The sequence below is a fragment of the Georgenia yuyongxinii genome, assembly GCF_006352065.1.
In the GTDB taxonomy this organism is placed as follows: domain Bacteria; phylum Actinomycetota; class Actinomycetes; order Actinomycetales; family Actinomycetaceae; genus Georgenia; species Georgenia yuyongxinii.
Map to the genome: position 1 here is coordinate 3,884,409 of NZ_CP040915.1, position 55,979 is coordinate 3,940,387.

Annotated in this window: 53 protein-coding genes, 1 tRNA gene and 1 pseudogene (2 of these 55 cut by a window edge); 24 read left to right on the plus strand and 31 right to left on the minus strand. The window is 72.9% G+C overall.

The features are described from left to right. On the plus strand, positions 1 to 1,523 hold the 3' portion of the coding sequence (locus FE374_RS17680; RefSeq protein WP_139930691.1) for a (Fe-S)-binding protein. Its footprint begins 721 nt before the window's first position; the window shows 1,523 of its 2,244 coding nt (coding positions 722-2,244); its start codon lies off the left edge, out of view; it ends in the stop codon at positions 1,521 to 1,523. Between the two features lie 10 nt (positions 1,524 to 1,533). Continuing rightward, positions 1,534 to 2,817: an MFS transporter gene (locus FE374_RS17685; protein ID WP_230978379.1), complete on the plus strand. Its 1,284-nt coding sequence runs from the start codon at positions 1,534 to 1,536 to the stop codon at positions 2,815 to 2,817. A 112-nt stretch (positions 2,818 to 2,929) separates the two neighbouring features. Here FE374_RS17685 and FE374_RS17690 read toward each other — a convergent pair whose 3' ends face one another. The 4 genes from FE374_RS17690 to FE374_RS17705 form a co-directional block, all read right to left on the minus strand. Continuing rightward, positions 2,930 to 3,733: a YsnF/AvaK domain-containing protein gene (locus FE374_RS17690; protein WP_139930692.1), complete on the minus strand. Its 804-nt coding sequence runs from the start codon at positions 3,731 to 3,733 to the stop codon at positions 2,930 to 2,932. 380 nt (positions 3,734 to 4,113) lie between these two features. After that, the gene (locus FE374_RS17695) at positions 4,114 to 4,977 is read right to left on the minus strand and encodes a hypothetical protein (RefSeq protein ID WP_139930694.1); all 864 of its coding nucleotides are present in this window, start codon (positions 4,975 to 4,977) and stop codon (positions 4,114 to 4,116) included. 39 nt (positions 4,978 to 5,016) lie between these two features. After that, positions 5,017 to 5,595 (minus strand): dCTP deaminase, encoded by a 579-nt coding sequence (dcd, locus tag FE374_RS17700; protein ID WP_139930696.1) that lies wholly within the window; start codon positions 5,593 to 5,595, stop codon positions 5,017 to 5,019. An 80-nt stretch (positions 5,596 to 5,675) separates the two neighbouring features. Then, complete coding sequence (locus FE374_RS17705) at positions 5,676 to 6,299, minus strand: TM2 domain-containing protein (protein WP_139930698.1); 624 nt, start codon at positions 6,297 to 6,299, stop codon at positions 5,676 to 5,678. A gap of 76 nt (positions 6,300 to 6,375) precedes the next feature. Between FE374_RS17705 and FE374_RS17710 the strand changes: the two genes are divergently transcribed. From FE374_RS17710 to FE374_RS17725, 4 genes and pseudogenes are all read left to right on the plus strand, one after another. Next, positions 6,376 to 6,449, plus strand: a tRNA-Gly gene (locus tag FE374_RS17710). A gap of 83 nt (positions 6,450 to 6,532) precedes the next feature. Next, positions 6,533 to 6,882, plus strand: a pseudogene (locus FE374_RS17715) (arsenate reductase/protein-tyrosine-phosphatase family protein). Positions 6,883 to 6,983: 101 nt separating this feature from the next. Further along, entirely contained in the window at positions 6,984 to 8,477 is a 1,494-nt protein-coding gene (locus FE374_RS17720) for a M1 family metallopeptidase (RefSeq protein WP_139930700.1), read from the plus strand. Positions 8,478 to 8,544: 67 nt separating this feature from the next. Further along, positions 8,545 to 8,928, plus strand: coding sequence for a VOC family protein (locus FE374_RS17725; protein ID WP_139930702.1), 384 nt, complete (start codon positions 8,545 to 8,547; stop codon positions 8,926 to 8,928). A gap of 22 nt (positions 8,929 to 8,950) precedes the next feature. Here the strand turns inward: FE374_RS17725 and arsM are convergent, their stop codons facing one another. Further along, positions 8,951 to 9,766 (minus strand): arsenite methyltransferase, encoded by an 816-nt coding sequence (gene arsM, locus FE374_RS17730; protein ID WP_139930704.1) that lies wholly within the window; start codon positions 9,764 to 9,766, stop codon positions 8,951 to 8,953. Positions 9,767 to 9,862: 96 nt separating this feature from the next. On the opposite strand from arsM, the gene FE374_RS17735 reads away from it, so the two are divergent. Together FE374_RS17735 and FE374_RS17740 are read left to right on the plus strand one after the other, a co-directional pair. Continuing rightward, entirely contained in the window at positions 9,863 to 10,213 is a 351-nt protein-coding gene (locus FE374_RS17735) for an ArsR/SmtB family transcription factor (protein WP_139930706.1), read from the plus strand. 111 nt (positions 10,214 to 10,324) lie between these two features. Then, entirely contained in the window at positions 10,325 to 10,765 is a 441-nt protein-coding gene (locus FE374_RS17740; RefSeq protein WP_139930708.1) for a hypothetical protein, read from the plus strand. Here the strand turns inward: FE374_RS17740 and FE374_RS17745 are convergent. From FE374_RS17745 to FE374_RS17755, 3 genes are all read right to left on the minus strand, one after another. Beyond that, positions 10,731 to 12,572 carry an NAD-binding protein gene (locus FE374_RS17745; RefSeq protein ID WP_139930711.1) on the minus strand — a complete coding sequence of 614 codons (1,842 nt, stop codon included), beginning with the start codon at positions 12,570 to 12,572 and terminating at the stop codon, positions 10,731 to 10,733. The genes FE374_RS17740 and FE374_RS17745 overlap by 35 nt on opposite strands. Before the next feature lie 15 nt (positions 12,573 to 12,587). Beyond that, complete coding sequence (locus tag FE374_RS17750; RefSeq protein WP_139930712.1) at positions 12,588 to 12,974, minus strand: DUF6394 family protein; 387 nt, start codon at positions 12,972 to 12,974, stop codon at positions 12,588 to 12,590. Between the two features lie 147 nt (positions 12,975 to 13,121). Beyond that, on the minus strand, positions 13,122 to 13,853 hold the full coding sequence (locus tag FE374_RS17755; protein WP_230978380.1) for a M50 family metallopeptidase: 732 nt from the start codon (positions 13,851 to 13,853) through the stop codon (positions 13,122 to 13,124). Positions 13,854 to 13,961: 108 nt separating this feature from the next. On the opposite strand from FE374_RS17755, the gene FE374_RS17760 reads away from it, so the two are divergent. The 6 genes from FE374_RS17760 (at position 13,962) to FE374_RS17785 (ending at position 22,028) form a co-directional block, all read left to right on the plus strand. Next, positions 13,962 to 14,921: a TIGR03885 family FMN-dependent LLM class oxidoreductase gene (locus tag FE374_RS17760; RefSeq protein WP_139930714.1), complete on the plus strand. Its 960-nt coding sequence runs from the start codon at positions 13,962 to 13,964 to the stop codon at positions 14,919 to 14,921. 24 nt (positions 14,922 to 14,945) lie between these two features. Next, on the plus strand, positions 14,946 to 16,616 hold the full coding sequence (locus FE374_RS17765; RefSeq protein ID WP_139930717.1) for an alpha-amylase family protein: 1,671 nt from the start codon (positions 14,946 to 14,948) through the stop codon (positions 16,614 to 16,616). Between the two features lie 309 nt (positions 16,617 to 16,925). Next, positions 16,926 to 17,777 carry a YqeB family protein gene (locus FE374_RS17770; RefSeq protein WP_139930719.1) on the plus strand — a complete coding sequence of 284 codons (852 nt, stop codon included), beginning with the start codon at positions 16,926 to 16,928 and terminating at the stop codon, positions 17,775 to 17,777. Positions 17,778 to 17,904: 127 nt separating this feature from the next. Further along, entirely contained in the window at positions 17,905 to 20,460 is a 2,556-nt protein-coding gene (locus FE374_RS17775) for a circularly permuted type 2 ATP-grasp protein (RefSeq protein WP_139930722.1), read from the plus strand. Further along, entirely contained in the window at positions 20,457 to 21,518 is a 1,062-nt protein-coding gene (locus FE374_RS17780; protein WP_139930724.1) for a transglutaminase family protein, read from the plus strand. The genes FE374_RS17775 and FE374_RS17780 overlap by 4 nt, the downstream gene beginning before the upstream one ends. Positions 21,519 to 21,590: 72 nt before the next feature. Beyond that, positions 21,591 to 22,028: a (deoxy)nucleoside triphosphate pyrophosphohydrolase gene (locus FE374_RS17785; protein ID WP_139930726.1), complete on the plus strand. Its 438-nt coding sequence runs from the start codon at positions 21,591 to 21,593 to the stop codon at positions 22,026 to 22,028. Positions 22,029 to 22,599: 571 nt separating this feature from the next. On the opposite strand, the gene FE374_RS19990 is transcribed toward FE374_RS17785, so the two are convergent. Further along, positions 22,600 to 24,369: a methyl-accepting chemotaxis protein gene (locus FE374_RS19990; RefSeq protein ID WP_230978381.1), complete on the minus strand. Its 1,770-nt coding sequence runs from the start codon at positions 24,367 to 24,369 to the stop codon at positions 22,600 to 22,602. Between the two features lie 184 nt (positions 24,370 to 24,553). Continuing rightward, positions 24,554 to 25,372, minus strand: coding sequence for a variant leucine-rich repeat-containing protein (locus FE374_RS17795; RefSeq protein ID WP_139930728.1), 819 nt, complete (start codon positions 25,370 to 25,372; stop codon positions 24,554 to 24,556). 131 nt (positions 25,373 to 25,503) lie between these two features. Here FE374_RS17795 and FE374_RS17800 point away from each other — a divergent pair, with 131 nt between their 5' ends. Beyond that, positions 25,504 to 26,127, plus strand: coding sequence for a TetR/AcrR family transcriptional regulator (locus FE374_RS17800; RefSeq protein ID WP_139930730.1), 624 nt, complete (start codon positions 25,504 to 25,506; stop codon positions 26,125 to 26,127). A gap of 4 nt (positions 26,128 to 26,131) precedes the next feature. Next, positions 26,132 to 26,869: a TetR family transcriptional regulator gene (locus FE374_RS17805; RefSeq protein WP_139930732.1), complete on the plus strand. Its 738-nt coding sequence runs from the start codon at positions 26,132 to 26,134 to the stop codon at positions 26,867 to 26,869. 36 nt (positions 26,870 to 26,905) lie between these two features. On the opposite strand, the gene FE374_RS17810 is transcribed toward FE374_RS17805, so the two are convergent. The 7 genes from FE374_RS17810 to deoC form a co-directional block, all read right to left on the minus strand. Then, positions 26,906 to 27,682 (minus strand): hypothetical protein, encoded by a 777-nt coding sequence (locus tag FE374_RS17810; RefSeq protein ID WP_139930734.1) that lies wholly within the window; start codon positions 27,680 to 27,682, stop codon positions 26,906 to 26,908. Next, the gene (locus tag FE374_RS17815; protein ID WP_139930736.1) at positions 27,679 to 28,701 is read right to left on the minus strand and encodes a VWA domain-containing protein; all 1,023 of its coding nucleotides are present in this window, start codon (positions 28,699 to 28,701) and stop codon (positions 27,679 to 27,681) included. The genes FE374_RS17810 and FE374_RS17815 overlap by 4 nt, the downstream gene beginning before the upstream one ends. Beyond that, entirely contained in the window at positions 28,698 to 29,711 is a 1,014-nt protein-coding gene (locus tag FE374_RS19300) for a vWA domain-containing protein (protein ID WP_168205737.1), read from the minus strand. The genes FE374_RS17815 and FE374_RS19300 overlap by 4 nt, the downstream gene beginning before the upstream one ends. Then, positions 29,705 to 30,160, minus strand: coding sequence for a hypothetical protein (locus tag FE374_RS17825; RefSeq protein ID WP_139930739.1), 456 nt, complete (start codon positions 30,158 to 30,160; stop codon positions 29,705 to 29,707). Before FE374_RS17825 ends, FE374_RS19300 begins: the two co-directional genes overlap by 7 nt. 17 nt (positions 30,161 to 30,177) lie before the next feature. Beyond that, positions 30,178 to 31,062, minus strand: coding sequence for a DUF58 domain-containing protein (locus FE374_RS17830; protein WP_139930741.1), 885 nt, complete (start codon positions 31,060 to 31,062; stop codon positions 30,178 to 30,180). A 23-nt stretch (positions 31,063 to 31,085) separates the two neighbouring features. Then, entirely contained in the window at positions 31,086 to 32,261 is a 1,176-nt protein-coding gene (locus tag FE374_RS17835) for an AAA family ATPase (RefSeq protein ID WP_139930743.1), read from the minus strand. Positions 32,262 to 32,455: 194 nt separating this feature from the next. Then, positions 32,456 to 33,139 (minus strand): deoxyribose-phosphate aldolase, encoded by a 684-nt coding sequence (gene deoC / locus FE374_RS17840; RefSeq protein ID WP_139930745.1) that lies wholly within the window; start codon positions 33,137 to 33,139, stop codon positions 32,456 to 32,458. A gap of 287 nt (positions 33,140 to 33,426) precedes the next feature. On the opposite strand from deoC, the gene FE374_RS17845 reads away from it, so the two are divergent. Next, positions 33,427 to 35,544: a cytochrome c oxidase assembly protein gene (locus tag FE374_RS17845; RefSeq protein WP_230978382.1), complete on the plus strand. Its 2,118-nt coding sequence runs from the start codon at positions 33,427 to 33,429 to the stop codon at positions 35,542 to 35,544. Positions 35,545 to 35,561: 17 nt separating this feature from the next. Here the strand turns inward: FE374_RS17845 and FE374_RS17850 are convergent, their stop codons facing one another. After that, entirely contained in the window at positions 35,562 to 36,497 is a 936-nt protein-coding gene (locus FE374_RS17850) for a hypothetical protein (protein WP_139930750.1), read from the minus strand. 150 nt (positions 36,498 to 36,647) lie between these two features. On the opposite strand from FE374_RS17850, the gene FE374_RS17855 reads away from it, so the two are divergent. Next, positions 36,648 to 37,337 (plus strand): LuxR C-terminal-related transcriptional regulator, encoded by a 690-nt coding sequence (locus tag FE374_RS17855; protein ID WP_168205738.1) that lies wholly within the window; start codon positions 36,648 to 36,650, stop codon positions 37,335 to 37,337. 46 nt (positions 37,338 to 37,383) lie between these two features. On the opposite strand, the gene FE374_RS17860 is transcribed toward FE374_RS17855, so the two are convergent. Beyond that, positions 37,384 to 38,061 (minus strand): LmeA family phospholipid-binding protein, encoded by a 678-nt coding sequence (locus FE374_RS17860; RefSeq protein ID WP_168205739.1) that lies wholly within the window; start codon positions 38,059 to 38,061, stop codon positions 37,384 to 37,386. 169 nt (positions 38,062 to 38,230) lie between these two features. On the opposite strand from FE374_RS17860, the gene FE374_RS17865 reads away from it, so the two are divergent. Then, positions 38,231 to 39,619 carry a variant leucine-rich repeat-containing protein gene (locus FE374_RS17865; protein WP_139930756.1) on the plus strand — a complete coding sequence of 463 codons (1,389 nt, stop codon included), beginning with the start codon at positions 38,231 to 38,233 and terminating at the stop codon, positions 39,617 to 39,619. Here the strand turns inward: FE374_RS17865 and FE374_RS17870 are convergent. Further along, positions 39,616 to 40,476 (minus strand): N-acetylmuramoyl-L-alanine amidase, encoded by an 861-nt coding sequence (locus FE374_RS17870; RefSeq protein ID WP_139930758.1) that lies wholly within the window; start codon positions 40,474 to 40,476, stop codon positions 39,616 to 39,618. The genes FE374_RS17865 and FE374_RS17870 overlap by 4 nt on opposite strands. A 275-nt stretch (positions 40,477 to 40,751) precedes the next feature. Here FE374_RS17870 and FE374_RS17875 point away from each other — a divergent pair, with 275 nt between their 5' ends. Continuing rightward, positions 40,752 to 41,906: a BtrH N-terminal domain-containing protein gene (locus FE374_RS17875; RefSeq protein ID WP_168205740.1), complete on the plus strand. Its 1,155-nt coding sequence runs from the start codon at positions 40,752 to 40,754 to the stop codon at positions 41,904 to 41,906. A gap of 100 nt (positions 41,907 to 42,006) precedes the next feature. Here the strand turns inward: FE374_RS17875 and FE374_RS19305 are convergent, their stop codons facing one another. Continuing rightward, positions 42,007 to 42,156 carry a hypothetical protein gene (locus FE374_RS19305; RefSeq protein ID WP_168205741.1) on the minus strand — a complete coding sequence of 50 codons (150 nt, stop codon included), beginning with the start codon at positions 42,154 to 42,156 and terminating at the stop codon, positions 42,007 to 42,009. A 213-nt stretch (positions 42,157 to 42,369) separates the two neighbouring features. On the opposite strand from FE374_RS19305, the gene FE374_RS17880 reads away from it, so the two are divergent. Further along, positions 42,370 to 43,341, plus strand: coding sequence for a helix-turn-helix transcriptional regulator (locus FE374_RS17880; RefSeq protein ID WP_168205742.1), 972 nt, complete (start codon positions 42,370 to 42,372; stop codon positions 43,339 to 43,341). Between the two features lie 107 nt (positions 43,342 to 43,448). Here the strand turns inward: FE374_RS17880 and mpaM are convergent, their stop codons facing one another. The 4 genes from mpaM to FE374_RS17900 all read right to left on the minus strand — a co-directional run bounded on the left by mpaM (position 43,449) and on the right by FE374_RS17900 (position 47,431). Beyond that, a complete protein-coding gene (gene mpaM / locus FE374_RS17885) occupies positions 43,449 to 44,357 on the minus strand; it encodes a daptide-type RiPP biosynthesis methyltransferase (RefSeq protein ID WP_223173574.1) in 909 nt (302 codons plus the stop codon). Positions 44,358 to 44,414: 57 nt separating this feature from the next. After that, complete coding sequence (locus FE374_RS17890; RefSeq protein WP_139930763.1) at positions 44,415 to 45,659, minus strand: lanthionine synthetase C family protein; 1,245 nt, start codon at positions 45,657 to 45,659, stop codon at positions 44,415 to 44,417. Between the two features lie 219 nt (positions 45,660 to 45,878). Beyond that, complete coding sequence (locus FE374_RS17895; RefSeq protein ID WP_139930765.1) at positions 45,879 to 46,718, minus strand: ABC transporter permease; 840 nt, start codon at positions 46,716 to 46,718, stop codon at positions 45,879 to 45,881. Continuing rightward, positions 46,715 to 47,431 (minus strand): ABC transporter ATP-binding protein, encoded by a 717-nt coding sequence (locus FE374_RS17900; protein ID WP_139930766.1) that lies wholly within the window; start codon positions 47,429 to 47,431, stop codon positions 46,715 to 46,717. The genes FE374_RS17895 and FE374_RS17900 overlap by 4 nt, the downstream gene beginning before the upstream one ends. 128 nt (positions 47,432 to 47,559) lie before the next feature. Here FE374_RS17900 and FE374_RS17905 point away from each other — a divergent pair, with 128 nt between their 5' ends. Together FE374_RS17905 and FE374_RS17910 are read left to right on the plus strand one after the other, a co-directional pair. Further along, on the plus strand, positions 47,560 to 48,684 hold the full coding sequence (locus tag FE374_RS17905) for a sensor histidine kinase (protein ID WP_139930768.1): 1,125 nt from the start codon (positions 47,560 to 47,562) through the stop codon (positions 48,682 to 48,684). Next, positions 48,681 to 49,343 carry a response regulator gene (locus tag FE374_RS17910; RefSeq protein ID WP_139930770.1) on the plus strand — a complete coding sequence of 221 codons (663 nt, stop codon included), beginning with the start codon at positions 48,681 to 48,683 and terminating at the stop codon, positions 49,341 to 49,343. Before FE374_RS17905 ends, FE374_RS17910 begins: the two co-directional genes overlap by 4 nt. A gap of 29 nt (positions 49,344 to 49,372) precedes the next feature. Here the strand turns inward: FE374_RS17910 and FE374_RS17915 are convergent, their stop codons facing one another. Both FE374_RS17915 and FE374_RS17920 read right to left on the minus strand, forming a co-directional pair. Next, positions 49,373 to 50,086: a head GIN domain-containing protein gene (locus FE374_RS17915; protein ID WP_168205743.1), complete on the minus strand. Its 714-nt coding sequence runs from the start codon at positions 50,084 to 50,086 to the stop codon at positions 49,373 to 49,375. A gap of 104 nt (positions 50,087 to 50,190) precedes the next feature. Beyond that, positions 50,191 to 51,369, minus strand: a complete 1,179-nt coding sequence (locus FE374_RS17920; RefSeq protein WP_168205744.1) for an AI-2E family transporter — start codon at positions 51,367 to 51,369, stop codon at positions 50,191 to 50,193. Positions 51,370 to 51,550: 181 nt separating this feature from the next. Between FE374_RS17920 and FE374_RS17925 the strand changes: the two genes are divergently transcribed. Continuing rightward, positions 51,551 to 51,886: a LapA family protein gene (locus FE374_RS17925; RefSeq protein WP_168205745.1), complete on the plus strand. Its 336-nt coding sequence runs from the start codon at positions 51,551 to 51,553 to the stop codon at positions 51,884 to 51,886. 93 nt (positions 51,887 to 51,979) lie between these two features. Here the strand turns inward: FE374_RS17925 and FE374_RS17930 are convergent, their stop codons facing one another. From FE374_RS17930 to pdhA, 4 genes are all read right to left on the minus strand, one after another. After that, positions 51,980 to 52,651, minus strand: a complete 672-nt coding sequence (locus FE374_RS17930; protein ID WP_139930776.1) for an HAD family hydrolase — start codon at positions 52,649 to 52,651, stop codon at positions 51,980 to 51,982. 83 nt (positions 52,652 to 52,734) lie between these two features. Further along, positions 52,735 to 54,240, minus strand: a complete 1,506-nt coding sequence (locus tag FE374_RS17935) for a dihydrolipoamide acetyltransferase family protein (protein ID WP_139930778.1) — start codon at positions 54,238 to 54,240, stop codon at positions 52,735 to 52,737. Positions 54,241 to 54,271: 31 nt separating this feature from the next. Next, the gene (locus FE374_RS17940) at positions 54,272 to 55,255 is read right to left on the minus strand and encodes an alpha-ketoacid dehydrogenase subunit beta (RefSeq protein WP_139931695.1); all 984 of its coding nucleotides are present in this window, start codon (positions 55,253 to 55,255) and stop codon (positions 54,272 to 54,274) included. Between the two features lie 11 nt (positions 55,256 to 55,266). Continuing rightward, positions 55,267 to 55,979: the 3' portion of a pyruvate dehydrogenase (acetyl-transferring) E1 component subunit alpha gene (gene pdhA, locus FE374_RS17945; protein WP_139930780.1), read on the minus strand. 436 nt of this gene lie beyond the right edge of the window; 713 of the gene's 1,149 nt are visible here — the last part of the coding sequence; the start codon falls outside the window, past its right edge; it ends in the stop codon at positions 55,267 to 55,269.

The following is a 55,979-nucleotide window of genomic DNA, read 5'->3' on the forward strand; positions in this document are numbered from 1 at the left end:
AGCCCTCGATGGGCGTGGCCTGGCACCGTTTCCTCGCAGTCCTCAACGTCTACGCCCGGCGCGAGCCCGGCGGCGGGCCGGCGCTGGGTCCGGCGCAGCCGCTGCTCGCCGACGGTGCACCGGTGACCCTGGAGACGCTGGAGGACCTCCCCGAGGACGCCACGCTCGGGGTGGGCACGCTCGCAGACTTCACGTGGAAAGGACTGCTGGACTTCAGCACATGCACCGAGTGCGGCCGCTGCCAGGACCAGTGCCCGGCGTGGAACACCGGCAAGCCCCTCTCCCCCAAGCTGTTCACCCTCGCGCTACGCGACCACGCCGCCGCGACCGCACCCTTCCTGCGCGCCGCGGCCGCCGCCTCGCCCGAGCAGCTCAGCGCGGCCACGCTCGCCGGGCGCGACGGGTTCACCCCGCACACCGGGGACGTGCTCGGCGCGCTGGCGGCCGTCGGCGCCACCGGACCCACGGGCGTGGCAGTGGGCCCGACGGCGCTGGTGCCGGACGTCATCGCCCCGGACGTGCTCTGGTCGTGCACCATGTGCGGGGCCTGCGTGCACCAGTGCCCGGTGGACATCGAGCACGTGGACCACATCCTCGACCTGCGCCGCCACGAGGTGCTCATGGCCTCAGCGTTCCCCGCGGAGCTCGGGCAGATGTTCAAGAAGCTCGAGACCAAGGGCAACCCGTGGGGCTTGGCCGCCCGCAAGCGCCTGGACTGGGCCAAGGACCTTGAGTTCGAGGTGCCGGTGGTCGGCGCCGACGTCGAGAGCGCCGCCGAGGTGGACTACCTGTTCTGGGTGGGGTGCGCCGGCGCGTTCGAGGACCGGGCGAAGAAGACCACCCGGGCGGTGGCCGAGCTGCTGCACACCGCCGGGGTCAGCTTCGCGGTCCTCGGTGACGGCGAGGCCTGCACCGGCGACCCGGCCCGGCGGGCCGGCAACGAGCTGCTCTTCCAGATGCTCGCCGCCCAGAACGTCGAGACCCTCACGGAGGCGCGCGCGCAGAAGATCGTCGTCACCTGCGCCCACTGCTTCAACACCCTCGCCCGGGAGTACCCCCAGCTGGGCGGGCGCTACGACGTCGTGCACCACACCCAGCTGCTGAACCGGCTCGTGCGCGAGGGCCGCCTGACCCCGGTGGCCCCGCCCGCAGCGGAGACCCGGACCATCACCTACCACGACCCGTGCTTCCTGGGCCGGCACAACCAGGTCTACGCCCCGCCCCGGGAGCTGCTCGGCGCACTGCCGGGGGCCACCGCTGTTGAGATGCCCCGGTCCGGCGAGACCGCCATGTGCTGCGGTGGCGGCGGGGCACGGGTGTGGATGGAGGAGAAGATCGGCACCCGCGTGAACGTGGAGCGGGCACGGGAGGCGGCCGCCACCGGCGCTACCGCGGTCGCCACCGCCTGCCCCTTCTGCACCACCATGCTCTCCGACGGCGTCGCGGCCAACGGGGACGAGGTGGAGGTCCTCGACGTCGCCCAGCTCCTCCTCGCCGGGGTGCGGCGCGGCCAGGACACCTGAGCGGGTCCCGGTGACGGACGCGACCGGGGACAGCCGGGCGGACTGGCTGCACCTGCCGGAGGTGGCCGACGCCCGCCGGCGCACCACGACGACGCTGCTGGCGGCGCAGGTGCTCGGGTCGCTCGGGATCGGCGCGGCACCGTCCGTGGGAGTGCTGCTCGCCGAGTCGGTGGCCGGGTCGGAGACCTGGGCCGGCATCGCCCGGGCGGCCACCACGGTCGGGGCTGCGCTGCTCGCGCTGCCGCTGGCCTCACTGGCGGCCCGGCACGGCCGGGCGCGTTCCCTCGCGCTGGGGTGGTCGCTCGCGGCCGCCGGCGCCGGCCTCCTCGTGCTTGCCGCGGTCACCGTCTCCGTGCCCCTGCTCGTGCTCGGCATGCTGGGAATGGGCGGCGGCGCGGCCACCCAGCTCCGAGCCCGTTTCGCCGCGACCGACCTGGCCGAGCCGGACCGGCGGGCCCGCAGCCTCGCACTGGTGGTCTGGGTGGGCACGCTGGGCGCAGTGGCCGGGCCGAACCTCGGGGTTCCCGGGGCGCCTGTCGAGGCGTGGGCGGGCCTGCCGCCGCTGGCAGGCGCGTTCGCGATCGGCGGGGTGCTGCTTGCGGTGACTGCCGTGGTCGTGCGGGTGGGGCTGCGCCCCGACCCCCTGCTCCTCGCCCAGCGTCACGTCGCGGCAGCCGCGGTGGGGCCCCGCCTCGCCCCGGGCCGGGCTGGTCTCTCCGAGGCGCTGGGGCTGGTGCGGGCGTCGCCGCCGGCCCGCCTGGCGCTGCTGTCGCTGGTGCTTGCCCACGTGTCGATGGTGTCCGTGATGACGATGACCCCCGTGCACCTGAGCCACCAGGGCGGCACGATCACCTTCATCGGGCTGACCATCAGCCTGCACGTGCTCGGCATGTTCGCGTTCGCCCCGGTGGTCGGTGCCGCGGCCGACCGGTACGGACAGGTACCGGTCATCATCGCCGGGCAGGGCGTCCTCGCCGCGGCGGCGGTGGTGGGAGCCACCGGTGCGGGGTCGCCGACGGTGGTCGCCGTCGCGCTGACCCTGCTGGGGCTGGGCTGGTCCGTGGTCACCGTGCCCGCCTCGGCGCTGTTGTCCGAGTCCGTGCCCGCGCCGGCCCGTCCCCTCGTGCAAGGCCTGGGCGACACCGCGATGAACGCAGCCGCCGCACTGGGAGCGATCGCCTCGGGGCCACTCATGGCACTGCTCGGGTTCCCGATGCTGGCCGCACTCGCCGGCCTTGTGGTGGTGCCGGTGCTGTGGCAGCTGCTGCGCCGGCGGGTGGCGGTCACCGGCTGAGACGAGCCGCATGGGGCTGCGGGTCGCCGGTCGGCGCACGACAGGGGCCCGGCGCACGGCCGGGCCCCTGTCTCAGCAGTCCGTCAGGACGACGTGGCCGCGACGCCGTTCGTCACCGGCGCACGTCGCGGTCCGTGTCGGTCTCCACCCGCTCCTTGCGAACCTGCTCGGTGACCTCGCGCTGCTCGGTCACCGTGTCCTTGCCGAGGGAGACCTTCTCAACGGGCACGGTTTCCTTGTCCACGACCACCTCGTCCTCGTGGAGCGTCACCTCCGCGACGTCATCCCCGATCTGGCCCGAGACGCGGTCGCCCGCGGTCACGGGCTCACGCTCGAGGCGGACCTCTTCACGGGTGACCGGCACGGTCTTGGTGACGTTCTCGGTGACGACGTACTTGCGCAGCCGGACCTTGCCGGCCTCACGCTGCCGGGTGCCGACGTCCACGCGCTCCTCCGAGCGGATCACCGAGGCGTCGTCGACGTCGCGGCGGTCGCGGTCGGTGTTCGTCGTGGCGGCCGTGCCTGCCGTGGTGCCGGTCGTGCCGGCCATGCCCGTCGTCGTCCCAGAGGTGTCGCCGTACCCGGACGTCGCGTAGTCCAGGCCGTAGTAGCGGTAGAGGTCCTCCTCCTCCTGGGGGGTGAGGTGCTGGTCCGCGTCCACCCGCGGGGCATCCTTGACCATGGCCTTGTCGTAGGGCACCCGGAGGTCGTCGCCCTGGGCCGTTGCCCGGTCGAGCGGGATGAAGGACTCCGAGGTGCCGAAGAGACCGGTCTTCACGGTGACCCAGGTCGGCTCGCCGGTGACGTCGTCCAGGAACAGCTGCCCGATGGAGCCGATCTTGTCGCCGGAGTCGGAGACAACGGCCCCTTTGCCATTGGCGAGCTGCTGGATGTGGGTGGTGGTGATCGAAGTCATGTGCGTCTCTCCTTGCTGGTTCGACGGCGGCGCCTGTCGTCCCGGGGGAGGGCCGAGCACGCCCCGGAGGGGCTGGCGCCGCTGGATTGCCTTGCCCAGTCAGGTTAGGCACGACCGGTTCACCCCCGCACGTCGAACGCGCCACAATCGCGTCAGTATTTTGTCGAGTGGTCGGACCGTCCGCCGAGCCGCTCCGTAGCGGCCGCTCCGCAGCAGCCGTCGTTCGGCTGTTTCGCGCGGGAAACTGAGGGAGCGCCAGCGTAGGTGACCTCGCCAGCGGATTGGACAAATGCGGACGCAATCGTTTCACAACCGCTTCACAGAGCACTGTCCCCAGCGTTCGCGGCGCCCCGGTGTCGGCCAGCGGCCAGCGTCCGGCTTCAGCCGGCGAGGTCACCCGGGTCCACCAGGAAGCCGTCGTCGTCGACGACCTCGCCACCGACGAGGGCCTGCAGGGCACCGGCGGCACGCTCGATCAGTTCTGCCGCTCGTGCGCGTGAACGGCGGACCTGCAGCGGGGGCCGGCCCCGGAAGGCCTGCTCCGGATGGGCCGGACGCCACCGGATCTCGTAGCCGACCACGCCCCCGGCAGCCCAGTCGGTCCCGCGCAGGACGGTGGGCACCTCGTCCAGACCCGCCGCCTCGATCTCCAGGAGATCACCGTCGCCAAGGTCCGAAAGAAGCATGTAGCCCTCGAGCTCCTGACCAGCGAGCTCCTCCGGAATGTCGTCCAGGGCCGAACGAACGGCCGGCAAGGTCTGCCGGAGCACCTGGAGCCCGGCGTCGTGGTCGAGCCAGACCGGGGCGAGGACGGTCAGGTCGATGGCGGCGTCGGCGTCGGGCACGACGACGGCGCCCGTGCCCGCCACCCGCAGGGCGCCGCGCAGCCGCCGCGCGATGGCGCGCAGGTGACCGAGCGCCTCCGCCTCGACGCCGGTGGGCACACCGCTGGGGAAGGCGTCGAGCAGGGGGTCGACGCCGCGCAGCTCGGCCGGCAGCGCGGCGCCGCGCTGCACCGGGCAGCTCAGGAGGTAGGCCTGCCGGGCCCATGCGGGAAGGTCGAAGGATCGGAGGAGGTCCGACTCGAGCGTCCAGGGGCCGGTCAGGTGCACGCCCGGCATGAGCTGAAGCTCGGCCGGGCCCGACCAGCCGGCGTCGGTGCTGCGTGAGACGGCGAGCGCCTCGACGTCCTGCGAGGTGACGTCCTCGGCGAGCACCAGCAGGTGGTGCGGGTCCGCGAGCACGCGGTCAAGGGTGGATGGTTGCGACATCGTGCGCCCAGGTCAGGAGATGGTGGTGCGCTGGAAGTTGACATGGGAGCGCGAGGCCGTCGGGCCACGCTGCCCCTGGTAGCGCGAGCCACGGGCGCCGGAGCCGTAGGGCGCCTCGGCCGCCGAGCTGAGCTTGAAGAAGCAGAGCTGGCCGATCTTCATGCCCGGCCAGAGCATGATTGGCATCGTCGCGGTGTTCGAGAGTTCGAGCGTGACGTGCCCGGTGAAGCCGGGGTCGATGAACCCGGCGGTGGAGTGGGTGAGCAGGCCCAGCCGGCCGAGGGACGACTTGCCCTCCAGCCTGGCGGCAATGTCGTCCGGCAACGTCACGGACTCGTAGGTGGCACCGAGGACGAACTCGCCCGGGTGCAGCACCAGGGGGGTGTCCGGGCCGGTGTCCACCAGACGGGTGAGCTCGGGCTGCGGCTGAGAGGGGTCGATGACCGGGTACTTGTGGTTGTCGAACAGCCGGAAGAGCCGATCGAGGCGCACGTCGAGGCTGGCCGGCTGGACCATCTCGGGCTCGTACGGGTCGAGCTTGACCCTGCCGGCGTCGATCTGGGCACGAATGTCGCGGTCAGAGAGCAGCACGCGTGCGATTGTGCCACCGACCGCACGAGCAGCCGCCGCCGGCTCACCTGGGGAACGAACTGCCCGGGGGCCGCTGCCGGTTAGTTCCTGAGCGGACGCCCCGTCGCGTCGGTGCTGTACTGACCGGTCTGGGCGGTCGCGAAGAGGATGCCCTCGACGATCCCCCAGATCTCCAGCCCGATCAGCACCAGCACGGCGATCGGGAGGAACAGGCCGAGGGTGACGATGCTCAGCACCCAGCTGCCCAGGTTCAGGCCGAGCTGGAGCCAGCCGCGGCTCATGTACCCGGCGTAGAAGTTGTGGATGCCCAGCGAGCCTAAGAAGATCCCCAGGACGCAGGCGAGAACGCGCGACTTCGCGTAGGGGTCGACGTAAGCGCCGTAACCGTAGCCGGGCTGGCCGTAGCCGGGCTGGCCGTAGCCGGGCTGGCCGTAGCCGGGCTGGCCGTAGCCGGGCTGGCCGTAGCCGGGCTGGCCGTAGCCGGGCTGGCCGTAGCCGGGCTGGCCGTAGCCGGGCTGGCCGTAGCCGGGCTGACCGTAGCCGGGCTGGCCGTAGCCGGGTTCACCGGTGACCGGGTCTGTGAAGCCAGCCTGCCCCTGCGCCGGGTTGTCGACCGCGTCTCGTGACGAGTCTTGCGGCGCCTGCCATCCCTCCTGGCGCTCGCCGCGCGACTCGTCGGGCCCGGGCTGCGTGGGGGAAGTCATCGCCCTGCTCTCTCGCTAGAGTTTCGTCGCACGCCACACGGATAGGTATAGTGGCGGCGCGCTCAAGTTAGCGCACGCGGGTGTAGTTCAATGGTAGAACTTCAGCTTCCCAAGCTGATAGCGCGGGTTCGATTCCCGTCACCCGCTCCATCCTTCGGCCAGGCCGGGAGGCTCGCGTCCCAGCCCGCCCCGGCGTCCTGCTCGTCTGCGTCCACGACGCCAGCCGCTCGCAGATGGTTGCTGCCTGGCTCCACCACCTCTCCGCCGGTGCGATCGAGGTCCGCTCCGCCGGCTCGGCGCCGGCAGACCAGGTCAACACCTCGGCCGTGCTGGTCATGGTGGGGGTGGGCATCGATATCGCCACCGAGCAGCCCAAGGTGCTGACCACCGAGGCGGTCATGGAGTCCGACGTCGTCATCACCATGGGCTGCGGAGACGCTTGCCCATCTTTCCCGGGCAAGCGCCACGAGGACTGGGAGCTGGACGACCCGGCCGGCAAGAGCGTCGCGGGCGTGCGCCGGTGCGCGACGAGATCAACGCCTGGGCTGATGAGCTCGTCGCGAGCCTCGTACCCGCCCGTTGACCGGGTGAATCTTTTCGATTCCCCTTCTCTCACGCGAACGGTCCCGTCACGATGGGAAGCGCCCGGGGACGCGCCCGCTGGCATCGAGGCAGGGGAACCTCATGGACGTCGCCCGTCGACGCGGGGCACACGCCACGCTCGCCACCGTTGCCGTGCTCGCCTCCGCACTGGCGCTCAGCTCGGCCGCCACCGCCGCGCCCGGCAAGCCCGGCGAGCCGCGCTATTCCGCCGGTGCTGCGGGCGCCGGTGACCCGTACTTCCCTCTTGCGGGCAACGGCGGCATCGATGTCCAGCACTACGACCTCGACCTTCGGTACACCCCGCCGGCCCCCGCGCCGGCCCCGCTCGAGGGCCGGCTCACGGCGGTCGCCACCATCGATCTCACCGCCACCCAGGACCTGGACCAGTTCAACCTCGATCTCCGCGGCCTCACCGCGACGTCCGTGACCGTCGACGGCAAGCCGGCCTCGTTCACCCAGCCCGGCGCCCTCGCGGTCGAGCGGCCCGAGGGCTCAACGCCTCAACCGAACGAGCTCGTCATCACGCCGCGGCCCAAGCTGAAGGAGGGCCGTACGGCCGAGGTGGTGATCGAGTACGGCGGCACGACCAAACAGCCTGTCGACATCGAGGGCGTGCCGTACGGCTGGGTGACCACCCGGGACGGCGCGATGGTGGCGAGCGAGCCGGAGGGGTCGGCGACGTGGTTCCCCGTCAGCGACCACCCGACGGACAAGGCGACGTTCACGTTCGACGTCACGGTGCCCGAGGGGCTCGTGGCCGTCGCCAACGGCGACCTCACTGGTGACACGACCACCGGCGGCTGGACCACGTGGTCCTGGGACGCCCCGGACCTGATGGCTCCGTACCTCGCCACGGCGACCGTGGGCAACTTCGAGCTGGCCGAGTACACGACGGAGGCGGGCGTGCCGATCATCGACGCCGTCGACCGCGACATCGCCGGCACCAACCGCACGACCACCGTCGCGACGCTCGCCCTGACCGGCGAGATGATGAAGTTCTTCGAGCATGTCTACGGCGAGTACCCCTTCATCGCCTACGGCTCGATCGTCGACGACGACTCCCTCGGGTATGCCCTCGAGACGCAGACCCGGTCGCTGTTCTCCCGCCGCGCCACCGAGGGCACTGCCGCGCACGAGCTCGCGCACTCCTGGGTGGGAAACGCCGTCAGCCCAGAGCGCTGGGCCGACATCTGGCTCAACGAGGGCTGGGCCACCTACAGCGAGTGGCTCTGGGCCGAGCACCGCGGCGGCGCCACGGCACAGGCCGCCTTCGAGACTGTCATGGAGATCCCCGCCGACGACGAGTTCTGGGACGTCGTCGTCGCGGACCCCGGTCCCACGGGCCTGTTCCTGGCGGCGATCTACGACCGCGGCGCCGCCACAATCCACGCCCTGCGCGTCAAGATCGGCGACAAGGCCTTCTTCGAGCTGACCCACGAGTGGGTCGACCGCCACGACGACGCCACCGCGACCACGGCCGACTTCGAGGCCCTGGCCGAGGAGATCTCCGGGCAGGACCTCGACGCCTTCTTCGCCGCTTGGCTGCACACCCCGGAGAAGCCGACCGACTGGTAGGCAACCGACCTCGCCGGGGAGCCGCCCGCCGCGCACGCGGCCGGGCTCGGGCGTAGCGTCCGGGACTATGGACTTTCGCCTCGAGCTCGTCCAGGTGCCGGTCTCCGACGTCGACCGCGCCATCGCGTTCTACACCGAGAAGGCCGGGTTCGTGCTCGACCACGACCACGACGTGGGTGGCGGGATCCGCTTCGTCCAGCTCACGCCCCCAGGTTCGCCGGCGTCGATCTCGTTCGGCTCCGGCCTGACGGCCATGACGCCCGGGTCGCTCGAGGGGCTGCAGATGGTGGTCACCGACATCGAGGCCGCCCGCGCGGAGCTTGCGGGGCGCGGGCTCGCCGTGAGCGAGATCCAGGACCTGCCCTGGGGCTCCTTCGTCTTCTTCAGCGACCCGGACGGCAACGGCTGGGCGGTGCAGCAGATCACCCCGCGCGACCCCGCCGAGGCGTGAGAGCGGCGCCACCACAGGTCCATCAGGCTTCCTCCTGCTCGTCGTCGTTGCTGTGCCCCTGTCCGGTGACCGCCGCGGGCTTGTGCGCCCGGACGATCGCGGCGTGCATGCCGTCGGCCACCTCGTGCGTGAACGTCACCGTCGCGTCGACGAACCCTGCGGCCGCGAGGCCGTCGAGGTAGTCCTGACGGGAGAGCGCCCCGGCGATGCAGCCCACGTGGGAGCCGCGCGCCAGGCGGTCGGCGTGCGTGAGCCGGTCCTCCGCGACGACGTCGCTGATGCCGATGCGCCCACCGGGGGCGAGCACGCGACCCATCTCCGCGAGGACGGCTGGCTTGTCGGTGGAGAGGTTGACCACGCAGTTGGAGATGACCACGTCGACCGCGGCGTCGGGCAGCGGTACGTCCTCGATCGTGCCATCGAGGAACTCAACGTTGGTGGCACCGGCGCGGGCAGCGTTGGCGCGGGCGAGCTGCAACATCTCCTCGGTCATGTCCACGCCGTAGGCGTACCCCTCGGGCCCCACCCGGCGGGCGGAGAGCAGGACGTCGATGCCGCCGCCCGAGCCGAGATCGAGTACCCGCTCACCAGGGTGGAGATCGGCGACGGCGACGGGGTTGCCGCAGCCCAACGAGGCCAGCACGGCTTCCTCGGGCAGGTCCGCGGTGCTGGCCGGGTCGTACAGCCGGACGCCGAAGCGCTGGTCGGTCTCCAGGGGTTGGGCGGGGCCACAGCACCCGTCGTCGCAGCAGCCCGAGGCGTCCCGCCTGCCGACGGCCCGGGCCGCGGCGGCGTAGTGGTCGCGAACCTGCTCGCGCAGGTCGTCTGTCGCGCTCATGGGCTCCATCCATCGAAGTTCGTCGATGCATGAGATTGCCACCACCATCGACATCTGTCAATATCGACGCGCATCAATAGTTGGTAGGGTCGTCGCATGACTCAGCGGACCGTGCTGCCCCTCGCGGAGGAGTGCTGCGCGCCGATCGCGCGCGAACCACTAGGAGCGCGCTCCGCCGTCGAGCTCGCCGGCATCCTCAAGGCCATCGCCGAGCCGACCCGGCTGCGTCTGCTCTCCCTCATCTCGGCACAGCCCGAAGGGTCGATGTGCGTGTGCGATCTGACCGAGCCGGTGGGCCTGACCCAACCGACGGTCTCCCACCACCTCAAGGTGCTCGTCGACGCGGGCATCCTCACCCGCGAGAAGCGCGGCGTGAACGCCTACTACGCGCTCGTGCCCGAGGCCCTCGACAGCCTCGCCGCCGTCCTGGCCACCTCGACGCCCTGACGCCCTGACGCCTGACGCCCACCACGTCGGCACACGGGACCTTCGTGCCTGCCGCCACCGCGCCCTGCCTCCTAGCGTGGTAGCTGGGACCCGATGGCCGAGGAGCTCGCCATGACGCTCAGCGAAGTTCACCCCCGCCCGGCGGTCGCCAGCCGGCGAATCGGGTACGTCCTCGCGGCGATGATCGACGCGGCGTTGTTGTACGTGGTCAACGCGTGGCCCGGCTGGGACGCGGTGCCGTTCCTGACACCCGACACGGCGGCGGTGCTCGCCCCGGTCAACGCCTCCCTGCTCGTGGGGCTCGTCGCGAACGCGGTGTACCTGGCCCGTGACACCCGCCCCCTCCGGGCATTGGGCGACCTGGCGACCACGTCCGTCGGTCTCGCCGCACTCGTGCGCCTCTGGCAGGTCTTCCCGTTCGATTTCGGCGCCGCCGCATCCTCCTGGGACCTTGTCGCCCGCGTCCTGCTGGTGCTCGGGATCGCCGGCAGCGTGGTCGCGATCGTCGTCGCGCTGGTCACCCTGGTCCGGCCCCCCGCCCGCCGGCGCTGACGCCGTCGACCACGCGCGCGGAGCGCCGCGCCGCGAGGGTGCGCCACAGCCAGCCCGAGGGCACCTCGTGCCCGTGCAGCACGTACTCACGGGTGGCCTCGTCCAGCAGCACGTTGTCCAGGTCCTGCCGGGCCCCGGGCTGCCCGCCGAGCAGGATCTCGTCGCCTTCCGTCAGGATGAGGTCGTCGCCGGGCGCGACGCGCTCGGCTCCGTCCCGGACGAGGACCAGCGCCACCGCGGCGATCGACAGCTCGCGGTCGTGCGAGTCGCGTAGCAGGTCGCCCAGGCGCGCCTGCCCGGTGCGCAGCCACGGCAGGAGCGTGGGCGTGTCGGCGGCCGTGAGCGCCAGCTGCCACGTGACGACCTCGCCGGTCCCGCACCGCTGCACCAGTCGGTCGACCATCTCCTTCGACCACGCCTCGTCGCGGTCGGCGATCTCCCGGAGCAGGTGCAGCAGCACCGGGCTGCCCAGATAGGCGAGCACCTGGTGGGCCACCACCGCGGGCGGCACCACCACGAGGTCCGGGTCCAGTGCCTGGTAGAGCGGCTCGTTGGCGGGGGCGTTCTGCCGGGCGACCAGGAAGAGCTTCGGGTTCGCGCGCCGGCCGGCTGCGACCAGCGCGAGGTTGGCGACGTCATCGTCGGTCGCCGCGATGAGGCCGACGGCGCCGGCGACGTCGGCGAGCGCCATGACCGCGTCCTCCGGCTCGTCGGTGCGGATGACGCTCGGGTCGGTGCTCGTCGTCGTGCCCCGGTCGACGACCGTCACCTCCAGCCCGGCGCGACGCAGGTCGGTCGTCAGCTCCTGCCCGAACCGGCCGTACCCGCAGACCACCCACCGCCCGGCCCGCACCGGCACACCACGGGGCGGCATCGGCTCCCCCGGTATGCCGGTCAGCCACTGGATCAGCTGGTAGCCGGCCGGCGCCTGCAGGGCGAGGCGCAGCCGGTCGCCGAAGAGGTCGAAGGGGTTGATGACGGCGGCGCGGCTGAAGGACTCCATCTGCTCGGCGACGTGCCGGGAGAGCGTGCGCGCCACGATGGGCAGGTCCGGTCGCAGCAGGCCCGCTGCGACGGTGACGGCCAGGTTGGTGGAGTCGTCCTCGGTCAGCGCGAGGACGCCCGCGCAGTGCCGGTGCTCGAGCCCTGCGGCGATGAGGTGGCCCGGGTTGGCGGGGTCTCCCACCAGGCCCGGCACGTCGGCGTGGTAGGCCCGGGTGTCCAGCTCGGCGATCCGCGTCTCGGACGGGTCCACCGCCACGAACAGCCGGCGCCGCGCGTCGAGCGCGTCGCCCAGGCGCCGGCCCGTCTCCCCCTGTCCCGCGATGAGCCAGAACGGCTGGCGCAGGCGTGCCACCTTGCGGGCGAAACGCTGCAGCGCGACCGCGCGCCGGAACTCGCGGTCCTGCACCAGCGCCAGCAGCGTCCCGATCGCGTACGCCCAGCCCACCACGGTGAGGAAGATCGCGAGGGTGAGCCAGAGCCGCTGGGCCTCGGTGTAGGGGTACGGGATCTCGCCGAAGCCGATGGTCGTCGCGGTGTAGGCCATCACGTAGAACGCGTGCAGCATGCCCATCTGGCGTGGCTGTCCGTCCGGGCCCTGGCCGGGGATGAGCATCAGGCCCAGCACGCTGACGGCGAAGATGAGGACCAGGACGATCAGCGGCGGGCGCATCTTGCGCAGCACGAGGAAGACGGCGGCGGTGGCCTGCTCGCGCGGTGCGCCGCGCAGGGCCAGCACCTCCTCGGGCGGCGTGGGTGCCGGCCCGAACAGGCGGGCCCAGAAGGTCAGGAGCGGGTTGCCCACGGTTGCCCAGGGTCTCTACCGGCGGTGGAAGGAGACGGTCTCGACGAGGAGCAGCGTGACCGAGATGAGGTTGGCCAGCAGCGCCCCGCCGGACAGGGACACCACGGAGGCGGTGGCTTCCGGGCTCGGCAGGCCGACCGTCGTCGCCTCGGCGTAGGACCACACCGTGGCGGCCGCGATGAGCTGCAGGTCCGCCACCAGGCTGGTGGCCAGGTGCACGGCGCCGATCTGCGTCCGATCGCCGAACTTGAGCACGGTGGCGATGAGGTTGACGACGACTGCTGCGAACAGCTCGATCGGGTTGTGCACCGCCGGGTCGGCGATGTCGCCGAGGAAGAAGCCGAAGTTCAAGGTGGCGGCGAGCACCACGAAGAAGCCGAAGATCACCTTCTCGAGGTTCATCGTGGCCCCCGGCGTCGTCGCCTCCGGAACATCCGCATCGTACGGGCGCGGCCCCGGCCGCGCCTGCGGGACCGGGAAACCGCGGAACCACGAGGCCGCGTGACCACGTGACCGCGAGACAACCGGGCCGGCGGCGCCCAGCGGCGGTCAGACCCAGCCCGCGAGCGCCCGCACCGGCCCGAGCGCCCACCACGTCGCCGCCGCCAGGACGACGGCGAAGCTCAGCACCCACATCTGCCGCGGGAGCCAGGTGAGCTGGCCGAGCACCGCGGGGTCGGAACCGGGCGACGGCCGGGACAGCACCGCCCCGAGGTGCCGCCACGCACCGACGACGAGGAAGACGCCCATGCCCAGCACGACGGCGGCCTGCAGCGTCGCCGGGCCCCACCACCACAGCGCCGCCGTCACGGCCGTCAACGCCACCATCACCGCGGCCGTGTACCAGGAGCGCACCCTCACCAGGGCGCCGAGCAGCAGGGCCGCGGTCACGCCGAGCACCGGCGGCGCCCAGCCCGCCGCCGCGGCCTGGACGGACAGGGCGCCGACCACCGCGGGGGCCGGGTAGCCGGCCCACGTGGACAGCACTCGCCCCGCGCCTCGGGCCGGGCCGACCGTCACGGCGTGGCCCGACATGTCGCCGCGCAGCACGAGGCCGGTGAAGCGGCGCCCGCACAGCACCCCGACGACGGCGTGCCCCAGCTCGTGCACGACGGTCACCAGCACCCGCGCCTGGCGCCACACCGGCGGCACGAGCACCACCGCCGCCACGGCGGCGAGGACCAGGAGCACAACGGCGCCGACGTCACCGACGGCGTCGGGCTGCATCCGGGCCCACGCCTGGCCCCACCACCGGCCCACGGCAGCACCCACATCGTCCACCCGGTCATCCTCTCGCGGCCCGCGGGTGGGCCGAGAAGGCCTTTCCGCCCACCTGCACCGTCACCCTCTCGAGAGGCGGACCGGGGCGGCGCCCCATAGGAATAGACGGTGACCACCTACGGATTCCACGCCTCGCACGAGCAGATCGCGCCCAGTCGGCTGCTCGCCGACGTCCAGGCCGCCGAGCAGGCCGGCTTCGCCATGGCCATGTGCTCGGACCACTTCGCCCCGTGGAGCGTCCGGCAGGGCCACTCCGGGTTCACGTGGTCGTGGCTCGGTGCGGCGCTGGCCACGACGTCGCTGCGGCTGGGCTGCGTCAACGCCCCCGGGCAGCGCTACCACCCCGCCATCGTGGCGCAGGCCGCGGCCACGCTCGGCGAGATGTTCCCCGGCCGGTTCTGGGTGGCCCTGGGGTCCGGGCAGGCCATGAACGAGCACATCACCGGAGACCGCTGGCCTACCAAGGACACCCGGCTACGCCGGCTGGAGGAGTGCGTGCACGTCATCCGCCGCCTGCACGCCGGCGAGGAGGTCACCCACGACGGGCTCGTGACGGTGGACCGCGCCCAGCTGTACGACCGGCCGACCGAGCCGATCCCCCTGATCGCCGCCGCCATCTCCCCGGCCACCGCCGCCCGCGGGGCCCGCTGGGCCGACGGGCTCATCACCATCAACCAGCCGCTCGACACCCTTCGTGCGGTGGTCGCGGCCTACCGGGACCACGGCGGACGCGGCCCCCTGGCCCTCCAGGTGCACCTGTCCTGGGCACCCACACACGACGAGGCGCTGGCCGTCGCACGGGACCAGTGGCGCAGCAACATCTTCGCCGAGCCGCTCAGCCTGGACCTGCCCACCCCGGAGCACTTCGACATCGCCAGCAGCGACGTCACCGACGCCTCGGTCACCGCCGCCGTCAACGTCTCGGCGGACCCGGAACGCCACGTGGCATGGCTGACGGAGTACGCGGCGCTCGGCTTCGACGAGATCTACCTGCACCACGTGGGCCAGGACCAGCGGGCCTGGCTCGAGACCGCAGCCACCGCCGTCCTCCCGGCCCTGGCCGGCTGACGCCACCGAGCACGAGGAGCACCCATGCGCATGACCGAGACCTCCGACCTGTGGTGGAAGAACGCCGTCATCTACTGCCTGGACATCGAGACGTTCTTCGACGCCGACGGCGACGGCACCGGTGACATCGCCGGCCTCGCCGAGCGCATCGACTACCTCGCCGAGCTGGGCGTGACCTGCCTGTGGCTCATGCCCTTCTACCCCACGCCCGACCGCGACGACGGCTACGACGTCACCGACTACTACGGCGTCGACCGCCGCCTGGGCAACCACGGCGACGTGGTCGAGCTCATCCGCACCGCCAACGACCGCGGCATGCGGGTGATCGCGGACCTGTTGATCAACCACACCTCCGACCAGCACCCGTGGTTCAAATCCGCCCGCGCCAGCAAGGACAGCCCGTACAGGGACTTCTACGTGTGGCGCTCGGACACCCCGCCGGACACCTCCGACCAGGTGGTCTTCCCCGACAAGGAGGACTCCATCTGGGAGCTGGACGAGAAGACCGGTGAGTGGTACCTCCACCACTTCTACTCCCACCAGCCCGACCTCAACATCGCAAACCCCCGGGTCCGCGACGAGATCATGAAGACCATCGGGTTCTGGCTCGAGCTGGGCGTGAGCGGCTTCCGGGTCGACGCCGTGCCGTTCTTCCTCTCCGACGTGGGCCTCCAGCCCGAGGACAAGGAGGTCGGCGACCCCCACACCTACCTCAAGCAGATGCGCGCCTTCCTCGGCCGGCGTCGTGGCGACGCGATCCTGCTCGGCGAGGTGAACCTGCCCCACGACGAGCAGCAGCTCTACTTCGGGCAGAACGGCGGCGACGAGCTCAACATGCTCTTCGACTTCATCACCATGCAGAACCTCTACCTCGCCCTCGCCCGCGCGGACGCCCGCCCGCTCGTCGACGCGCTGGTACGACGCCCGCCGATCCCGCCGGACTGCCAGTGGGCGACCTTCCTGCGCAACCACGACGAGCTCACCCTCGACAAGCTCTCCGAGGAGGAGCGCGGCGAGGTCTTCGCCGCCTTCGGGCCCGACCCTGAGATGCAGGTGTTCGGCCGCGGCCTCAAGCGCCGGGTGCCGCCCATGCTCGACGGCGACCCCCGCCGGGTCCGCATGGCCTACTCGCTGCTGTTCTCCCTGCCCGGCACCCCGACGCTGTACTACGGCGAGGAGATCGGCATGGGCGAGGACCTGCGCGCCGAGGGCCGGATGGCTGTGCGCACGCCCATGCAGTGGTCGGACGACACCAATGCCGGCTTCTCCACCGCCCCGGCGCGCCGGCTGGTCGGCCGTGTCGTCGAGGGCGGCTACGGGCCCGAGCACGTCAATGCGGCCGCCCAGGTGCGCGACCCGGACTCGCTGTGGAACTTCATCCGCAACGTCATTCAGACCTACCGCTCCTGCCCGGAGCTGGGGTGGGGGTCGCTGACCGTCCTGGACCAGCCCCACCACCACGTGCTCGCCCACCAGCTCACCTGGCACACCTCCTCGATCGTGGCGGTGCACAACCTCTCCTCCGAGCCGGTCACCGTGCCGCTCAGGCCGGCCGTGCCCGGCGCCACCGCCGTGATGGACCTGCTGCAGCACGGTCACTGCGACGTGGAGGACGGCGCCGTCGAGCTGGCGCTGGAGGGGTACGGCTACCGGTGGCTGCGGGTGATGCACGACGGCGAGCGTCGCCTGCCCTGAGACCTTTCCGGCGTGCCCTGACTCCTTGCGTGCCGCGAAATTGTCGCGGCTCGCCTCCAGAAATCCGTTCGCGGCGCGGCAGAAATGCCGGTCGGGCACCGTCCGAAGAATTCCGGCGAGGAAATTCGGTTGAGCCGCCGTCCACCTCAGGGGTATCCCTGAGGTGGACTCCCTTACGCCTGAGGTCGTAGGGGCTGCCCGCAGGTTCATTCTTGTGGCGGATGTGCCGAACGGAAGCCGGCGACCATTCTTGGGTAACACGGGCCGCTCAGCGACATTGCCGCACGGCCACCAAGAGGAAGGTCGACCATGCTGCCCAGCACCACGGTGCGCCCGCCACGCGGGGTGCGCCTCGCACTCCGGGTGGGCTACCCGCTCGCTGGCGTGCTGCTCGCCCTCGGGCTCACGCTGATCCTGGAGTGGGTGGCCCACTCGACCACCTTCGACGGCGTCCTCGGCCGCGGCGGCTACGTGGGCGAGCCCGTCGCGCTCGCCATCGGGGCGGTCCTGGGTCTGGTGCTCGGCCTGGTGTGGGCGCTCTCGGTCCTCGGCGAGGCCCTGCGCGCCCACGTGAGCTCTCGCTCGGTCACGCTCGTGTGGGACGACGCGCGGGTGAGCGTGCCACGTTCGCTGGTCGAGGCCGTGGTGCTCGACGCCGACCTGGTGCTCGTCGGTGCCGGCACGGTCGAGCTCGCCCGGGTGCGCTGCGACCTGGACCGAGCCGAGCTGTACGCGGCGCTGGCCGCGCACGGCTATCCCGAACCGCTCCAGGACGACCCGAACGGGACCCAGTTCGTGCCCTGGCGCCGGACCGACACGGAGCTGCCCCGCCAGGAGCGCCGCCTGCTCGCCGCCCGCGGCGCGGCGCTGGCCGAGGGGGGCCATGGCGACGCCGAGCTGCTGCGCCGTCAGCTGGCCGCCCGCGGCGTCATGGTGCGCGACATGCACCGCCCGGGCCGGCGCAGCCGCGTCCAGGAGTGGCGAGCGGTGGCGCCCATGGTGGCTGCCCCTGGCGTGACCCCGGCCGTCGTGCCCTCGGGTGCACGGCGCGCCGGCCGCCCGGCGTCCGCCACGGACGGGCTTGACGCGGACAGCGCTCACGCGGCCGCCGTCCCCGCTCCGCGTACGCTCACCACCGCGCACGCGGCCGCCGCCGCCTGAGCCGGCGCCACGCGCCGGATCTAGCCACATATCGGCAAACATCCGGTAAAATCTTCCACGAGCGCGTCTCCTGGCGGTTTGCCAGACGTTGGGCGAGCGCGCGCCGCCTACGCCGGGAGCTGTTGCCGTGGACCTGCTCGACTCGTACCGGGCCAACGGTCCCGGGCACGACGAGATGCTCCAGGCCACCGGCCCGGCCCGCGCCGCGTGGCAACAGCTCGCCGAGCAGGCCCGGCTGGGCCAGGGCGACAGGCTCGACGCCAGCCGCGGCGAGGTCATGCGGCTCCTGCAGGACGAGGGCGTGCTCACTACGGACCCCGCGCGCTCCTGGCAGCTTGACCCGCTGCCGGTGCTGATGGACGAACAGGAGTGGCACCGGCTGGATGCGGCCCTGCGGCAGCGGGCCGAGCTGTTCGACCAGGTACTCACCGACCTCTACGGCGAGCGGAGGCTGCTCACCACCGGGCTGCTCCCGCCCGAGGTGGTGCTCGGCCACCCGGGCTTCGTGCATGCCGCCGACCGCATCCGCCTGCCCGGCCCGCACCAGCTGTTCCACTGCGCCGTCGACCTCGCCCGCAACGCCGACGGCGCGTGGACGGTGCTCGCCGACCGCACCGACGTCCCGATCGGGCTCGGCTACGTCATGGCGGACCGCCGCGTGGTGTCGGAGGTGCTCGCCGGGCTGTACCGCGAGTCCCGCACCCGCCGGGTAGGCCCGTACTACCAGGCGCTGCGTGAGTCGTTGCAGGCGGTCGCCCCGCCCGGTGCCGAGGAGAGCCCACGAGTCGCCGTGCTGACGCCCGGACCGGGTGATCCGGCGACGTTCGACCACGGCTACCTCGCCGCGATGCTCGGCCTGCCGATCGTCGACAGCGGCGACCTGGTGGTCCAGGACGGGCGGGCCTGGGTGCGCTCCCTCGGCCGGCTCGAACCGGTCGACGTGCTGCTGCGCGGTGTCGCCGCCGCGGACGTGGACCCTCTGGAGCTGCGTGGCGGCTCGGGGCGGGGGACCCCGGGCCTGGTGCACGCAGCCCGCAGCGGCGCGCTGAGCATCGTCAACACCCTGGGGGTCGGCGTTCTGGAGAGCCCGGCTCTGCTCACCTACCTGCCCCGTCTGGCCCGGGCGCTGCGCGGGGAGGACCTGGCCATCCCCTCGGCCGTGACCTACTGGTGCGGCGACCGCTCGATGTGCTCGCACGTGATCGCCAACCTGGGCCGGCTCATCATCCGCCCCACCGCGGGGTCCGAGCGGCCGCTGCTGGGCTGGGCACTGACCTTGGACGAGCGCGCCGACCTGGCCGCCCGCATCGCCGAGCGGCCCGGGGCGTGGGTGGGGCAGGAGCCCGTGGAAGCCTCCACCACCCCGACGGTGCGCGACGGCTCGCTCGTCCCGCAGCCGACGGCGCTGCGGACCTTCGCGCTCGCCCGGCCCGAGGGGTACATGGTCATGAGCGGGGCGATGGCCCATGTCGGCCCCGTCCCGCAGGTGATGGTCGACGGAGAGCCCGGCACCGCGAAGGACGTCTGGGTGCTGGCCCCCGAGCCGGTCGCCGCGCCGGGTCTGCCGGCGGGGGGCACCCTGCCCGGTCGTCCGGCGGACGCCACGGTCTCGCCCCGCGCCGGCGAGGACCTCTTCCGGCTCGGCCGCCACACGGAGCAGGCCGAGTCGACCGTCCGGCTGCTGATGGCCGTGGCCGACCGCTGGGACGACTACGCCCGCACCCAGCCAGCCGCCGCCCAGGACGCGAGGCCCGCGGGCGCCGTCGGGCCCGAGAGTGCCGCCGGGCCCACGGGCGCCGTCGGGCCCGAGGACCACCTGTCCCTGGCCCGGGGCGACGCCGCGGGACATGCCGCGCTCGACGTGCTGGTGGCGGGGCTGCACCGCCTGACCGCCCACGCCCAGCTACCCTCGCTGGTCACGGACGAGTCCCTGCCCGGCTCGGCGGCGTGGGCCGTCGCACGGACGGCCGAGGATGCGGCCGGGGTGCGGGACAACCTGCCGCGCGACCTCTGGCGGGCGATCGCGAGCCTGCAGCGCACGGTGCGCGAGGAGGCCGCCCGGCAGCGGGGCGCGGACGGCACCCAGCTGGGACTGGCACCGGCCCTGTCCCGGTTGCTGGAGAGCCTGATGGCGCTCCAGGGCGGGTACGGCGAGTCCTTGGTCCGCGATGCCGGCTGGCGGCTCCTGGAGGCGGGCCGCCGGCTCGAGCGCGCCAGCCGCGTGGTCGCCACCCTCGCGGCCACGGTGGTCGAGCGCCACGACCCGGCCACCGAGGCGCTGGTGGCGGAGTCGGTTCTGGTCGCCAACGAGTCGGTCCTCACCTATCGCCGCCGGTTCCCTGCGGGCGGCCTGGCCGGGGTGCTGGAGCTCCTGCTGCTGGACGGGTCGAACCCACGTGCCGTGCGGTTCCAGCTCGACCAGCTCCGCCACCACCTCGGTGAGCTGCCCGCCGTCGGCCGCGCGCCGGCCTCGCGCGACCAGCTGCTCGACGAGGTCTTCGACCTGCTCACGGAGCTGCGCACCGACCGTGCCGCGGCGGAACGAGGCCACGGGGCGCGGGGGCATCTCGCGCAGACCCTGGAGTCGATCGGCTGGCGGCTGGACGAGCTGGCCAAGGAGATCGCGCGCGTGCACTTCTCGCGGCCCGTGCTCGCGCACTGGCCCGACGGGACGGGACGATGAGCCGCACACCGAGCCGCCGTGGCACCGGGCACGAGCGCAGCTATCGGCTCGTGCACCGCACCAGCTACACCTACCGCGCCGCGGTGACGACCTCCTACGGCCTGGCCATGCTGCTGCCGCGGGAGTGGTCCGGGCAGCGGGTCCACCAGGCGTCGCTGACGTTCCTCCCCGGTGCGGCGGAGACCGCCGAGCACCGCGACCTGCACGGCAACCGGGTGAGCTACTTCCAGATCACCGCCGAGCACACGTCCCTCGACGTGGTGGCGTCGTCCGTGGTGACCATCACCCGGCGTCCTCTGGACCTGGCGAACACGGTCCAGGTGCCCTGGGAACGGGCGGTGGCCTCGGTCAGCGGCATGCGCGCCACCGGGCAGGGCGAGCAGGGCGAAGGCCCCACCGCGGTGCTGGCCGTCGTGGAGTCCGCGTTGCCGTCGGAGCTCGTCCTGCCGGACGAGGCGGTGCGCGAGTACGCGATGCCGTCGTTCGGGCCCACCACCGCGCTGGTGCGGGTGGTGGCCGAGCTGGCCGGGCGCATCCACCGGGACGTGCCGGAAGCCCCGATCGGCGACGGGTCGGCTGGAGCCGGCAACGGTTTGGCCGGGGACGGCGGCGGGTCGGCTACGCCCTCCCACGTCCTCGCGCGCAGATTCGGCTCGTCCGCCGACCGCGCTCACCTGCTCGTCGCGAGCCTGCGGTCGATGGGTCTGGCGGCGCGGTACGTCGCCGGGTATGTCGCCCGCGGGGTCGACGTCGGGGGTGCGGACGGCCCCCACGACCGAGCGGACGGCCCCCACGACCGAGCGGACGGCCACCACGACGGTCCGGACGCCGCCACGGGAGGCTGCGTCCGCTCGTGGGCGGCCGTGTGGTTGCCCGGTGGTGGCTGGGTGCACGTCGATCCCACGGGCGCCCGGTTCATCGACAACCGGTACATCGTCCTGGGGTGGGGCCGCGACCAGGCAGACGTCCAGCCGTTGCGCGGGGTGGTCTACGGCGGGGACGCCGGCTCGCCCGCTGAGGAGCTCGAGCTGGAGGTCGTCCCCTCCCCCGCCTCGTGACATGTCGTGGAGGAGATGACATGTCGCCGAGGCGGTCGAGGAGATGGCATGTCGCGCGCTTAGGGTCGGGGGATGCAGACCGCCGCCCCCGCCCTCGTGGTCGCCGCCGCGATCGTCGACTCCCTCGAGCGCCCCACCCGGGCCCTGTGCGCGCAGCGCTCGGCACCCGCCGAGCTCGCGGGACGGTGGGAGCTGCCCGGCGGAAAGGTGGAGCCCGGCGAGTCGCCGGAGGTTGCGCTGCACCGTGAGCTCGCCGAGGAGCTGGGCGTGGAGGTCCGGCTCGGGGCCCGGCTCCTCGGACCCGAGGCGGGCGACTGGCCGATCCTCGCCAGGCGCACCATGCGGGTGTGGCTCGCCGAGCTCACCGCCGGCACGCCGGAGCCGCTCGCCGACCACTCCGCGCTGCGCTGGGTCGACAGCGACGCGCTGGAGGACCTCGACTGGCTGGACCCTGACCGGCCGATCGCCGTCGCCCTGCGCGAGGTCACCGCTAAGAGCATGCGCGGATAGAGGCAGACGGAGGTAGTAGGCCACGCAGCGCAGGACGACCTCGTCCCGGCTGGTCCGCAGCCCACCCGACGGATGCGCCTCGATCCGGCCAGAGCCACCAACGAAATGGCCGAGGTGGTCGTTTTTCCAGCCATCTTGGCCATTTCGTTCCAGCCCGACGGCGTGTCGATGTCTGTCATCGCGCACGCTCTTGTTGAACCCTGACGCCCCCGACCGCCGTGGCCACCGAGGTCGAATTGTGCGACAGGCGCGAGGGGTGGCGTCCCCCGTGCTGCTCGGAGCTCTGGGGCTCGGGAGCTGGATCTCCTGAGCTTCTAAGAGCGGCGAGACCTGCACTTCCCGACCGACACCTGCAGTTCCACCGGCAGGTCTCGGCGCAACCGGCAGGCCTCGGCGCAACCGGCAGGCCTTTGGGTACGCCGGCCCGCGCCGCCGGACCGGCGCCGACCGGGCTGCTGGCCCGCGCCGTTGTCCGAGGTGTCTCCCGACCGGTCCACGCCACCTGAAGTGCCGCCCTTGACGTGCGCCCACTAAAGGCCAGTAGCGGCCTTCGCTTCGCGGCGCGGCCCGGTCAGAGGGTGAACCGAACCAGCCTGCGCTGCAGCTCGTCGGCGGTGCCGTGGAGCGCGGAGGCGGCGTCGTCGAGCTGGTCGACGATGCCCGTCAGCGAGCTGGCCGACGCGGCCACGGCGATGATGTTCCCGGCGATCTCCCCCGAGCCCGTGGCGGCCTCGACCACGCCGCGGGACATCTCGTTGGTGGTGGAGGTCTGCTCCTCCACCGCCGAGGCGATGGTGAGCTGGTAGGTGTTGATCTGCCCGACGATCGCGGTGATCCGTCCGATCGCCTCGACGGCGGCGGCGGTGTCCTCCTGGATGGTCCGGATCCGGTCCGCGATGTGCCCCGTGGCGCGGGACGTCTCGCGCGCGAGCTCCTTGACCTCTCCGGCCACGACGGCGAACCCCTTGCCGGCGTCGCCGGCCCGGGCGGCCTCGATGCTCGCGTTGAGCGCCAGCAGGTTGGTCTGGTCGGCGACGGCGGAGATCACCTTGACGACGTCGCCGATCTCGGCGGAGGACTCACCGAGCTTCGCCACGATCGAGTTGGTGGCCGTGGCCACCTCGGTCGCCTCAGCCGCGACCTGGGCCGCGGCGGCGGCGTTGCGCGCGATCTCCTGGATCGAGGGCCCCATCTGCTCAGCACCGGCCGCGACGGCCTGGACGTTCGCCGAGACCTGTTCGGCCGCGACGGCCACCACACCGGCCTGCGTCGAGGTCTGCGCCGAGGCGTCCGAGAGCTGCTCGCCGCCGGCGGCCAGCTCGCCGGCCGCCATGGCGACCTGGTCCGACGCGGCGGTCACCTGGGCGACCAGCGCGCGCAGGCTCGCGGTGGCGGCGTCGAGGGAGGCGCCGGCCTGCCCGATCTCGTCGGTGAGCGCGAGGCCCACCCGGCTGGTCAGGTCGCCGTTGCCGATCGCGTCCGCCACGGCGCGGATCCGACCGATGCGTCGCACGATCGAACGGGTCGCGTTCACGGCGAGTGCCGCGGCCAGGAGGGCAGCGCCCGCCCCCACGCCGAGGAGGATCACCGTCGAGCGGCTCTGGGCGGCCTGCTGCTTCGCGTGGACGTCGTCGATGCGCGCGTAGGCGGCCTCCTGCATCCGATCCGCCAGTGCACGGACGGTCGCGGCGGACCCACCTACCTTGCCCTCGTTGATCGAGGTCACGGCCTTGTTGGTGCCCTCGTCGCTGTTCTCGCCGAGCCAGCGCTCCACCTGGTCGTGCATCCCGAAGAAAGAGTCCCAGGCCGGCCCCAGGTGTTCGACGAGCTCCGCCTCGGCGTCGGTGAGCTCGGCGGTGTCGATGCCGTCGAGCCAGGCATAGACCTCCACCTTGGCGTCCGCCATGCGCTGCTGGTTCGGCGTGCCGCGGTGCAGGCCGGCCCACGGCCCGAACTCCAGGACGTCCCCTACGACGCGACCCTGCCTCGCCGTGGCGTCGGCACTCTTGTACCGCGCCGTCTCGGCAAGCACGGCCACGCCGTGCGCGGCCCGCAGCTCCTCGCCGTACTGGCGCTGCTCGATGACGGAGACGATCCCGGTGCCCGCAGCCACGAGCACCAGGACGCCGACGCTCGCGAAGGCGAGCCCGAGCCGGCGGCCCACGCTCAGCCGGGGTGCGCCCGCGCGACCGGTCGTCGCCACCGCGCCCAGGCGGCGCCGTCGGCGGGGCACCGAGGTCCGGGGGGCAGGCGCCCCGGCCGGGCGGGCCCTGCGCCACCGCAGTGCCGGACGGGTGGGGGCCTGCGGCGACGGCCGCTCGAGACGTTCCGTCGCGCTCATGTCCCACCCTTCGTCGGTCTGGTGTGCGCCCTGCTTGGCGCACGGACCGCTGGGACGTCGACATCCGCAGGACACAACCCGTGCACGTCCCGCTCATCGGCGGTTCGGGCAGGGTTGTGAGGCGCGCCGGGCGATGTGAGTGCCGGTGGGGGTGGTGCGGGCCGCGGCAGGGTGGAGCCGGTCGTCAGATCTTGCCGTCGCACGAGAAGGGGCCGTACTCGAAACGGCCACCGCAGGTGTTCCCGAATTCCTCGTACTCCGAGTCGGCCGGCGACTGCCAGAAGAGGTCGTCGCACGCCGCGCCGTCGCCCGCCGTGCACCCGTCCCAGAACGCATCCAGCGCGGGATCGCTGCCGTAGCCGTCTACTGACGGGTCGAAGGTCGGCGCGAAGTCGTCCACGCGCGCGCTCACCAGCGCGGCGACGGCGATGACGCAGGCGACGATGACCGCGACCGCACCGACGATGATCCAGGGCAGCCACGACCGCTTCTTGGTCGGCTCCCACGGGGCCGCCCCGGCGTACGTGGACGTGCTCGGGGCGTAGCCGGCGACACCCGGCGCGAAGCCGGCGGCACCCGGGGCGTAGCCGGTCTCACCCGGGGCGTGGCCGGTGGCACCCGGGGCGGGGCCGGTGGCACCCGGGATGAAAGCAGGGCCGGTCTGGTACGGGTCGGCCGCCGCAGCGTGTACCGAGCCGGCCGTGTACGGGTTCGCTGGGGCGCTGTGGCCGTAGCCGGCACCGGTCGGCGCAACGAACGGACCACCGGCGGGCGGGTACGGAATCGGTGCCACGCCGGGGGCGCCGGTGCGTCGTGCGAGCGCAGCGTCCACAGCGACGTCACCGAGCCGCGCGAGATGGCCGAGCACGTCCGACGACGTCGCCGGATTGGTGGCGACAAGCGCGCGAAGGTCGGGGCGCTGCGCGGCGATCGCGGCGAGCAGCTCCGGCGGAGTGGCGGGGTTGCTGGCGTCATAGGCCGTGAGCTGCTCGGGCGCAGGCATGTCTGCCTCCAGGTCGTGGGGATCGATGAAATCTTAGGTCAGCCCGTCCGTATCGCCCCGATCGGTACGTCCTGAGTCGCGGCTTTCACGACGATTGGCCATCGTTAGTCAGCAAGTGGCATGATCTGTCGGTGCCCAAGATCATCGGAAACTCCCTGGCGGAACACCGCGAGCGCACGCGCAGCGCGCTGTTCGCGGCGCTGTCCCACCTGATGCGCGAGCGCGGCTTCGACGCCATCTCGCTCGCCGACATCGCCGCCACGGCGGGGATCGGGCGAACGGCCGTGTACAACCACTTCCCCGACAAGGAGTCCGTGCTCCTCGCCTTCATCGAGCATGAGACCTCTGCCTACGTCCGGGCACTGGAGCGCTCGCTCGGCGAGGTGGAGGACCCGGTGGAGCAGCTGCGTGTCTATGTCCGCCAGCAGCTCCAGCTCGAGCGGTCCTATCACTTCGCCCCGGGCCCGGACCTGCGCGAGGTCGTCTCCCGCGACGCCGCGGCGCACCTGCGGGCGCACGTGGGCCTCGTCGAGGACCTGCTGCGACAGATCCTCGCACGTGCCATCGCGACCGGCGACATCCCCGAGCAGCACCTCGACGCCGTCGTGCACCTGGTCCACGCGTGCCTGAGCGGGCGCAGCGTGCCGCGCGGCGAGCCCGCGCGCGGGGAGTTCATCGCCGCGACCGAGCTGTTCGTGCTGCGGGCCGTGGGTGCCCGGACGGCGTGGTCCGTGCGTGCCGCCGAGGTGGCCTGAGCGCGTGTCCAGCCCTTCCCGCACCCAGCCGGGCCGCGCACCGGGCGCGGTCGAGGGTGCCCGCGCACCCGTCCCTGCCGCGGGGGCCCGCGCCCCTCGGCGGCGCGATCCCGCGCGCACCCGCCAGGCGATCCTCGACGCCGCGGAGGAGGAGTTCTCCGAACGCGGCTTCCTGGGCGGGCGGGTGGACGCGATCGCCGAGCGCACCAGCATCACGAAGCGGATGATCTACTACTACTTCGGGGACAAGCAGGGCCTCTACCTCGCGGCGCTCGAGCAGGTCTACCGCGAGATGCGCCAGTCCGAGCGTGCGGTCCACCTCGACGACCTCGAGCCGGTCGAGGCGCTGCGCACATTCGTGCTCAGCACGATCGACTTCCAGGAGGCGCGGCCCTCCTTCGTCCGGATGGTCAGCTTCGAGAACACCCTGGGCGCCGAGAACATCGCCGGCATCGAGTCCCTCCGCGAGCTGAACGCGGGCCTGGTGGACTCCGTCGACCGGCTGCTGCGGCGGGGACGCACGGCTGGGGTGTTCCGGGACGGCCCGGACGCACCGGACGCGCTCGAGCTGCACCAGCTCATCAGCTCGCTGGCGTTCTACCGGGTATCGAACCGGGCGACGTTCCGGGAGATCTTCGACCACGACATGCTCGACCCCGCGCACGGCGAGACATTCCGCCGCCGAGCGGTCGCGCTGGTCGTGGACCACGTCCTCGTCCCCGGTACGGGCCGCCGGTCCTGAGGTCGGCGGGGTCGCCTCACCGTCCGACGGCGCCGGTCACCAGTTCTGCCCGTCGCCGGCGCCGCCTCCCGAGCGCTGCTCCTCGGCCTGCCGGTCCTGCTCCGCGCGGCGGTTACGTTCCTCGAGCTCCTGCTGGCGCGGGTCGGCGGGCGGTTCCTGGGCGCCACCCTGCGCGTCCGGAGCGTCCTGCTGCTCCTGCCCCGGCTGCGATTCCCCCGTCTGGGGCTGCTGCTCGGTCTCCTCGGCCTTGGCGCGCTGGCGCTGCTCGGTGCGGTCCGGACCCTCGGCCTGCTGGTCCGGTTCCGGCGGCGGCTGGTCGGCGGCGGACTCGCCGTCGGAGGTGCACGGGCCGATCGTGTCCATCGCCTCGCGGTAGTACGACCCCGCCATCACGGGGTCGTCGGCGGCGCGCGCGGCGTCGCCCATGGACTCCAGCGTCAGCGAGAGGTTGTTCCGGACGCGGCACTCCGGGGTGCCCGGGTCGGGCCGGCCGTCCGCGTCCGTGGTGCCCGCCGGGACGAGCCGGTGCGCCTCACGCAGGTCCTCCAGCGCCGCGAAGTGCTCGCCGCCGCGCTCGTGCGCCGTCCCGGAGTTGAACCACGCCTTCCACGGCTCGACGACCACCGCCGTGAAGGGCTGCTGGTGGGCGTAACGGGTGGCGGCCTCCCGCGGAGCACCGGCGTCGTAGGCGCTGCGGGCGTGGGCATTGCCCAGGGCCACGCCCAGCAGCACGGCGCCGGCAAGGAGCGCGAGGAGGACGGCGGGCGCGGACCATGCCAGCAGCCGTCGCCGTCGGCGCAGGTGCTCGGTCATGCCGGGATCCCACTGAGCCGACGCCACCGGGCGGCCTGGGCGAACGCCTCGGCCGCCACGAGCACGGCCAGCACGGCCGCCGCCGGCCACAGCACGTCGCGGTAGGTGCTCACGTCCCGGCGCCCGTCGGCGGCGAGCTCCTCGACGTCGATGCCGGCCACCAGATCCGCCACCGGCGTGGGGGCGATGCGGTGCGCGTACGGCACGCCCAGCGCGGCCGCCAGGCGGCGCAGGTTGGTCTCGTCGATCCGGGAGACGGCCGGCGGGGATCCGGGACTCGCCTCGTCGAGGATCCAGGGGGCGGCGGTGCCGGGCCCGGTGGACTCGGTGCCGTCGTAGGTACGCATGCGCCCGCCTGCGGTCGTGCCGTAGCCGAGCACGGCGCCGCCGTCAATGAGCCCGGCGAGCTCGGCGAACCCCGCGGTTCCGCCGGAGGGGTCGTCCGCGCCCGAGGTGTCCTCGCCGTCGGCGAGGACGAACACGAGCCGGACGTTGCCCGGGTTGCGTGTGGCGGCTCCCGCGAGCGCCTCGGCCAGCGCTTCCCGCGGGCGGTCGACGGCGGAGCCGGCCGAGAACCGGGTGATCTCCTGCCGCAGGGTCTCGGCCCAGGTGCGCACGGCGCGGGCGTCGGTGGTCAGCGGCAGCTGGCGGGAGGCCTGGGAGTCGAACCCGATGACGGAGTACCGGGCGCCCGGGAGGGCCTCGACCAGCGCGACGAGGTCGTGGCGCACCCCGGCGAGCCGGGGCTGGGCGCCGTCGTAGTCCTCGGCGGCCATGGAGCCGGTCCGGTCCACCACGAAGAAGACCTCCGCGTTGGTCTCCACCTGGGTGGTCTCGGCGGGGACGGCGGGGGCCAGGCCGATGACGAGGGTCGCGAGGACCATCGCCGCGCGGCGCAGCCAGCCCCCACCGCGGCCCTCGCTGCGCCGGGCACGCCACCAGCCCGCGACGCACAGGGCGAGCAACGGGCCGAGCACGAGGAGCAGCGCCCAGGCGGGCCACACCATGCGCAGGATCATGCGCGCAGCCTCCACATCGCCACGAGCAGGACAGCGAGCGCACCCACGAGCCAGCCGTACCAGCGGTCCGGCCGGTCGGTGACGACCACCTCGGGGGTGGCACCGAGGTCGACCGCCTGGTGCGCGTCGATGTCGGCGATGATGCCGTCGACGGCGCCCGGGTCGCCCGCCTCGAAGAACAGGCCGCCGGCGCTGGTGACCACCTGCTCCATCTCCGCCCGGGCCGCGTCGGAGCCGGCGTCGGTGAGCGAGGCGTACAGCCCGTGCACCGCGATCCCCAGCTCGGCGGCCAGCTGCCCAGCCTCGGGCAGGGTGTAGACCGACGGGCCCAGGACCAGGTTGTCGGTGGCCAGGATGATCGACCGGGCGCGTTGGGTATCGGCCTCGTCGAAGGCGAGCGCGCACGTGGCCAGACCGTCACCGACCAGGGAGGAGGCGTCGTCGTCGAGGGAGACGGTGCCGGCGAGGAACCCTTCCAGCCGGGCGAGCGCCTCGGCGTCGAACAGCCAGGTGTCGAGGTCGACGTCGAGGGCGCGGGCGGCGGCGTCTAGCTCGTCGGTGACCAAGGCGTAGTCGTCGGTGAGCGGGAAGACGGTGCGCGAGGTGTTGTTCCAGATGCTCAGGGCGATGCGCTCGCCCTCGAACGAGCCAACCAGCTCGGCGAAGGTGGCCACGATCTCGCTGTCCAGCTCGATCATCGACCCCGAGACGTCCAGGCAGAGCACGATGTCGCGGGTGGCCAGCACCTCGGCGCGCACGTCGCGGTCCACCGGCCGGGCGGTGAGCGCGGACGTCGCGACCGCCACCAGGGCGAGCGCCGCCGCGGCCAGGGCGAGCCCGCCGCGCAGCACCCGGAGCCGACGGCGGTACCCGGCCAGCGACGTCAGGTAGGCGGAGTTGGCCACCCACGTGGCGCGGGAGCGGCGGGCCGGGCGGCGCCACAGCCAGCCCGCCAGCGCGGCGACGGCGACCGCGGCGAGCACGAGCGGCACCACCCAGGCAGTCACCACGTCCCGATCACCTCCTTGGCCCGGGTGGTGGAGGTGGTCGCCTCGGCGTCGGAGTCGGGGGCGAAGCTGGGCTCCTCCCAGCGTGCGAGGAGGTGGCCCACGCGCCGGGTGGGATCGTGCCCGGCCACGTCGGCGCGGGTCCACGAGCGCACGTCCGTGCCAAGGCGCTCGGAGGCGAACTCGCGCATGGTGCGCCCGAGCTCGAGGTGGAGGCCGCGCAGGTCGAGGGCGCCGTCACGGTAGGCGGCGTGCAGGCTGTCCACCTGGGCGGTGTAGCGCGCCCGCAGCCCGGGTCCGGCGTGCTCCGGCTGGCGAGCGGGCCGCCGTCGGGGATCGGTGGACCGGTGCACCCATGCCAGCCAGCCGCCGACCGCTGCCAGCAGGAGCAGCCCGAGGACGGGCACCCACCAGCTGTACGCCTCGGGCGGCAGGAGGTCAGCGGCGGGCATGATGCTGCCTGCCCAGGTCAGCGGCGGGCATGACGCTGCCTGCCGAGCAGGTCGACCAGGCCGTCGACGACGTCGTCCTCACTGGTGACCACCGCGTGGCCGATGCCCAGGCGCCGCAGCCGGGCGGCCACCGCGGCTTGCCGCTCCTTCGTCGCCGCGAGCGCCTCGGCGTGCAGGGCGGGGTCGTCACGCAGGTACGCGGGCAGCGGCGCGGCGCCGTCGACGTCGGCGGTCGCGCCGATCCCGCGCATGGTGGGCAGCGCGTCGGCGACGGCAATGACCATCACCTCGTGGCGTGCGCGGAGCCGGCGCAGGGCGTCCTCGTCGGCCGCCTCCGGCCGGGCCTCGTCGGTCAGGACGACCACCAGGGAGCGCCGGGTCAGGGTGAGCACCCGCTCGAGCACGCGGCCCAGGTCCGACGGCGGCGCGTCGAGGGTGAGCGCACCCTCGACCAGGCGCAGCAGGGTCTCCAGGTGAGCCGTGCCGCCGCGGCCGGGCATCTGGACCATCCGGCCGGCGTCCCCGGCCACCAGGGCGACGAGGTCGCCGCGCGCCCGGGCCAGGTAGGCGACGACGTCCGCCGCGAAGAGCGCGACGGCGGCCTTGGGCTCGCCCGAGCGGGCGGTGGTGGCCATGCTGCGGCCGGTGTCCACGGCCAGCACCATCGCCAGGTTCGACTCGCGGACGAACCGGCGGATGATCGGGTGGCCGGCGCGGGCGGAGGACTTCCAGTCGATGTCCTTGACGTCGTCGCCGGGGCGGTACTCGACCTGGTCGTCGAAGTCCTGGCCGTGCCCGGTAAAGATGGATCGGTGCCGGCCCTCGAGCAGGCCGGCCGCACGGCGCACGGTGGGCAGGTCCAGACGGGCCCGGACGTTGGCGAGGCGGGAGGCGGAGTCCACGGCGTCGTCGTCTCGCGAGAGGATCAGGGCGCCGGGACGGCCTGGAAGACGGCGTCGACGATGGCCTCGGGCGCCACGTTGCCGGCCAGGGCGTCGTAGGTGCGCACGATCCGGTGGCGCAGCACCGGGTGACGCACCCGCTTGACGTCGTCGGGCACCACGTACGTGCGGCCTTCCTGCAAGGCGACCGCCTGCGCCACCCGCATCAGGGCGATCCCGCCGCGGGGCGAGGCACCCACGCGCACGTGCCGGTGCAGGTCCGGCACGGGCCGGGGCCCGCCGCCGCGGGTGGTGTTGACCAGGGCGACGATGTACTGCTTGACGGAGAGGTCGACGTAGACGCGGGCGGCGAGGTCCTGGAGGAACAAGACGTCCTCAAGGGTGATCGGCTCCTCCTCGAGCGGGGCGTCGAACGCCCCGGACGCGGTCATCTCGAGGATGTCGACCTCCTCGTGCGGGGTCGGGTAGGTGAGGACCTCCTTCAGGAGGAACCGGTCCATCTGGGCCTCGGGCAGCACGTAGGTGCCCTCCTCCTCGATGGGGTTCTGGGTCGCCAGCACCATGAAGGGGCGAGGCAGCGGGTAGATCTGCCCGCCGATGGAGGTCTGCTGCTCCTGCATCGCCTCGAGCATGGCGGACTGGGTCTTGGCGGAGGAGCGGTTGATCTCGTCCAGGAGCACGAGGTTGGCGTGCACCGGACCGAGCTGGGTGGTGAACTCCCCGGTGGCGTAGTTGAAGATCTGCGTGCCCACGATGTCGTTGGGCATGAGGTCCGGGGTGCACTGGATGCGGTGGAACGTGCCCGAGACGGCGCTGGCGAGGGTGTGCGCCGCGGTGGTCTTGGCCAGGCCGGGCACCGACTCCAGGAGCACGTGGCCGCCGGCCACGAGGGTGGAGATCAGGGCGGTGCGCAGCGCGTCCTGGCCGACGACCCGCCGGCGGAAGATGGTGCTGACGCGGCGCAGAAGCTCGGCGGCACGCTCAGCGTCGGCCTCGGAGATGGGTCGGTGGTGCGTGCGGGTCCGGTCGGTCGGGGCGCCGTCGCCCGGGGCGGTGGGACGGCCGGGGGTGGTGGAGCGTGCTCCGCCGGCGATGGGGGCGCCGGTGGCTGCGCTGGTGGCGGGGGCGCCCCCGAACCCGCGCGGCGCGGCCCAGCCCTGCGCTCGCCCGTGGCGTGGTGCGCCATCCGATTCGCTCATCGCTCCCCCGGTCGGCCGTGCCCTGCGGCGACACTATGCCAACGCGGCGGCGTGTGTCGGGCGGTGTGGCGTGCTGAGGTCGCGGACGGCACGTGCGTTCGGCGGCGTAACCGCACCTGGCGCTCATCCATACCGGGGACGTCAGGCGGCGATACGGGTGGGTGCAGGTCCTTACCCGGCCGCGTGCCGAGGTGTCAGTCGGTCAGGCCCGCGAGCACCGCTGCCGTGCCGGACAAACCCAGCCGGGTCGCACCCGCGGCGATCATCTCGAGGGCAGCCTCGGTGGTGCGGATCCCGCCGGAGGCCTTCACACCGAGACGCCCGCCTACCGTGGCGGCCATGAGCTCGACGGCGTGCACGGTCGCCCCGCCGGCCGGGTGGAACCCGGTCGAGGTCTTGACGAAGTCGGCGCCCGCGGCCTCGGCGGCCCGGCAGACGGCGACGATCTGCTCGTCGGTCAGCGCGGCGGACTCGATGATGACCTTCAGCACGACCGGCGCGGGAGCGGCCACGCGCACGGCGGCAATCTCGGCCTCGATCTTGTCGTACCGACCGGTGGTGGCCAGGGCGAGGTTGATGACCATGTCGATCTCGTCGGCGCCGTTCCCGACGGCGCTGGCGGCCTCGACCGCCTTCACCTCGGGGTGGTGCGCACCGGAGGGGAAGCCGCAGACGGTGGCGACCTTGACCGCGCCGGTGCCGGTCAGCGGCAGCATGCTCGGCGAGACGCACACCGAGTACGCGCCCAGCTGCCGGGCCTCGGCCACCAGGGCGGCGACGTCGGCCGCGGTGGCCTCGGGCTTGAGCAGGGTGTGGTCGACCATGCTGGCGACGGTCGAGACGGCGGCGCTGGTGGCCAGGGAGTCGTGCGTGCTCATGTGAACCTCCAGATCCGGGTTCCGGATCTCCTCGTGCTTCGATCCCACCCGCGCGCGGATGCACCCGGGGGCCTGATCGGTGACGGGCGCGGTGTCCGTGCCGACGACGCCAGGGTGCCTCGGCCGGGCCGGACCGGCGGGGCGAGTGCCCCCGGCCGGTGTTGCTCCGTACCTCCATGGTAGGGAGGCCGGGCCGCACGTGGGTGGGTCGATGGCCCCCGGGAGGTATGGCGTTGGACACGGGCGCCCGGTCCGGGGCGCGGCACCGGCACGCTTACCCTGGTCGGGTGGCTGAGGTGTTGACCGACACCGCCCCGGGCAGGGCGACGTCGCGCGCGTGGTGGTACGCCCTGGGGGCGCTGCCGCTCGCGCTCCTTGTGATGGCCGCGGGCCTGGTGCTCACCGGTGCGGTGGAGCCACCGGCCCTGTTCGACCCCGGCCCGCTGGTGCGGTGGGGGCTGCCGACGGTCACGCTGCTCACGCACGCCGCGGCCGCCGTCACGATCGGCGCCTTCGCGATGTGCGCCGTCGTCCTGCCGCGCCGGCGGTCGTCCGAGGGTGCCGTGGCCACGGCCGGCGCCCGCCCGCCACGCCGGCACGACGTCGACGGCGCGGCCTGGCAGCTGTTGGCCCGGGTGGGCGCCGTCTCCGCCGTCGTGTGGGCGCTGGCTCAGCTCGCCCATCTCGTCCTCACGCACGCCTCCATCGTCGGCACCGGGCTCGGTGGACCGGGCTACGGCGCCCAGCTCGCGCAGTTCGTGACCGATATCGAGCTGGGTCGCAACCTCGCCTGGGCCACGTTCCTCACGGCGTTGGTGTCGGTGCTCGCCGTCGCCGTCGGGGGGTACACCTCCGCCGCGTGGGCGGCGGTCGCCGCGTTGGTGGCCCTGTTCCCGGTCGCACTGACCGGTCACGCCGCGGGCGCGGCCAGCCACGAGCTCGCCGTCTCGTCCTGGTGGCTGCACCTCATCGGCGTCACGCTGTGGGTCGGTGGCCTCACCGTGCTCTGCCTGGGGGCGGCGCGCCTCGGGCGGGACCTGCCCGACGCCGTCGCGCGCTACTCACACCTCGCGCTGTGGGCGTTCGCCATCACCGCGCTCGCCGGGATCGCGAACGCCTGGATCCGGCTCTCCTCGCCCGCCGACCTCCTCACCCACCCCTACGGCCAGCTCCTCCAGGTCAAGGTCCTGCTGACCGCCGCCCTCGGCCTGGCCGGCTGGCTGCATCGCACCATGACGATCCCGCAGATCCGCGCCGCTGGCGGCTCGGGCAGGGCGTTCTGGCGGCTGGCCGGCGTCGAGGTCCTGGTCATGGGCGCCGTCGTGGGGGTCGGCGTCGCGCTGGGCTCCTCCGCGCCGCCGGTGCCGCAGGACCCGGTGCTCGACGCCAGCCCCACCTACCTCATCACCGGCAACCCGGTCCCGCCGTTCCCCACGGCGCTGACCTATCTGACCCAGTGGCGCCTGGACCCGCTCACCACGCTGGCGGCCGCCGCCGGGCTGGTGGTCTACCTGGGCTGGGTGGTCCGGCTGCGCAGGCGCGGCGACTCGTGGTTCGCGGGGCGCACCGCCGCCTGGCTGGCCGGGCTCCTGCTGTTCTTCTGGGTGACCAACGGCGGTCCCGCCGTCTACGGCAAGATCCTGTTCAGCGCCCACATGATCCAGCACATGCTGCTGGTCATGATGGTGCCGATCTTCCTGGTGCTCGGTGCCCCGGTCACCCTGGCCGTCCGGGCGCTGCCCCACCGGCGGGACGGCTCGCGCGGCCCGCGGGAGTGGTTGCTGGCGCTGGTGCACTCACGCGTCGCCGCGTTCTTCTCCCACCCGATCGTGGCGGCGGTGAACTTCGCCGGCTCGCTGGTGGTCTTCTACTACTCCCCGCTCTTCGAGGGGGCGCTGGACACCCACCTCGGGCACGTGCTGATGGTGGTGCACTTCAGCCTGGCGGGGTACCTCTTCGCCAACGTCCTCATCGGCATCGACCCGGGCCCGACCCGCCCCGCCTACCCGATCCGGCTCATCCTCCTGTTCGCCACCATGGCGTTCCACGCGTTCTTCGGGCTGTCGATCATCTCCCTGACGGAGCTCCTCGCCGCGGACTACTTCGGCTGGCTCGGCCTGCCCTGGGGCGTCGACGCCCTCGCCGACCAGGAGAAGGGCGGCGCGATCACCTGGGGCATCGGCGAGCTGCCCACCCTTGCGCTGGCCATCGCCGTCGCCTTCTCCTGGTCCAAGGCGGACGACCGGGCCGCGCGGCGGTCGGACCGGCAGGCGGACCGGGACGAGGACGCCGAGCTGCGTGCCTACAACGAGATGCTGGCCGCGCGGGCGGCAGAGTCCGCCGGCCAGCAGGCGGCCGGGTTGGTCCCGCCCGAGGGTCCCGTGGAGCCGCGCGCCGGGCAGTGAGTGCCCGACGGCGCCGCTCACCATTGCCAGATGAAGCCCACGATCTCGCCCACGAGTCCGTGCAGGAAGCGGTGCACGTTCCCATCGGGGGTCAGGGTGATCTCTTCGGTCCTGCTGGGCGCGTCCGCCCAGATCGTCTCCCACCGGCCCCACCACACGCGGGCGGGCAGCCGGGTGAGGTCGAACTGCACGTTGAGCTCGAGGCTCCCGATCGGGCGGCGGGTGCCGCGGCGAAAGCTCGGCGGGGGCACCTCGGCATAGCTGAACACGGTCCGGTACTCCAGCGAGGCGGTCTCGCCGGGTTGCAGCGGGGTCGTCAGCGTCAGCTCCACGCCGTACAGCCCGGACATGGCAGAGCGTCGCACCGGGCCGGCCCGCCCTCCGCGGAGCACCTCGACGGCGGCCGCGTGCGTGTCGAACTGGTAGACGTAGCGGTCCATCGGCTCCAGGGCGCGGATGACCTGGAGCGTCCGGTGCTCGGCCGGCAGTCCGTCGGGACCGATCCGGTGGAACTCATGGGCCACGAGCGTCTCGTAGCCCGCCGGTGCGGCGACGAGCACGCTGTCCCCTTCAGCGGGCGTGCGCACGACCGACAGGTCGGTGGGCTCGGCGTGCATGAACAAGGCCCAGAGGCGGTGTGCGTCCGGGGGTGACATGTCGAACGCCTCGATGAACAGGCGGAGGGTGGCGGGGGCGATGAACTGGGCGTTCAGTGCGCGGCCCACGCGGTCCTTCAGGCGGCGCGGCAGGTCTGTCTCGGTCTCGGCGACCTCACCGGTCTCCCACAGGTGGTCGGCGAGGACCTGGGCTATCGCGCCCTGGTGGACGGCCTGGCGACTGCTGCGCCGGACGTACGCCTGCCAGCGTGTCCGGTACGCGGGGACCTCGGCCAGCAGCACGCGGAGCTCCCGGCAAGCCGGGACCGAGGGGTCCGGTCGCGGCTCTGCTGGCATGCACCTCAGTCTGTCGGACGCCGGCCGTGCCGCATGTGGATTGCGCTGCGGGATCCGCTTGCCGACGCGACACTTGCGCGACACAGTCTCGATGGAATGCCCGAACAAGAACAGGTTCAGGGGCCGTGCACGGGGCGAGGGAGGGCGCGCATGTCACTCACCCCGTCCACGCGGACGCGAGTGGAAGCACCGTCCCGGCGTGCCACGGTGGCGGTCATCGACGACCACCCGGTCGTGGCGCTCGGGGTGGCCCAGTGCCTCGCCGCTGCCGACTCCGTCGAGGTGGTCGGCGGGTTCCCCAGCATCGCCGCGATGCTCCGTGCGCGCGGCACCGAGCACCCCGCCGACCTCGTGCTCCTCGAGCTGCAGGCGGCGGACTCCGCCTCCGACCGCCTCATCAGCCGGCTCACCGCAGCCGGGGTGAAGGTGGTGGTCTTCACGCAGGTCTCGAGCCCGTACGCGCTCGAGCTCGCCCTCACGGCGGGTGCGGTCGCCGTCGTGCACAAGAGCGTGCCGCCCGAGCGGCTCGCCGAGGTCGTTGCCGCCGCGGCGCGTGGGGGGCGTCCCGGGCTCGTCCAGGTCAGCGGCGACGGCCGCCGCCACCCGCTGTCGATCCTCTCCCCCCGCGAGCGCGAGACGCTGGCGCTGTACGCGAGCGGGGAGAAGTCCGAGCGGGTCGCGCAGCGTCTGGGGATCTCGCGGGAGACGGTCAACGACTACATCAGCCGGATCCGCGCGAAGTACCGCATGGCCGGGCGGGTCGCCGACACGAAGGTCGACCTGTACAAGCGCGCCGTGGAGGACGGGATCCTCCCGCCGCCCGGGGTGCTGCCGACCTGAGGGCCGGGTGGGATGGGTGCCCACAGCCAGTGTCACGCCGGTGGGGTCACCCGGGGAGGACCACGTCCTCCCCGGTGAGTGTGAGCCGCACGCCGTCGTCCTGGGGACGGGCCGCGGCGAGAGTCAGGCCCAGCGGCAGGTCGGGCAGCGCCACGTCGAAGGTGAGCAGGGCGTCTCCGAGGAGAGGCGCGAGGGACGCGGCGTCGACCTGCGTGCCGCCGAGCGTCAGGCTGACGGTGCGTAGCTGCAGGCCGCCGCTGTCGGTCACCTCGGGCTCGGTGAGCACCTCGAGGTTCTGGCCGAGGAGCTCGGTGGCAAGGCGCAGGCCGTCGGTGCCGGTGTCGACGGCGAGGTCGAGGCCGCGCGCGTCGAGGAGCTCCTGCAGCGCGGGCTGGGGCAGGGTGCCGGTGAGCTCGAGCTCGGCCGCCGTGGGCGGCTGGGTCAGTCCGACGTCGTGGGCCCGGACCTCCACATCGGCCAGCTGGACGCCGCCAGAGGCCGCCGAGGGCGCGGTGACCCGGACATCGTCGACCTCGCGGGCCAGGACCTGGGTCAGGAACGGGAAGCCGGAGATGCGCACGTCCGGGTCGCCCTCGACATCGACGTAGTCACTGAGCCGGCTGGCGACCTCCCGCTCGGCCAGCGCCAGGGCCACCCGGTCGAGCACGACGACGGCGCTGGCGACCAGGGCGAGGGTGAGGAGGACTCCCACGAGACGACGCACTGCCCCACCGTAGGTCCGACCGGCGGGCGCACGGCGGCGTCCGCCGGTGTGTGGACCCGCGAACGGCCGGCTGACCGGCCCCCCCGGGGCAGGCCACGCCGGCGCGGCGTCACCGGCGGCGCTGTGTACTGTCGAGGTCGAGGGACGGCGCGGAGGAGGGGGCGCGATCATGCCCGGCGAGGACCTGGAGCGGCTGGCCGCCGACCCGACGACCCCGCTGACCACCCTGCACCAGCTGGCTCGGGACCACCCGCGGGCGCGCCCGGCGATCGCCGCGAACCCGTCGACGTACCCGGCGCTCCTGGAGTGGCTCGCGATGCTCGGCGTCCCGGAGGTGGATGCGGCACTGGCAGCGCGGGTGGCCACCTCCGTCCTGACCGCGCACCCGGCCCCCGCGCCGGGTCTGCCACCGTCGTACCCACCACCGCGGCACGCGACCGCTTCCCGGGCCCCCGAGACCGCGCCCGCACTCGCCGACCGTGCCGAGCCACCCACGGTGGCCTTGCCGGCCGCCGGTGGCGCCGCCCCGGTGCTGCCCCCGGTCTTCCCACCCGCGGCGCCTGCACCTCAGCCTCGCGTGCGCTTGTCGCCCGAGCCTGCCCAGAGCGCGACGGCGCACGTGACCGGCGTCCCGGCCACGCCCGTGCAGGGCGTCGCGATGAACGTTCCCACCAGATCCGGCGCGGGGGTGGACGCGGGCACGGGCGGTATCGGCGCCGGTCCCGCCGACGAGCGCCCCGCCGCCCGGGGCACCGCTGACGAGGGCCCGAGCGCGAGCGCGCACCTGCCCCGGTGGCTGCTGCCAGCCGGGATCGCCGTCGTCGCGTTCGTCCTCCTCGCCTGGGCCTTCGGGCCCCCCACCGGAGCGAGCAGCACCGCCCCACCGAACGCGTCCTCCGGGACGTCCGCCCCGCCGGGCGACCCCGCCGCCGCCAGCGCGGCGCTCGCCGCCCTGCCGGGCACCACGTCCTGCGGTGACGTGACCGCGGACGCCCAGGTGTTCGCCAACTTCGGCACAGTGGCGTCAATCGGAGACGCGTGGCAAGACCCCGCTTCCGCGGACGTCGTCATCAACGCACTGGTGGGTCTCCAGGACGCGTGCGACCCGGCATACGCCTTGGCGGTCAACAACGCCTTGATCGACGGCGACGCGACGCCCGCCGCGGTGCGCGCCACGCTGACCACGGCCGGCGACTGGCTCGCACCCGCGCGACCCGCCCCAGCTGACGCCCAGCAGCGCAACGCCTTCGTGAGCCCCACCGGCAACATCGCCTGCGGGCTCGGCGAGGGCACCGCCACCTGCACGATCACCGAGCGAGCCTTCGCGGACCCGCAGACCTGCGGCCCCGGCCCGGTCACCCTTGTGGTCGGAGTGGGCGGCGACGCGCGCCCGGACTGCGCAGCACCTGCCGCCGCGGGCGGGGACGGGCTCGCCTACGACCAGTCGGTCACCGCCGGCCACTTCGCCTGCCTGAGCAAGCTGGACGGAGTGACCTGCTGGAGCACACTCACCGGCCACGGATTCACCGTCGCCCGGGCCGGGTTCAGCACGTTCTAACGCTCCTCCGCCCACCGGCCCACGCCGTCGGCGATGGCCGCCGCGTAGCGCTGCCGTCCCTCCTCGGTCTCGAGAACCGCAGCCTCGGCGGCGTTGTGCATCTGGGCCAGCTCGAGCATGACGACGGGCCGCTCGGCCCAGTTCAGCGTGCCAAGGTCCGGCCGCTGGCTGAGCGCACCGGCGTAGGACGACGACGGCGTGAAGCCGGCCGCGCCGAGCGCCTTCAGCATCGCCAGGGCCAGCGCACGTGACGGCTCGCCCTGCGCCTCGTTCAGCGGCGGCTCCGACACGATCGCGAAGTACCCGCGCACCTGGGGATCCTCGGAACCGTCGGCGTGCAGCGAGACCAGGAGGTCGCCGTCGTGCTCCTGGGCGGAGCGGCCACGTTCGTCCACGCACGGTCCGACGCCGGCATCGTCCTCCCGGGTCAGGGTCACGGTGGCCCCGGCCACCTCCAGCAGCGCGCGGGTGCGCACGGCGACGTCCCAGGTGAACGCGTGCTCGGGGTAGCCGGACAGGGTCGCCGTCCCCACGGTGTTGCAGGCCTTGGTCCCGCCCCTGCCGTCGTCGGTCGGTGCGTTCACCTCCGCCGTCGCCGCAGCGTTCCGGCCGTTGTGGCCAGGGTCGAGCACCACGTGCAGGCCGGCGAGGGGGTCGGGCCTCGGGGTGGCGGACGTCGTGGGTGACGGGCTCGGCGGAGCGGGTGCCGGCTCCTGGGGCAGCGGGCGCGCCCCGAGATAGAGGCCGAGGGCGACCGCGGCGACCACCACGACCGTCACGAGGAGCAGCACCGCGCGCCCCAGACGTCCTCGGCGCGGCGACGGGCCGGGGTCGGGTGGCGGTGGCACATCAGTCATCCTCGCACCCGGTCACGCCGGGTCGGTCCCGGCGCTCGACCGCGCAGGGCCAGGCCCTGACGGCCTGCGCCGCACGGCGGTGCCTGGCTAGACTCACGGGCGGCGCCCCGCGCGCCGGACCTCCTTCACTACCGGCCTGCACCCGGCGGCGATCGTGGAGGCGAAGGTGGCCATTTGTCATCGCGGGAGCGACGGAGCTGGTGATCCGGAACATGGGTGGCTGTCGTGCCCGAGGTGCAGGCGACGGCGGGACCTGGCCACCGAGAAGGATGACCATGACCGAGCAGAAGAAGCTCAAGGCTCACGTGCGCGACCGGATGGCGCGGACCGGGGAGTCGTACACGACCGCCCACCGGAACGTGGCCCACATCTCGGGTGTGGTTCCCGGTTACCCCGGGTTCGGCTCGTTCGAGCACCGGCCGTCGACGCTCGCCCGACGACTCCTCGCGCAGGTCGGTGTGGACGTCGACGAGCCGATGGCGTGCGGTCTCGGCGGCGGCGTCGGGTTCTTGTACTCGATCTTCGAGTACAAGGCCGCCGACCACCCCCTCCTCACGATCGTCGCGCAGCACCACCCGATGCCGTGGCTCGAGGCGGTGACGACCCACCTCGGCATCGTCCACGACGTCCAGCACTCATCCGGGGCGAAGGTGGCGCTGCGAAAGCTGGACGACGCGCTCACCCACGGTCGGGCGGCCCAGCTGCAGGTGGCGAGGGACCACCTGCCCTGGCACACCGGGGTCGACCCGATGGAAGCCGCTGAGCCGTATGCCGTCGTGGTCGCCGGGGTCGACGGCGGCGACTACCTCGTCGACGACGTGCCCGGCGGCCCGTGGCGTATCGGCGCGGAGGACCTCGGCGCCGCGTGGGCCGCGCACCGCAAGGGCCGGTTCGAGATCACGACGCTCGCGCCGCCCACCGGCCGGGTCGATGTCCCGCAGGCGGTGCGCGGGGCACTGACACTGACGGCGGACCACCTCACCGGGCCGGTCCTCGGCCACGCCTTCGACGTCAACTTCGGGCTCAGCGGGATGGCGAAGCTCTCGGCGGAGCTACGAGAGCCGCGCAGGAAGTCGGGCTGGCGGGCGCGGTTCGGTGAGCCCGCGGCATTTGGCTACGCGATGAGCCGACTCGCCGAATGCCTCACGACGGCGTACACCGCGCCTGCCGGGACGCGGCCGCTGTACGCCCGGTTCCTTGCTGAGGCGGCGGCACTGCTCGAGGACCAGCGGCTGAAGGAGGCTGCTGCCGCATTTGCCGCGTCGGGCGACCGGTGGCAGGCCGTCGTCGACCTGGCCGGCGCGGCGGCGGGAGCCGAAGCCGGCGCGGCGGCTCTGGCCGCCACGTTCGACGCAATCGCCGACCACGTCGACGCGGCCGCCGCTCACGAGAGCGAAGGTGTCAGCGCGATTCGAGCTGCCCTCACCTGAGATCGCGCCGGGTGCACAGATGCCCCGGAGCAGGTAGGAGGTCTGCTCCGGGGCATCGACGCGGTCCCTCAGGTGGTCACTGAGGCGGCCGCACGACCTCTCAGCGGGCGCCGGGGGTGGGCCAGCAGTAGGCGCACAGCATCGACACGCGACCGGTGTCGGCCTTGTCGAAGCTGGCGGCCGAGGACGGCGCGGCGATGCCGGCCACGAGACCGACGGCGATGAGGATGCTGGCTCCGAGCTTCTTCATGAAAATCACACTCCTGTAGATGTCGAGGCCGGTGCGCCTCTCGACTCTGATGATCGGGCTTTCGGACCGGCGCAACACGATCCGTGGGGTGGTCAATCCATGCCATGGCAGGAAGTTGCCTCGGGGCGACACGCGTCCAACCGCAGGCCAGACGCTTTTCCGCCTGGAGCGTGTCTCGTCATACGATCTGGGGAAACTGACCTCGGGAGTGCCATGTTCGACGCGCTGGGACTGGGTGGCGACGCCATCGCGGTTTACCGCGCCCTGATCAATACTCCCGCGGCAACCCATACACAGCTCGCGGAACGGATCGGGATTCCGCACGAAGAACTTCACAACGTGCTCGACGTGCTTGAGGGCAAGGGACTGCTTAGACGTTCTCATGACGACCCTGCCGGCGTTCGGATCGAGTCCCCGCAGGTCGCCTTCGAACGGATCCTCAGCGAGGAGGAGATCAAGCTTCACCGCGCGCAGGAGCAGCTCAGCAGCGTACGAACCGGCGCGGCGCAGCTGGTAGACGAATACCTGCGATCGGTGAACCGGCGCCGCGGTGAGGTGGAGCACCTGACCGGTACCGACGAGATCGTCGCCCGCCTGCTCGAGCTGGGGCAGAACATCACCAAGTCGTTGGACTCGATCGTCACGAATACCCCGACACAGCACCAGCTCGATCAGGCAAAGAGCGATGAGGCACGGGACCTCGCTCGTGGCGTGGCCATTCGAACCATTTACCCCGCATCCGCTCGGCATGACAACGCCGTCGTCGAGTACGCGGCCTGGCTGCGCGATCACGGCGGCGCCACTCGCGCCGTGGTTGAGGTGCCTAACCGCATACTCATCTATGACCGCGAAGTAGCCGTCCTCATGTTCGACCCTGAGGACTACACACGTGGTGCGGTCATCATCAACACGCCCGGCATGATGGCCGCGCTGAGGGCCCTGTTCGAACTTCTTTGGGAGTCCGGTACCGACCTCGCGCCCACGGAGGACGACGAGGCCCTCAAGCCCGAGGAACGTGAGCTTCTCCAGCTGCTGGCCCGCGGCATGAAGGACGAGGCGATCGGGCGCCAGCTTGGCATCTCGATCCGTACCGTCCGCCGCATGATCAACACGCTCAGCAGCCGGATGGACACGACGAGCCGCTTCGCGCTCGGCGCCCGTGCCGTCACGCGGGGTTGGCTCTGACCGACCGGCCGTCAGGGCGCGAAGGACACTCCCTCAGTCAAACGCCAGCCCCTCGGTGAGACGCAGCCCCTCGGAGAAGCACGGCCCCCTCAGCGGAAGGCACCGCCTCAGAGACGTGCCGGTCCCGTCACCGCGTCAGGCAACGCGGCCTCGATGAGCACGACCGGGTGGCGTCGCCCGGGCTCTGTGATCTGCGTGCGGGAGACGACCACCATCCCCGCACGCTCGAGCTCGACCTGGAGCTGTGCCGCACCGAGCACACGCTGGGTCGTCGTGCACACGGTGACGGGACCGTGTCCGTAATCCTTGCGCAGGGCGGTGAACGTCCACGTCGGCGCGTCCGCCTGCCAGTACTCGTACACCCGGTACGCGTGACCGCTGGGCGTGACCACCTCGGTGCCCAGCTCCGGCGGCAGCGCCGTGGAAGCGCCGTGGTCGACCGTGCTGAGCAGGAAGCGCCCGCCCGGCGCGAGGTGCCGGCGCACGGAGCGGTACAGCCCCATCCGGCCGACCCCGTCGAGCAGGCTCACCGACGCGCCACCGAGCACGACCGCGGCATAGGAACGGTCGATGGCGAAGTCCGCCATGTCGGCCTGCACGGTGGTGCACCGCTGGCGCAGCGGGGCCGGCGCCTGCTGCAGACGCCGCACCAGCCGGTCGAGGACGTCGCCGGAGAGCTCGAGCGCCGTCACCTCCCGGCGCAGGGCGAGCAGCGGCACGGTCATCCGGCCGAGCCCGGCGGCGAGGTCGAGGACCGGCCCGTCCAGACCGAACACGAGCCGCAGGACGGCGCGGACCTCGTTCACGTCACTGTCGGCGATGTCAGCCAGCACGGCTGCGCCGGTCTCGTCGCAGGCGCCATGGACCCGGGCCCGGTCGCCGAGCTGGGCCACCAGCCGTCCGGCGCGGCCCGGGATGCCGTGGGTGGCGGTCACGGAGGGACGCGGCGCAGTCAGGTGCGCCCGGTGCATGGTCGCATGAGGCGCCATCGGCACGGTCGTGTCAATCGTGGTCATCGTGTCCCTCCTTCTGGTTCGTCGTCGTCACTGCCTGCCCGCGCCCGGCGGGCACCCTCACCAGAACAGCGGGACGCGGCGCTCGCCGTCGCCAAGCAGGTACTCGAGGCCGAGGACCACCCCCGCGGCACCGGTGCCGAGGTCCGCCGAGGAGCGGGTCGCGTCGAGGCCCACGTACGGGATGCGGGAGCGTGCCGCGGGGTGGCCGAGCCGCTCCAGGTGCGGCCGCACCACCTCGCGCCGGACCTCTACCGGGTCCCACGGCCGCGAGCGCAGGTACTGCAGCGCCACGAGCGTGCCGGCCCAGCCGTGGAAGAGGCCGGCATGGGCGCCGATCTGCTGCTCGCACGCCGCGGCGATACCGTCGCGCGCCTCGGCCACCCACGGCTCGTCGAGGTAGCTCATGGCCTCATGGAGCACCATCGCCACACCGGCGCTGCCGCTGCCGAGCAGCGGCCGGGTGCGCCAGAGCTGAGGGGCGCCGCCGGCGGCGAGGGAGTCCCAGCCGAGGAAGGCGAGGTCGCGCCGCAGCGCGCGCTCGACGTGGTCGAGCATCCGCACGTCGGCGGTCATCTCATAGACATGGAGTAGGAACAGGGCCGCGCCCGCGCCGCCGTGGAGAATTCCCGGCCGGCGCATGCTCTCGGCCTGGTCGTCGAGGCGCCGCACGAGCTCCTCGGCGATCGTGAACACGCGGTCGCACAGGGCGTCGGCGTCGCTGAACGGTGCCCGCTCGAGCAGCGCGAGCCCAAGGCCGGGCAGGCCGTCGGCGAGCGAGGTGCCCAGGCTCTCCAGCGGCACCTGATCGATCGTCTCCCACAGGCGTGCGGCCGCGCTGGGGCGGCCGAGCCGGTCCAGCACCAGCGCGATCCCACCGAGCCCGTCGACAAGTCCCGGTCCCGGGCCCTCCACCCCGTGGACCGCCCCCTCCAACCAGTCGACGAGCTCGGTGGGAACCTTGGCCCCGGCCTCCGCGAGCGCCCACAGGACCCCGGCGGCACCGGAGCCGAGGCTCACACCGCCGAAGGGTCGCAGGAGCTGTTGCGGATCGCCGGGAAAGAGTCGGTCCGCCCTCTCGGGCGTCGCGGTCGCGAGGATGCTGCGCACGAGGTGCTCGCGCAGCAGGGGGTAGGACGCGGCGTCGAGCGTGGCCGGGACGATGGCGCCCCGCCGGCTGACGAAGTCGATCAGCTCACCGCTGTGCGCCTCGGAGACGCGGGCGGCGGTGGCCGCCCCCACGCCGTCGCGCGCATACGTCGACCGTCTTGGTTCGAAAGGGAGCAGCACCGATGCGTCGGTCATTGTTCACCCTTTCGCCTGGTCCGGTGCCCCGGCGCGAACCGCCTGTGCGGTTCAGCCTTTCCTCGGGACACCTGCGACGCTAACGAGTCGGGTGGGGCCAATACCAGCCAGTGGCGAGGCATGTAAATGCCATGGCCTAAACCTGCCAGGCACCCTGGGGCGCCCCAAGCGGCCCGAACCGCGAGGGTTTCGGGCCGTCCGGGCGGGTTCGCGCGGGCGTCAGCCGCGGCGGGTGACCGCCTCCCGGCGCGCGGCCAGCAGGGCCAGGCTCCCGAGGACGACGGCGGAACCCACCACCCACGCCAGGTTCACCGCGACCGGGGCCACGGTCGCGCCGGTCCAGTAGGCGATGTCGCCCTCGGGCATCACGAGCCGGTAGGCGAGCTGGCCGAAGTGGCACGTCGGCAGCACCTGGGCGATGTCGCCCAGGACGGCGGGCAGCTCACCGAGCGGGACGAAGAAGCCGGATGCGAACGCGAGCGGCAGGAAGATGACGTTGGCGACCACCGTCGCCGCCCGCGGGCGGGCGAGGTAGGCGATGGCGAAACCCAGCGGGCTGAACACCAGCACGCCGGCGAGCTGGACGGCGCCCAGCAGCAGCCAGGTGCGTACCGGCAGGTCGACGTTGCCGGCGACGGCGGCCAGCACCGACATGGCGAGAACGATGAGGGCGCCGTGCACCAGCGCGGCCCCCGCCTTGCCGACGAGGTAGACACTCGTGGGCAGCGGCGTCGCCCGCAGGGTACGGACCCAGCCGCGCCCGCGCTCCTTGGCCACGTCCTCGCCGAACACGAAGACCGCCAGCGACACGACGCCGTAGGCGGTGAGCGAGACCAGCATGGCGGCGCCCACCGCGGTGCCGCCGGGCAGCCGGCTGGAGGCGTTGGGCAGGCCGAACATCGCGTAGAGCAGCACGGGGATGACCACCGCGCCGACGGCGAAGTCGGCCGTGCGCAGGCTCGAGCGCAGCTGGGTCAGGGTCTGCAGCGCCAGCAGGCCGGCCCGGCCGCCGTTCGGGCGGGCGTCGATCCCGGCCGTGGAGGTGTGGGTGGTGCTCATCGGTCTGCTCCTTCGTGCGCGGTGGAGATCTCTTCGGTCAGGGCGAGGAAGACGTCCTCGATGTCCCGCTCCCCGGTGAGCTGGGCGGGCGGGGCGTCCGCCCGCACACGTCCGCCGGCGAGGACGACGACACGGTCGGCGACCGCCTCGGCCTCGGTGAGGTCGTGGGTGGCGAACAGGACGGTGGCGCCGTCCGCGACGCTGGCCCGGGCCTGCCGCCAGAACGACCGGCGGGAGGCGACGTCCATGGCGGCGGTCGGCTCGTCGAGGAGCAGCAGCTCCGGGGCGCCGACCAGGGCGAGGGCGAGCAGCAGGCGCTGGCGTTCCCCGCCGGACAGCGCGGTGACGGTGCGGCCGGCCCGCGTGGTCAGGGAGGTGCGGTGCAGCACCTCTGCCACGGGCAGCGCCCGCGGGTAGGACCGGCCGATCAGGCGCACCAGCTCACGCACGGTGACCTGCTCGGGCAGACCGGCGGCCTGCAGCATGGCGCCGATCCGGCCCGGCAAGGTCCCGGGCTCCGCACCCAGCACGCGCACGTGCCCGGCGGTGGGCCGGACGAGCCCGAGGAGCACCTCGAACGCGGTGGTCTTCCCGGCCCCGTTCGGCCCCAGCAGGGCGACGATCTCGCCGCGGGCGACGACGAGGTCGAGCGTGTCCAGGGCCCGGACGTCGCCGTAGCTCTTCGTGATCCCGGTCATCTCGATGACGGTCATCTCGGCCTCCTTCGGCTCACCACCACGCTAGGAAGCGGGGGACGCGGCCACCTGTGCCAGTGGTCATCGGCTGCACCCGTGACCTCCGGCAGGGGCGCCCGCCGGCCTGCCGCCCGTAGCATCGGCGTGTGCAGGCGCGCGACGACGAGCGGCTCAGCGCCACCACCGGCGTGGTCGGCACGCTGGCGGTGGGCCTGTTCGCGCTCGTGGCGGGCGCGACGGGCGACGCCGCGCCACCGGGCGCGGCCTGGTGGACGGCGTACCTGCTGTACCTCCTCGTGTTCGCGGTGGCCTCGGGGATCGTCGTCCCACAGCCCCGGTGGCTGCCCGACCCGGCAGTGGTCGCGGCCCTGCTCGTCCTGGGCCTGACCACCTGGTTCCTCGACCCCGACCTCGGGTGGACCGCCGTGCTGCTGGTGGTCACCGCCGCGGCCGCCGCGTACGCGCTGACGCGCGCGGCCGTCGTCGCGGTGATCGCCGTGCAGACGGTGGGCATCGCCGCGGGTAGCGCCGTGGCCGGCGTCGAGGCGAGCGCGAACGTGCTCATCACGATGATCTACGCCTGCTTCATGGCCTTCGCCGCGCTGACCGTCCTCGCGACCCGGCGAGAGGCCGCGGCCCGCGCCGACCTGGCCGCCGCGCACGCCGACCTGCGGGCGGCCACCGCACTGCTGGGCGCCTCCTCGCGGGAGGCGGAACGGCTGCGGATCTCGCGCGACCTGCACGACGTCGTCGGGCACCGCCTGACCGCGCTCGCCCTCGAGCTCGAGGTCGCCGCTCACCGGGCGACGGGCCCGGCCGCCGAGCACGTGACGCGGGCGCGGACCATCGCCAAGGACCTCCTCGCCGACGTGCGCGTCACGGTCGGAGGCCTGCGTGAGGCACCCGGCGGTCTGGAGACGATCCTGCGCGAGCTGGTCACCGACCTGCCCGGGCTGGCCGTGGACCTGGAGGTGGACGAGCAGGTGCCGGTCGGCGAGCGGCAGGCCGTCGCCGTCGTGCGCTGCGTGCAGGAGATCGTCACGAACACCCTGCGTCACGCCAAGGCCGGGTACCTGGAGATCGCGGTGGTCGCGGACGAGACGGGCGTCGCGGTGACGGCGCGCGACGACGGCCGCGGCACCGCGCAGCTGCGCCCGGGCCACGGCCTGGTGGGGATGACCGAGCGGATCGAGCAGCTGGGCGGGCAGCTGACGCTGGATCCAGGGCCGGGGCGCGGCTTCGGCGTCACCGCGAGGATCCCGGCGACATGATCAAGGTGGCCGTGGTCGACGACCAGACCCTGGTGCGCCAGGGCATCCGCAGCCTGCTCGCGCTGAGCGCGGCGGTGGAGATCGTGGGCGAGGGCGGCGACGGCGACGAGGCGCTCGAGCTGCTCGACACCCACGAGGTGGACGTGCTGCTCCTGGACCTGCGGATGCCGGGCCGGGACGGCATCGCCACCCTGGAGGCGCTGCGCGAACGCGGCTCGACCGTGCCGGTGCTCGTGCTGACGACGTTCGACGACGACGAGCTGGCGCTGCGAGCGCTGCGGGCGGGGGCCCGGGGGTACCTGCTCAAGGACGTCACGCTGGAGCAGCTCATCGGGGCGATCGAGACGCTCGCTGCCGGCGGCACGCTGCTGCAGCCGGCGCTGACCGAGCGGTTGCTGCGCGCCGTCGCCAGCCGGGGCCCGCAGGTGGGGGGCTTCGACCGGCCCGAGCCGCTGACCGCACGCGAGCTGGACGTGCTGCGTCTGGTCGCCGCCGGCTACTCCAACCGCGAGGTCGCCGAGGCGCTGTACCTCGCGCCGGGCACCGTGAAGAACCATGTCACTGCCGTGCTGCTCAAGCTCGGAGTGCGGGACCGCACCCGCGCGGTGCTGCGCGCCCTGGAGCTGGGCCTGCTGGAAGGCCCTGCACGGCAGGGGTGAAGTACCGGGGCGAGGGGCCCGCTGTCGGCCTACCGCCGTGACACGCTGCCCGAACCGCTCACCTGGCTGTTCACCTGGGCGTCGCCGGTGTAGGTGATGTCGCCGCTGCCGGAGACGCGCGCGTCGAGGGTGCCGTCGACGGCGACGTCGGCGCTACCGGAACCGGCGACTTCCACCGTGGCCGAGTCGCTGGTCAGGTCCTCGCCCGCGTAGTCGCCCGAGCCCGTGATCCTCGCCCGCTGGGTACCAGCGCGGCCGTCTGCGCGCACCGTCCCGGAGCCGGTCACCTCGACCGTGAGGTCGTCCACCGCGACGTCATGGAACGAGATCGACCCGGAGCCCGAGCTCCTCAGCTCCAAGGCGGTCCCGGTCTCCACGCCGGCCTCGACGTCACCGGAACCCGTGACCGTCACGGCGTGGACCTCGGGGAGCACCAGCTCGTAGCGGACATCCCCGAACCCCAGGATCCGCGAGCCGGTCGCGCCCAGCTCGAGGACACCGTCGCGCACGTCGCTGGAGAGCTGGTCCAGGATGTTCTCCCCGGCCGTCACGGTGAGTCCCGTGGTCTCGCCCTGACGGATGATGAGGTCGCCGGCGGTGGCGAGGACGACGGCGGTGGCACCCGCCACGTCCCGCTCCTCGCTCGTGGCCGGCCCGGCGTCGATCCCGGCGGAACAGGCTGTCAGCACCGCCGCGCCGCCAGTCAAGCCGGCGGCCAGGCCGATCCTCAGGTTGCGTCTCATGCCGGACCCTCTCGTCCACTGCCAGAGTGCCACCGCCGGGGTGTGCAGGCTTTCCATCGGCGTGCCGGGCTCCGACCTCGATGATCGGCCCTCGCGCTGACCGTCTATGGCCGGGGCCCCTTCGGGTGATCCGGACCCGGTTCGAACGCCGCACCAGGCATACCCTCCGCACCCTCGGACGGACTGTGATCCTCCGCGTCCCCGCGGCGTTTCTGAGCGACCAGCCGCTTCGCCGATCCCGGGCCGATCGCTGGTGGACGTCCACGGAGGTTGTCGACGAGGCGCGCGATGACCGCGGCGACGGGTACCGCGAGAAAGGCACCGAGGATGCCCATGAGCACCGCTCCGGCAGTCACCGAGAAGATGATGACCAACGGATGCAGGGAGATCGTTCGGCCCTGGATGAACGGTTGGAGCACATGACCTTCGAGCTGCTGGACGAGGAGGACGACGCCGAGCACGAGCAGCGCGATGAGCGGCCCCCGGTCGGCGAGTGCCACCACCACGGCGACGGACCCGGAGAGAAAGGCACCCACGATCGGGAAGAGCCCGCCGATGAAGACCAGCACGGCCAGGGGGAGGACGAGCGGGACCCCGAGCAGCCACAGCCCGAGGCCGATGAAAATGGCATCCACCAGAGCCACAAGTATCTGAGCGCGGAAGAAGGCGCCAACCGTCCAGAAGGACTGGGCGGCTACGAGGTCGACCCGCGGCTGGTGACGCTCAGGTACGAAGTCCAGGAAGCCTTGCCAGATGCGCCGACCGTCCTTGAAGAAGAAGAAGAGGACGACGAGCATGAGAACGAGCCCGGCGACGAAGTTCCCGACGGCTTCAGCGGCGTTCAGACCTTGGGTGAGCGCGCCGCCGCTCGTCAGCCCGTTTCCAGCTTCGGCGACGAGATCGCTGACGCCCGTGATGTTGCCGGGGAGCGCCGACCAGTCGACGTTCCGTTCAAGCTGGTCCAGACCTGAGACGACCGAGGCGACGATCTCGGGCCACTGGTCGATGAGCGCGTTGGTGATGAATGCCGCTGCCCCTGCCACCGCTGCCAGCAGGAACAGCAGCATGAGGAGCGCGACGACGGCGTTCGGGATCCGGGTGGCCCGCAGGCGAGACGCCAGCGGGTCGAGCAGGGCCGCCGGAAAGAGCGCAAGCACGAACGGCGTCAGGATGATGCTCACCCGGCTGGCGACGTAGACGAGCCCGACCAGCAGAATGACGACGCCGATCGCCGTCCACACGCGGCGCCCCCACAGGGCGGCAGGCGACGATTCCTGCGGCATGAGGTGAGTATTCATCACCCTGGGAATGCCTGCGCGGCCGAACCTGTTCCACGTCCTCTTGTGTGGCGGACCGGCACCGCCTGTGGCGTCGGTTCTGACGCGCCGACGTAGGATTGAGGTGTCCGCGACGCTCCCGTCCCGCCCGGGGCGGGCGCTTGCGGGGCGACCCGAGGAGGCGGTCATGGCCGTCGGACCAGAGGCGGTCCGCCCACCCGAGACGGGGGCACCGGACACAGAGGAAACCTCCCCGAGCAGCCAGGCCCGGACGCCGCGGTCACGCGCGGGCGCCGCGTGGGTCGGCATCTGCGTCGCAGCGATCGTCCTGGTCGCGCTCATCGTCTTCATGCTCCAGAACACTCAGCGGGTACTCATCTCCTTCTTCTCGTTCGAAGGCATGGTGCCGCTCTCGCTCGCGCTGCTCATCGCCGGAGTCGGAGTCGGCATCGTCGCCCTCGTCATCGGGTCGGTGCGCATCACTCAGCTCCGGCGGCGCCTCACGCACGAACGCCAGCGCTGAGTTCCTGATGACGCGCAGACGCCTCGAAGAGACCGACGCGAAGTCGAGACGGACCGGGTGGCCACAGAACCGCTCGTCCCGCGCACAGCCGACTCAGTGGAGCAAACGGCCCACCGCGGAGGTGTCGAGCTCGTCGAGCAGGTGCCCGACGGAGCCGTAGACCGCCACCGCACCGGCGTCGCGGAGCTCGCCCGCGCTGATGCCGCCGGTCAGCACGCCGATGCACGGCACACCCGCCCGCTTGCACGCCTCGACGTCCCAGACGGCGTCCCCGACGAACACCGCCCGCTCCGCCGGCATTGCTGCCTTCGCGAGCGCCGTGGTCACGAGGTCCGGCTCCGGCTTGGCCTCCTCGACGTCCTCGGCCGCGGTGACGGCGTGCAGCAGATCCTCGGCGTCGAGGACGCGCCTGATGTGCTCGAGCTCGTCCGGCGGTGCCGAGGTGGACAGCACGGCGCGCAGCCCGCGCTCGCGCAGGGCCCGCAGCAGCTCGTGGACACCGTCGAGGCGGCGGATCCGGTCGGTGGTGCCAGCGTAGATCTCGGAGTGCAGCTCGCTGGCGGACTTCCCCAGCTCGTCCGCCCGGTCGCCGAGCAGCGCAGCGAGCAGCTTGTCCGAGCCCATGCCGATGCAGCGGTGGATGCGCCAGGAGTCCACGGGCTGCCCGATCCGGGCGAACGCCTGGGACCAGGCGGAGACATGGAGGTAGGTCGAGTCGACGAGCGTGCCGTCGGCGTCGAGCAGGACGGCACCTGGTGCGGTCATGGTCCGGGTCTACCGTGCCGGGCACGCCGCCGCACGCCGGACCGGGCGACGTGGGCCATACGCACGGGCCCGGTCCGGGGCCGTCAGCCCCAGACCAGGACCTGGGCGGGGTCCTCCAGCACGCGGGCGACGTCGGCGAGGACCTTCGCCGCGAGGCCGCCGTCGACGAGGCGGTGGTCGACCGACAGGGCCAGCTGGGTGACCCAGCGCGGCTTGATCTTCCCCTTGTGCACCCAGGGCTGCTGCCGGATGGCGCCGAAGGCCAGGATCGCCGACTCACCGGGGTTGAGGATCGGGGTGCCGGTGTCGATGCCGAAGACGCCGACGTTGGTGATCGTGATCGTGCCGTCGGCCATGTCCGCGGGCTGGGTCCTGCCGGCCCGGGCAGTGTCGGTGAGCTCGCCGAGGGCGACGGCGAGCTCGTGCAGGCTCAACCGGTGCGCGTCCTTGATGTTGGGCACCACCAGGCCCCGCGGCGTCGCGGCGGCGATGCCCAGGTTGATGTAGTGCTTGTAGACGATCTCCTTGGTCTCGTCCTCCCACGAGGCGTTGACCTCGGGGTTGCGCCGCACCGCGCTGATCAGGGCTCGCATCGTGATGAGGAGCGGGGTGACGCGGACGTCGGCGAAGTCGCGGTCCTGCTTGAGACGCTCGACCAGCTTCATCGTCCGCGTGACGTCGATCGTGTGGAAGACGGTCACGTGCGGGGCGGTGAAGGCCGAGTGCACCATCGCCTCGGCGGTGCGCTTGCGCACGGACTTGGCGGGCACCCGGGTGCGGCGCCCGTCCTGGGTGACCAGGCCGCCGGCCAGCCACGGCTCCTCGTCGCCCGCGTACGTGGCGAGCGAGCCGGGCTCGGACTTGTCGCGGTACCGCTCGACGTCGTCGCGCGTGATGATGCCGCCCGGGCCGGTGCCGGCGACCGCGTCAAGGTCGAGGCCCAGGTCCTTGGCGAGCTTGCGCACCGGCGGCTTGGCGAGCACCCGGCCGCTGCGCCGGGGCGGCGCCGCGGATGTCGACAACGTTGGGGAACTTTCGTCAGCCTCAGCCTGACGAAAGTTCCCCGATGAGTCCGCGGCGTCGGGGGGTGCGGGGGCTACGGCCGGTGCAGCGGCAGTCGCGGCCTGCGCTGCTGTTGCCGCGGAACCGGCCGGCGTGGCGGAGGTCGAGGGTGCCGCGGAGTCGGCCGGGCCCGCCGGCGCCGCGGCCGTCTGACCGGGCGAGCGGCGCGGGCGCCGGCCCGACGCGCTCGCCTTGGTGCCGTAGCCGACCAGCACGCTGCCGGAACCCTCCGCCTCGCCCGCAGCCGAGGTGCCGCCGTCGTCCACCGGTGCCGTGCCGCCGGGGTCGACGTCGATGGAGATGATGGGCGTGCCCACCTCGACCGTGGCGCCCTCCGGGGTGAGCAGCTCGTGGACCACGCCGGCGAACGGGCTGGGGAGCTCGACGACGGACTTGGCCGTCTCGATCTCGCACAGCGTCTGGTTGACGGTGACGGTGTCACCGACGGCCACCTGCCAGGTGACGATGTCGGCCTCGGTCAGGCCCTCCCCCACGTCCGGCAGACGGAACTGCTGGTAGCTCGGCACGGTGCGGTCTCCTCCAGGTGTGCGTGGGGGCTCAGTAGGACAGGACGCGGTCGACGGCGTCGAGCACCCGGTCCAGGTTGGGCAGGTACTCCTCCTCGTGCGTGTTCGCGGGGTAGGGGGTGTGGAACCCGCCCACCCGGAGCACCGGGGCCTCGAGGGAGTAGAAGCACCGCTCGGTGATGCGGGCGGCGATCTCCGCCCCGGCACCGAGGAAGACCGGCGCCTCGTGGACGACGACGAGCCGCCCGGTGCGCTCGACCGACGCGGCGACGGCGTCGAAGTCCAGCGGGGAGATCGAGCGCAGGTCGATGACCTCCAGGCTGTGGCCCTCCTGGGCTGCGACATCGGCGGCCTTGAGCAGCGTCTTGACGGTAGGCCCGTATCCGACCGTGGTGATGTCGGTGCCCTCGCGGACGGTGCGGGCGGCGTGCAGGCCCGTGGTCAGCCCGGACGCGCTGAGGTCCACGTCGGCGTCGAGGTCGACCTCACCCTTGTCCCAGTAGCGCGACTTCGGCTCGAAGAAGAGGACCGGGTCGGGGGAGGCGATCGCCTGCTGGATCATCGTGTAGGCGTCCGCGGCCGTGCTGGGGGAGACCACCCGCAGCCCGGGGGTGTGGGCGAACAGCGCCTCGGGGGACTCGCTGTGGTGCTCCACCGCTCCGATGCCGCCGCCGAAGGGCACGCGGATCACCACGGGCATCGACAGGTCACCCTGCGAGCGGTAGGTCAGCTTGGCCAGCTGGGCGGTGATCTGGTCATAGGCGGGGAAGATGAACCCGTCGAACTGGATCTCGCAGACCGGGCGGTACCCGGCCATCGCCAGGCCGATCGCGGTGCCGACGATGCCGGACTCGGCCAGCGGGGTGTCGACCACCCGCTCCGGGCCGAAGTCCTTCTGGAGGCCGTCGGTCACCCGGAACACCCCGCCGAGCGGCCCGATGTCCTCGCCCATGAGGACGACCTTCGGGTCGCGCTCGAGAGCACGGCGCAGCCCGGCGTTGATGGCCCGGGCCATCGGGGTGGCCGTCACCGGGCCTCCCCGTCCTCGTCGGCGAAACCGGCCTCGTAGGCCGCCAGGGCCGCGCGTTCCTCCGCCACCAGCGGATGGGGCGCGGTGTAGACGTGGTCGAACATCTCCTCGTGCGGGCCGCCGGCAAGCGAGTGGCAGTACTCGCGGGCGGACTCGGCCAGTGCGGTGGCCTCGGCGTCGACGCCGGTGAAGTACTCCTCGTCGGCCACCTGCTGGCGCTCGAGGTGGGTGCGCAGCCGGGCGATCGGGTCCTTGGCGCGCCAGAGATCCTCCTCGGCGCGGTCCCGGTAGCGGGTGGGGTCGTCGGAGGTGGTGTGGGCGCCCATGCGGTAGGTGACCGCCTCGACGAACGTGGGCCCGCCACCGGCGCGGGCCCGCTCGAGCGCGACCCGGGTGACGGCGTAGCTGGCCAGGACGTCGTTGCCGTCCACCCGGACCGAGGGGATGCCGAAGCCACCGCCGCGGTGGACCAGCGGGACCCGGCTCTGGGTGGAGGTGGGCACCGAGATCGCCCAGTGGTTGTTCTGGACGAAGAAGACCACCGGGGCGTTGTTCGAGGCCGCGAAGACGAGGGCCTCGTTCGAGTCACCCTGGGAGGTGGCGCCGTCGCCGAAGTAGGCCACGACGGCGCGGTCGCGCTCGGGGTCCCCGGTGCCGACGTCACCGTCGCGCTGGACACCCATCGCGTAGCCGACGGCGTGCAGCGCGT

Bases quoted from the DNA above. Each gene is read 5' to 3' on its own strand.
- FE374_RS17690 (WP_139930692.1), bottom strand. From the start codon at position 3,733: ATGACTTCGATCACCACCACCCACATCCAGCAGCTCGCCAATGGCAAA.
- FE374_RS17705 (WP_139930698.1), bottom strand. From the start codon at position 6,299: ATGACTTCCCCCACGCAGCCCGGGCCCGACGAGTCGCGCGGCGAGCGC.
- FE374_RS17720 (WP_139930700.1), top strand. From the start codon at position 6,984: ATGGACGTCGCCCGTCGACGCGGGGCACACGCCACGCTCGCCACCGTT.
- FE374_RS17725 (WP_139930702.1), top strand. From the start codon at position 8,545: ATGGACTTTCGCCTCGAGCTCGTCCAGGTGCCGGTCTCCGACGTCGAC.
- arsM (WP_139930704.1), bottom strand. From the start codon at position 9,766: ATGAGCGCGACAGACGACCTGCGCGAGCAGGTTCGCGACCACTACGCC.
- FE374_RS17735 (WP_139930706.1), top strand. From the start codon at position 9,863: ATGACTCAGCGGACCGTGCTGCCCCTCGCGGAGGAGTGCTGCGCGCCG.
- FE374_RS17740 (WP_139930708.1), top strand. From the start codon at position 10,325: ATGACGCTCAGCGAAGTTCACCCCCGCCCGGCGGTCGCCAGCCGGCGA.
- FE374_RS17750 (WP_139930712.1), bottom strand. From the start codon at position 12,974: ATGAACCTCGAGAAGGTGATCTTCGGCTTCTTCGTGGTGCTCGCCGCC.
- FE374_RS17765 (WP_139930717.1), top strand. From the start codon at position 14,946: ATGCGCATGACCGAGACCTCCGACCTGTGGTGGAAGAACGCCGTCATC.
- FE374_RS17770 (WP_139930719.1), top strand. From the start codon at position 16,926: ATGCTGCCCAGCACCACGGTGCGCCCGCCACGCGGGGTGCGCCTCGCA.
- FE374_RS17780 (WP_139930724.1), top strand. From the start codon at position 20,457: ATGAGCCGCACACCGAGCCGCCGTGGCACCGGGCACGAGCGCAGCTAT.
- FE374_RS17785 (WP_139930726.1), top strand. From the start codon at position 21,591: ATGCAGACCGCCGCCCCCGCCCTCGTGGTCGCCGCCGCGATCGTCGAC.
- FE374_RS19990 (WP_230978381.1), bottom strand. From the start codon at position 24,369: ATGAGCGCGACGGAACGTCTCGAGCGGCCGTCGCCGCAGGCCCCCACC.
- FE374_RS17795 (WP_139930728.1), bottom strand. From the start codon at position 25,372: ATGCCTGCGCCCGAGCAGCTCACGGCCTATGACGCCAGCAACCCCGCC.
- FE374_RS17810 (WP_139930734.1), bottom strand. From the start codon at position 27,682: ATGACCGAGCACCTGCGCCGACGGCGACGGCTGCTGGCATGGTCCGCG.
- FE374_RS17815 (WP_139930736.1), bottom strand. From the start codon at position 28,701: ATGATCCTGCGCATGGTGTGGCCCGCCTGGGCGCTGCTCCTCGTGCTC.
- FE374_RS17825 (WP_139930739.1), bottom strand. From the start codon at position 30,160: ATGCCCGCCGCTGACCTCCTGCCGCCCGAGGCGTACAGCTGGTGGGTG.
- FE374_RS17835 (WP_139930743.1), bottom strand. From the start codon at position 32,261: ATGAGCGAATCGGATGGCGCACCACGCCACGGGCGAGCGCAGGGCTGG.
- deoC (WP_139930745.1), bottom strand. From the start codon at position 33,139: ATGAGCACGCACGACTCCCTGGCCACCAGCGCCGCCGTCTCGACCGTC.
- FE374_RS17850 (WP_139930750.1), bottom strand. From the start codon at position 36,497: ATGCCAGCAGAGCCGCGACCGGACCCCTCGGTCCCGGCTTGCCGGGAG.
- FE374_RS17855 (WP_168205738.1), top strand. From the start codon at position 36,648: ATGTCACTCACCCCGTCCACGCGGACGCGAGTGGAAGCACCGTCCCGG.
- FE374_RS17865 (WP_139930756.1), top strand. From the start codon at position 38,231: ATGCCCGGCGAGGACCTGGAGCGGCTGGCCGCCGACCCGACGACCCCG.
- FE374_RS17870 (WP_139930758.1), bottom strand. From the start codon at position 40,476: ATGACTGATGTGCCACCGCCACCCGACCCCGGCCCGTCGCCGCGCCGA.
- FE374_RS17875 (WP_168205740.1), top strand. From the start codon at position 40,752: ATGACCGAGCAGAAGAAGCTCAAGGCTCACGTGCGCGACCGGATGGCG.
- FE374_RS19305 (WP_168205741.1), bottom strand. From the start codon at position 42,156: ATGAAGAAGCTCGGAGCCAGCATCCTCATCGCCGTCGGTCTCGTGGCC.
- FE374_RS17880 (WP_168205742.1), top strand. From the start codon at position 42,370: ATGTTCGACGCGCTGGGACTGGGTGGCGACGCCATCGCGGTTTACCGC.
- mpaM (WP_223173574.1), bottom strand. From the start codon at position 44,357: ATGACCACGATTGACACGACCGTGCCGATGGCGCCTCATGCGACCATG.
- FE374_RS17890 (WP_139930763.1), bottom strand. From the start codon at position 45,659: ATGACCGACGCATCGGTGCTGCTCCCTTTCGAACCAAGACGGTCGACG.
- FE374_RS17895 (WP_139930765.1), bottom strand. From the start codon at position 46,718: ATGAGCACCACCCACACCTCCACGGCCGGGATCGACGCCCGCCCGAAC.
- FE374_RS17900 (WP_139930766.1), bottom strand. From the start codon at position 47,431: ATGACCGTCATCGAGATGACCGGGATCACGAAGAGCTACGGCGACGTC.
- FE374_RS17910 (WP_139930770.1), top strand. From the start codon at position 48,681: ATGATCAAGGTGGCCGTGGTCGACGACCAGACCCTGGTGCGCCAGGGC.
- FE374_RS17915 (WP_168205743.1), bottom strand. From the start codon at position 50,086: ATGAGACGCAACCTGAGGATCGGCCTGGCCGCCGGCTTGACTGGCGGC.
- FE374_RS17920 (WP_168205744.1), bottom strand. From the start codon at position 51,369: ATGCCGCAGGAATCGTCGCCTGCCGCCCTGTGGGGGCGCCGCGTGTGG.
- FE374_RS17925 (WP_168205745.1), top strand. From the start codon at position 51,551: ATGGCCGTCGGACCAGAGGCGGTCCGCCCACCCGAGACGGGGGCACCG.
- FE374_RS17930 (WP_139930776.1), bottom strand. From the start codon at position 52,651: ATGACCGCACCAGGTGCCGTCCTGCTCGACGCCGACGGCACGCTCGTC.
- FE374_RS17940 (WP_139931695.1), bottom strand. From the start codon at position 55,255: ATGGCCCGGGCCATCAACGCCGGGCTGCGCCGTGCTCTCGAGCGCGAC.